The organism is Nevskia soli DSM 19509 (assembly GCF_000711955.1).
GTDB lineage: Bacteria > Pseudomonadota > Gammaproteobacteria > Nevskiales > Nevskiaceae > Nevskia > Nevskia soli.
In genome coordinates this window covers 1-50,235 of record NZ_JONR01000036.1, presented here as the reverse complement: position 1 = coordinate 50,235, position 50,235 = coordinate 1, and the positions used below count along the sequence as shown (strand labels likewise).

Sequence of the window (50,235 nt, the reverse complement as noted above, 5' to 3'; positions counted from 1 at the left end):
CTAAGCGTACCGCCAACATGGCTGGAGTCATCAAGGGATCGTTTGGGTCGGTTTCGTGAACAATCCGCAGGTAGAACGCGGCATAAGGCGCAAGAAACGCCAGTGTCACCGCCAAAACGCGCCAGCCGTTCCAGGCCGGCCGTCGCCAATCGGGCTGTACACGCTTGGAGGTGTGCTCTGCGCCGCCACCGACGATACTAAACATTACCATTTCACTCCATCCGCCGGTGTGATTCCGACGGTGCTATTAGAAGCCTATTCGACGTTGGAAATCGAGACTGCCTGGACCGTCAAACCGTAAGCATTGTCTATACGCGACGCAGCCATTCGTAAATCCCGCATAAAAACAGGCCGCCGCTTCGATTGGCGACGAATAGATATATTTTTCATAGTTGGCTTGGAATCCCGCATTGACCCATATCAATACAGATCTCCGCGCAGTTGCTAGTCTTAAATTTATCGTTGTCCGATTCTGCGGACTATCAAAGCTGGGGATGCGATGCCAAGCGCTGATTTCGACAACCAGGCCCTAACCCACGAAAGTGCTCCGATTACCGCCGGCCGAATCCTCGTCGTTGACAACGATCCCGCGATTCGCCGCCTGCTGAACAGAATGATGGGTGTGCTTGGTTACAAGGTCTTTGAAGCCAGTAGTGCGGCAAAAGCCTTTGAGCGATTGGCCGAGACAAAGATTGATCTCGTTATTTTGGAACTGGACCTCCCCGACGGCGATGGCCGGGACATTATCCACAAGTTAAGGCTGGGCTCGCGCGTGCCCATTATCGTCCTGTCTACGCGGAACGACGAGCTTGGCAAGGTTCAAGCACTCGATGCGGGCGCAAACGACTATGTTACCAAGCCGTTCGGCGTTGAAGAGTTGGCTGCCCGCATCCGCACCGCGTTTCGCCATTGCATACAGTCGCAAGGCGTCAATCCTATATTTGAGTACGGCGGCCTCTGCATCGACCTTGTTAGTCGCCGCATCACGCGCGATGGTATCGCGATCAAGCTTTCACCCAAGGAATACGACGTCCTGCAGCAACTGGTGATCCACGCCGGGAAAGTACTCACGCATCGCCATCTACTGCGCGAGGTTTGGGGCGCGGACAATGAGGACGACGTTGCCTACCTTCGCGTTTACATGCGCCAACTGCGTGGCAAACTGGAGAGCAATCCAGCTAACCCAGCCTTGATGCTCACCGAGCCAGGGGTGGGGTACAGACTCAGTGTCAGCTGAAAGATGTGGGTCCGTCCGCCACTTCACTGCCATGAGGACCAAAGGGCGTTGGCTCCGCCTCTTGGTACTATCACGAATCTAAGTGAGGCGCCCGTTACCGGACGTTCGCGGCAGGCGCCTGTGGGCTGTGCCCGACGGAGGTCGGTGGCAAATGACAGCTTTCCAACGTGCGAAATTAAGGTAACGACCGTCCGTTCCTGGCCCGCCAGAGATATGCCGGCGACTTCCTGAGCGCTGCCGTTGGCCGTCAATCTAACGGTGAAGGGGGCCACCCCGGGGCGGGTCGGTCAGGGCTGAAACCAAGCCGGTCAGCATGATCAGCGAGCTTGTCAGCGCCGGCAAGATCTGGTGGCAGGTCGATCCAGCGCCCGCATCCATCCGCATGGCCACCCTCTCCCGTCTGCGGGAGAGGGAAGCGCTATCGAAGCGCATAAAGGATTTGCGCGGATTCGCGCCGCCAGTCGTCGCGCAATAAAAAAGGCCCCGCATCGCGGGGCCTTTTCCTTGCAGCTTTGCTGAAGCTTATTCCACCACGAACGAACGCAGGTGGTTGGCCCGGCTCGGGTGGCGCAGCTTGCGCAGCGCCTTGGCTTCGATCTGGCGGATGCGCTCGCGGGTGACGTCGAACTGCTTGCCGACCTCTTCCAGCGTGTGGTCGGTATTCATGTCGATGCCGAAGCGCATGCGCAGCACCTTGGCCTCCCGCGGCGTCAGGCTGGCCAGGATCTGGTGGGTAGTCTCGGCCAGGGCCTGCGAGGTGGCGGACTCCAGCGGCGACACGGTGCCGTTGTCCGGGATGAAGTCGCCCAGGTGGGAATCGCCGTCGTCGCCGATCGGGGTTTCCATCGAGATCGGCTCGCGCGCGATGCTCAGCGCCTTGCGCACCTTGTCTTCCGGCATTTCCATCTTGATCGCCAGCTCTTCGGCGGTGGGCTCGCGGCCCATCTCCTGCAGCATCTGGCGGCTCATGCGGTTGACCTTGTTGCTGCTCTCGATCATGTGCACCGGGATGCGGATGGTGCGCGCCTGGTCGGCGATGGAGCGGGTGATGGCCTGGCGGATCCACCACGTGGCATAGGTCGAGAACTTGAAGCCGCGGCGGTATTCGAACTTGTCCACCGCCTTCATCAGGCCGATGTTGCCTTCCTGGATCAGGTCGAGGAACTGCAGGCCGCGGTTGGTGTACTTCTTGGCGATGGAGATGACCAGGCGCAGGTTGGCCTCGACCATTTCCTTCTTGGCGCGGCGGGCCTTGGCCTCGCCCACGGTCATGCGGCGGTAGATGTCCTTGATCTCGTCGATCGACAGCAGGTTCTCGACTTCGATGTGCTTGAGCTGTTCCACCAGCTGCTCGATGTCGCCCTTGCGCGAAGCCAGGGTCGCCGAATACTTGCGCTTGGCACGGATCGCCTTGTCCACCCAGGCCAGGCTGGTGGAGCCTTCCTCGCGGAACTTGGCGATGAACTCTTCGCGGCTCATGCCGGCGTCGCTCACCACCACGTTCATGATGGCGCGCTCCAGGCCGCGGATCGACTCGACCCTGTCGCGCAGGTTGAGGGTGATCTCCTCCGTCATCTTGCGCGACAGGCGGAAGCTCATGATGTGGTCGGCCACCGCGGCGCGCAGCTTGGCGGTCTTGTCGCTGGAAGCGCCCAGGCGCTTCAGCGAGGCCAGCGCGGTGTCGTGCAGCTTCTGCAGTTCGGCGAAGGCGGCGGCGGCCTGCTCCGGATCCGGCCCGGTGGCGGCGGCTTCCTCTTCGTCGCCGTCCTCGGATTCCTCGGCGTCCAGTTCCACTTCCTCGGCCTCGGCCAGCGCGGCCTCGGCGGCGGCGGCTTCGGCGTTCGGGTCGAAGAAGCCGACCACCACCTCGGCCAGGCGCTTGCGCCCGTCTTTCGCCGCGGCGTAGGCGTCGAGCAGGGTGCCGGCGGTCTGCGGGTAGATCGCCATGGCGTAGAGCGCCTCGTTGAGGCTCTCCTCGATGCACTTGGCAATGCGGATTTCGCCCTCGCGGTCGAGCAGCTCCACGCTGCCCATCTCGCGCATGTACATGCGCACCGGGTCGGTGGTGCGGCCGAATTCGGAGTTGGCGGAGGCCAGCGCGGCGGCGGCCTCTTCGGCGGCCTCCTCGTCGTCCTCGGCGGCGGCCACGGTGGGCTCGCTGAACAGGCGCGATTCCTCGTCCGGCGCTTCGTCATGGACCGGAATGCCCATGCCCTGGATCATCGTAATGACGTCTTCGACCTGGTCCGAATCGACGACTTCGGTCAGATGGTCGGAGACTTCGGCATGGGTCAGGAAACCCTTTTCCTTGCCGAGTGCAATCAGGATCTTGATCTGGGACTGCTGGTCAGAAGCGCTCATCAACTGGCTCTCGTACGTGGTGCCGACCACGGAAAATCGAAAATCGGCGAAGAACCGCATATTTTACCGGAAATTCCGGGGAATTTCAGCAAAGCAAGGTTGTGACCCCGTTTGCCGGCCGCCGTTCCGCCCGGTGGGCGCAAATCCTTGCCCATGGCCGGCGGCAGCGGTTTACAGGGCAAGTCTTCAACCAAGTCCTTACCATGACGCAAACAGTGGGGACGATTTTTCCATCCACAACGGGCCGGCTGCCGGCCTGCGGCAGTCCCCCGCCGGGGGCGGCCCCTACTTCCAATGACGCTCCAGTGACCCGACAGTGACCGATACCGAAACCAAGCGCCGCAGTTCCCCGCCGAAGCGGGCCGCCAGGGCCGCCGCCAAACCATTCAACGGCACCGGGTTCCTGCCGCCGCAGCGCATCCCGGACGAGAATATCCGCCGCCCGCCGCCGCGCCCGCGCGAGGAGGGCGATCCGGACCCCTTCGTGGTGGACGACGGCGTCATCCGCTCCCTGCATTTCAGCCCCTACTACGTGCAGAGCGAGATGAGCATCGACGAGCCCTACGCGCTCAAGCTCGCCTACACCCGGCAGATGATGGCCTTCATGCTGTTCCTGCCGCGGCCGAAGCAGGTCACCATCGTCGGACTGGGCGGCGGCTCGCTGACCAAGTTCTGCTACCGCGAGCTGCCGCGCGCCAGCATCACCACGGTGGAGATCGACCGCGGCGTCATCAACTGCGCCCACTACTTCCAGATCCCCGCCGAAAACCAGCGCATGCGCATCGTCCACGCCGATGCCGTCGACTACTTCGCCGCGCCCGACGAGCGCGCCGACGTCATCCTCATCGACGGCTGCGACGAGCTGGGCATCGTGCCCTCCTTCGGCAACGCCGGCTTCTACCAGAAGCTGCGCGCCGGCCTGCGCCCCGGCGGCGTACTGGTGGTCAACCTGATCGGGCCGGATGAAGTGGTCGACTTCCACCGCGGCCTCATCGCCGACACCTTCGACGACCGCTTGATCGTCCAGGACGTGGTGGGCGAGGGCAACCGTGTCGCCTTCGCCTTCAACGAACCCTGGCGCGAGCCGGACTGGCCCGCCATCGAGCGCGAGGCGCGCAAGCTGGCCCGCCGCCACGGCCTCGACTTCTCCGCCTTCGCCCGCAAGCTGCAACGTACCTACGAACAGCAGCCGCGCCGGCGTGGCCGATAAACTACACGCAACACCTTCCCTCCTCAGCAGACTCCCATGACCGAGCCTCCCGCAGAACAACCCGGCAAAGACGAGCGGGCGCCCACCCTGCTGCAGACCGCCGCCAGCGTGGTCTCCGCCGCCTTCGGCGTGCAGAGCGAGAAGAACCGCGAACGCGACTTCAAGCACGGCAAGGCCTCCACCTTCATCATCGGCGGCATCGTCTTCACCCTGCTGCTGATCGCGGTGCTTTACTTCGCGGTGCGCCTGAGCCTGAAAGCCGCCGGAGTCTGACAGGCGACGCTGCGCGGCGCATAAATGACCGCCGTCGCAGGCGCGATGCATTCTGTTACAGGCTCTAAGTGCCGCAGCGAACAGACGCTGTGTACGCCTCCGGCCAGAGTGGCCCATGCGGTCTCCCGGCCGCGTACCACTTGAGAGGCCGTCATGAAATATTCGATCCCGTCACTTCTGCTGCTCGCCGCACTTGGACTCGGCGCCTGTACCGGCCCCATGGGTCCGCAGGGCGAACAGGGCAACACCGGCAATACCGGCTATACCGGCGCCAAGGGCTCCACCGGCAACCAGGGCAATACCGGCAACACGGGCAACACCGGTGCCGTCGGCGACACGGGCGCCACGGGCAATACCGGTAACACCGGCAACACCGGCGCTGTCGGCGACACCGGTGCCACCGGCAGCCAGGGCAACCAGGGCAATACCGGCGCCAAGGGCGCCAAAGGCCAGAACGGCGCGGGTGGCAGCACCGTCGTCGTGGTGCCGCCGCCGCGTTGATCCGCGGCATCGCCGAAGCGGAGGCCGGGCAAAAGGCCCCGCCGCCGCTTTCGGGCGCAGACCGGTGATGCAGCCGCAATACGGTCCAGCCATGACCGCATTGCGATTGCAGTCACTCGTCCAGCGCCGATCACAGCCGGCGCGGTCGTTCGCGTGAACGGCGCTTGTGCGATGAACTGACGCGGGCGTGATGTGTATTTTCAGTCGGGGATGTACTTCTTCGTGCGCTTCGGCCGGACGCGTCGTCCGCTTGCAGGACGTGCGTGGGCCCGCGTCCCGCGGCATGCATCTTGCCTTCGCGTCCCGCCCCGGAAATGTCCGGAACGCTCGATGACTGCGAAGGAAGGAACGAAGATGCGGATGATACTGTTGGGTGCACCCGGTTCCGGCAAGGGAACACAGGGCGAAAAACTGGCGCACGAGTTCGGTGTGCCGCGCCTGTCCACCGGCGACGCCCTGCGCGCCGCGGTCAGCGATGGCACGGAACTGGGCCGCAAGGCCAAGTCCGTCATGGATGCCGGCGGCCTCGTCGCCGACGACATCGTCGTGCAGATCGTCGAAAGCCGGCTGGCCCAGCCGGATACCGCCGGCGGCTTCATTCTCGACGGCTTCCCGCGCAATACCGCGCAGGCGCGAACGCTGGATGCGCTGCTGCGCGGCCACGGCACGCCCCTGGACCTGGCCCTGCACCTGGAAGTGGATGACGAAGAGCTGGTGCAGCGGTTGCTCCTGCGCGCACAGCAGCAGGACCGCGCCGACGACCGCGAAGAGGTAATCCGCTGCCGCATCCGCGTGTACGGCGAGGAGACGCGCCCGCTGCTCGACTACTACGGCGCGCAGGGCAAGCTGGTTGTGGTGCCCGGCACCGGTGCGGTCGAGGACATCTTCCAGCGTATCGTCGTCCGCCTGGCCGAAGCGGCCGGCAAGTCGGCGTTCGGCGGGCGGCGGGTGGCGCACGCCTAGCGCGCGGGCCGATCGCCCGGAGGAAAAAAGAAGGGCCGGGAAGTCCCGGCCCAATATCACCTCTGGGGGAGTCGTTCAGAACGACAGGAAGGCGCCGACATTGCCGCTGATGCTGCGGTTGCTGTCCCCGTTGTGAGCTTTGGTGTCGACATCGCTGATTTCGCTCAGCAGGGTCAGGTTCTTGGTCAGCGAGTAATAGACGCCGGCCGTGACCTTGCTGTTGGACTTGAGCAGGTTGGGCACATTCGCTTGATCGGCGTTGTTGGCATAGCCGAGCCGGCTTACGCCGTAGTTCACGCCGAGCTTGACCTTGTTGATGGTGTAGCTGCCCTGCAACAGGTAGCCGCTGGAATTGCGCTTGTTGCCCAGCCCGTCATCCGAGAGGAAGAACAGCCCGGTCGTGCCCAGGCCGCTGCCGCGGTAGTAGTAGGCCACCGCCTCGAACGCATCGATATCCAGCTTCGCCAGGGCATCGATACCGAAGCCGTTGTAGCTGTACGGCGTGGCGCCGATCAGGTACTTCTGTTTCTGATCCAGAAACGCGCTCGACAGGTACAGCTTGGTGCCCTTGTCGAAAGCATAGGTGTAGGTCAGTTTGCCGTGGACACCCGGCGCGCTTTTCGGCGCCGCGGGTCCAGGCGCGGTGAGCGAGTTGATCGGGTCGAAGATGCCCAGCGTGGCATTGAAGCCGGCGTAGTCCGGCGTGGTGTAATTCATCTGCGCCAGCGTATCGGTATAGATGTAGCCGAAGCCGATCGAGCCGAGCGAGGTGTTGGACGGCGTTGCGGTGGAGAAACTGCCGGCGACACCCACACCGGGGAGGGTCATGTCGTTGATGATGGCGTCGAAGCCGAACAAACCGAAGTTGCGGCCCAGGGTGAAGGTCCCCATGTCCTTGTTGCCGAAGGTCATGTAGACCTGGCGCACGTCCAGTCCGGTGGTGCCCAATGCCACGTTGGTTCCGGCCGGTGAACCCTGCTGCACGTTGGGCGAGCCGCCGTCGTTGGTGCTGATGCCCGGATACAGGCCGAAGTGCGCCGTGATGTCGTAGCCGCCCTGCGTGGTGGCGACGCCGAAGGACATCGCCGCCGGCAGCAGACCGTTGCCCACGTTGGAGACGCTGCTGCCGCTGGCGCTGCCGGTACAGGCGCCGCCCACGGTGGTGATGGCCTTCGCCGACGAGGCGCTCTCGCAGTCCGAGTAGATGTAGTGGACGTTGATGTTGCCGTTGAACGAAAACTTCCAGTCGCCATTGACCATGTCGAAGGCATGAGCGGCGCCGGACGCGCAAAGCAGAGACATGACGCCGGCAACCGGAATGATCCTGCTGAACCTGTTCATCGTTTTAGCTCCCGTATAAGAAAAAAAGTGGTTCGCAAAGCAGCGAGCCGTTTTTCTCCTCCATCCCGGCCCGTGCGAGCGGCGCGGGAGCAAGTGCCATGCCATTCCGTCCGGATGCGGAAATGCCCAGTATCTACAAGGCTTTTCTCAAGATATCGGAGTTGTATCGAGGCGGCCGGACGTGGAGAAGTCCCGGCGATGGGTGACAGGTCATGGCAAGCGCGGTACAGCCTGCGCCTTCACATCGCCACGGCTGGAGCACCAGTCATGGCGCCGGATTCGGCGCGCGTTCCCTTTTCCATCACCCTGGGTGCGGCGAAGGATCCGGCCGTGCACGTGGCGTGTGGATCACACATGAAAAAGCCGCACGGTGCGGTACCGGTATACCGGCCCGCCCCGTGCGGCTCTCACCGCGCGTGACTTACAGGCTGATGCAGACCGACTTCGTCTCCAGGTAATTCTTCAGCACCTCCTGGCCCATCTCGCGTCCCCAGCCGGACTGCTTGTAGCCGCCGAAGGGCAGGGCTGCGTCGAAGATGTTGTAGCAGTTGACCCACACCGTGCCGGCGCGCAGCCGCGAGGCCAGGCGGTGGATCTTGCTGGCGTTGGTGCTGTAGATGCCCGAAGCCAGGCCGAACACCGTGTCATTGGCGCGGCGGATCAGGTCGTCGTCGAGTTCCTTGAACGGCGTGGCGGTGACCACCGGTCCGAAAATCTCGTCCTGGTAGACGCTCATCTTCTCGGTGGTATCGACCAGCACCGTCGGCTCCAGGAAGTAGCCCCGGTCGCCGATGCGCTTGCCGCCGGTCAGCGCCTTGGCGCCGTCGTCCGCGCCGGACTTGAGGAAGCCGGAGACGCGGTCGAACTGGATCTGCGACACCAGCGGTCCCATCTGCGTGCTGGGGTCGAGGCCGGGGCCGACCTTGATGCCCCGCGCCGCCTTGGCGATGCCGTCCATCACCTTGTCGTAGATCTTCTCCTGCACGAACAGGCGCGAGCCGGCGGCGCAGCACTGGCCCTGGTTGAAGAAGATGGCGCTGGCAGCGCCGGGAATGGCGATATCCAGGTCGGCGTCGTCGAGGATGATGTTGGGCGACTTGCCGCCAAGTTCCAGCGACAGCTTCTTCAGATCGTGGGAGGCGGCCTTGACGATCAGCTTGCCCACCTCGGTCGAGCCGGTGAAGGCGATCTTGTCGACCAGCGGATGTGCCGCCAGCGGCGCGCCGCAGGGCTCGCCGAAGCCGGTGAGCACGTTGAGCACGCCGTCCGGCACGCCGGCTTCCTGGCAGATCTCGGCCAGGCGCAGGCCCGACATCGGTGTTTCTTCCGCCAGTTTCAGCACCACCGTGCAGCCGGTGGTCAGCACCGGGCCCAGTTTCCACGCCGCCATCAACAACGGGAAGTTCCAGGGAATGATCTGGCCGACCACGCCGATCGGTTCCTTGCGGGTATAGGCGTGGTACTCGGCGCCCGGCGTATAGGGCACCGACAGGGGGATGGTGCTGCCTTCGATCTTGGTGGCCCAGCCCGCCATGTAATGGAACAGGTCTGCAGCCAGCAGCACGTCGGCGGCGCGCGCCACGGCGATGGGCTTGCCGTTGTCCAGCGATTCAAGCTGCGCCAGGTCCTCGGCGTACTTGAGGATCAGGTCGCCGATCTTCCACACGATGCGGCCGCGCTCGGACGCTGTCATGCGCCGCCAGGGGCCTTCGTCGAAGGCCTTGCGCGCCGCCCTTACCGCCAGATCGACGTCGTCTTTTTCGCACGCCGCCGCATGGCCGATGATTTCGCCATTGGCGGGATTGAAGACTTCGAAGGTCTTGCCGGACTGCGCGGATTGCCACTTGCCGTTGATCAGCACCTGCTTGGGCTGACTGAGGAATTTCCTGACCGCCGGGCTCAGTGCGGTCAGACCACCGTCATTTCCATCCATTTTTCGCTCCTCCAATTGACCATCGCGATGGTCGCTAACTGATTGATCGCCGTGGTGCGACCGGGTCTACGACCAAGGTCTAATACGGCGCCTGACGATCCACTGCATCGTCGCGGGCGCCTCAAGAGCAAGGAGCGCGCCAAACACGGATAACGGCGTCCCAGGCCGTTTACGGCCGGGTTGTCCGCCGCGCAACGGCTTGCAGGGCGGCTTTGAAGCGAGGGGCGGATTCAGTGCGGATGCTGTTTCGCGCCCGATGCGGTGTGTCTTGTCTACAGCGCATCCATTGACCGACACGAGATGCTCCAATACGGTGACACTCTGTATCCCCGGCCCTGGCACACTTGCTGCTAACAGGGCGCGCGCCCAGAAGCCGGATGACCGGTTCACCCGAAGCAAGGGACGGGACGCGACACTGGAGGAGTTGAAGATGGCGAATGCAATGGTGGTCAAGCACGCGGAAGATGTACTCCGCACGGTTCACGATTCCCCGGCGGGCGCGGGCGCGCCGCGGTCGACGATCGACATGTCCTGGGGCCGCTGCGTCAATCAGTTCAAGCTCGATCCTTCCCGTCTCTACACACCGATGGTGGTGGATCGCGACCGCCTGAAGGAGCGCCAGGCGCAGCACGAGGAACTGGTCGAGATCGCACGCGCCGAGATGGACTCGCTGTATGAGCAGATTTCCGGCTCCGGTTACGCGCTGCTGCTGACCGATGCCAGCGGCGTCATCCTGTGCGAGAAGATCGATCCCACCCTGAAGCAGATGTTCCGCAGCGCCGGCCTTACCGTCGGCGCGGACTGGAGCGAGCAGCACGAAGGCACCAACGGCATCGGCACCTGCATCGCCGAAGCGCGGCCGGTGACGGTTTACCGGGACGATCACTTCCGCGTGCGCCACATCGGCCTGTCCTGCTCCGGCGCGCCGATCCGCGATTCCAGCGGCCAGGTGGTGGCCGTGCTGGACGCCTCCAGCGCCGATGCGCGCGCGCCCAGGGTGAGCCAGATGCACACCATGGCGCTGGTCAACATCTCGGCCCATCTGATCGAGAAATGCCTGTTCCTGCGTCGTCACCGCCACCAGTCGATCCTGCGTTTCCACCACCGCCCCGAACTGGTCAACCTGCTGCACGACGGCGCGCTGGCGCTGGCCGAGGATGGCACCGTGATCGCCGCCGACATCACCGCCGCCAAGCTGCTCGGCGTCGAGGACCGGCGCGAACTGATCGGCCGCCCGCTGCGCGAAATCCTCGATACCGGGATGCGCGAGCTGGGTGCGATGGAGCATGCGCTGCGCAACGCCATCTGGCAGGTCCGCGACGTGCGGCACGGGCGCCGCTACTTCGCCAGCCTGGTGCGCGGCGGTCGCCACGACGACGGGCCCGCGCCCTCGCCGATGCCCGCGCGGGAAACCCGTACCGTGGTGGAAGTGGCCGCCGCGCCGGCCGCCGCCGGGCCGATGACCCTGGAAGATGTCGCCGGCGAAGATCCGCAGATGCTGCGCAACATCCGCAGCGCGCACCGCATCGCCAGGAGCCAGGTTTCCATCCTGATCCGCGGCCCCACCGGCTCGGGCAAGGAGGCTTTCGCCAAGGCCCTGCATCTGGCCAGCGACCGTGCCGGCAAGGCCTTCGTCGCCGTCAACTGCGCGGCGATTCCGGAGTCGCTGATCGAGAGCGAGCTGTTCGGCTACAAGTCCGGCGCCTTCACCGGCGCGCGCAAGGAAGGCATGCGCGGCAAGATCCTGCAGGCCGACGGCGGCACCCTGTTCCTCGACGAGATCGGCGACATGCCGCTGCTGTTGCAGACCCGGCTGCTGCGGGTGCTGGAGGAGCGCGAAGTGGTTCCGCTCGGCAGCGAAACGCCGATCACCGCCGACCTGCGCGTCATCTCCGCCTCGCATCGCAACCTGCTCGACATGATCCAGCGCGGTACCTTCCGCGAGGATCTGTACTACCGGCTCAACGGCATCACCCTGGAGTTGCCCTCGCTGGCGCAGCGTTGCGACAAGGACCGCCTGATCCGCCAGATCATCGCCAGCGAAACCAGCGACGGGCGCCCGGTGGCGGTGGAGATCGATGCGTTCGAGCAACTGCTGCGTTACCAGTGGCCGGGCAACATCCGCGAGCTGCGCAATGTCATCCGCACCGCCCTGGCCATCTGCGAGGGCGGCCTGGTGTGCCTGGCGGACCTGCCGCGCGAGATCCGCGACTGGACGCCGCCCGCCGCCGCTGCGCCGCCCGCACTGCCCGCACTGCCCGCAACGGTGGTGGATGCGTCCGCGCCGGATGCGGCGACCTCCAACGACGGCACGCCGCTGGAAGTCGCCGAGCGGGCGGCGCTGCTCTCGACCATCGAGAAGCATCGCTGGAACATGAGCAGCGCGGCGCAGCAGCTCGGCATCAGCCGCAATACCCTGTACCGCAAGATCAAGCGGCATGGCATCCCGCTGGCCGACTTCCGCTGCAACAACCTGTAATGCCCGTGTGACACTGTGTACCACCGGAGACGTCGCCACTGACACAGGCGGCGTCCCCGGGGCTTGAATCCGCCGCGCCGGCCGATGCGCGGACGCAGCGAACCGGCTTTTTCCATTGCGGCCCAAGTGGCACAGCCCCTGCTAGTGACGCGGCATCGGGCGGACGCGCTGCGTCCACCTCACCAAACCGCAGTTCCACGCCGGGATACGCTTTCATGGCCGAAGCCAAAGGCGGCACACACATGCGCCTCTCCCCTGCCATCCGCCTGCAGCGGGAGCGGGCAAGCGGTGCCCATGTCCTGCTCGCGCCGGAAGGTGCCGTGCAACTCAACCAGAACGCCGCGGACATCCTCGGCTTGTGCGATGGCCGCCACAGCGCCGACGACATCGCGCGCGAACTGACCCGCCGCTTCGACAGCGCCACCCTGGGCGAGGATGTGCACCAGTTCCTCGACGCGGCGCGCGACCACGGCTGGATCGTGGACGCCTGACGGCGACTGGCTGCGCGCGCCGGAAAACGCCGAGCCGGCCGTTTCCCGGCCGGCTCGTGTGTGCTCAGGCCGCGGCGCTGGCCCGCGCCTCGGCGGCGCACAGCTGCCCGAGAATGGCTTCGTTCTCCAGCGTCGAAGTGTCCTGGGTGATGGTTTCGCCGCGGCCGACGGTGCGCAGCAGGCGGCGCATGATCTTGCCGGAGCGGGTCTTCGGCAGTCCGTCGACGAATCGGATTTCGTCCGGCTTGGCGATGGCGCCGATGCGCGTGCCGACCCACTCGCGCAGCTCCGCAGCCAGGCCGTCGGCGACCGCCGCATGGCGTTCGCCCCTGGCCACCACGAAAGCCAGCACCGCCTCGCCCTTGATCTCGTGCGGGCGCCCGACCACGGCCGCCTCGGCCACGCGCGGATGCGACGCCAATGCGCTTTCGATTTCCGCGGTGCCGAGGCGATGCCCGGACACGTTGAGCACATCGTCGATGCGGCCGAGGATCCAGATATAGCCGTCCTCGTCGCGGTGCGCGCCGTCCCCGGCGACGTAGACCTGCTTGCCGAACTGGCCGAAGTAGGTTTTCTCGTACCGCGCATCGTCGCCCCAGATGGTGCGCAGCATCGACGGCCAGGGCTTGTTCACCACCAGGTAGCCGCCTTCGTACGGCGCGGTGACCGGCGCACCTTGTTCGTCGACGATGTCGACGGCGATCCCCGGCAATGGCCGCGTGCAGGAGCCGGGCTTGGCCGCCACCACGCCGGGCACCGGCGCAATCATGGCGGCGCCGGTCTCGGTCTGCCACCAGGTGTCGACGATCGGGCAGCGTTCGTTGCCGATGACGCGGTGGTACCACATCCAGGCCTCCGGGTTGATCGGCTCGCCCACCGTGCCGAGCAGCCGCAGGCTGCCGAGGTCGTGCCGTCGCGGCAGCTCGTCGCCGTTGCGCATCAGCGCGCGGATGGCGGTGGGCGCGGTGTAGAAAATGCTGACCTGGTGCGCGGCGATCATGCGCCAGAAGCGCTCCGGGTCCGGGTGCGTCGGCACGCCCTCGAACACCACCTGGGTCATGCCGTTGAGCAGCGGCCCGTAACAGACGTAGCTGTGCCCGGTGATCCAGCCGACGTCGGCGGTGCACCAGAACACATCGTCCGGCCGCGGATCGAACACCCACTGCATGCTGGTCATGGCGCCGAGCAGGTAGCCGGCGGTCGAATGCTGCACGCCCTTGGGCTTGCCGGTTGAACCTGAGGTGTAGAGCAGGAACAGCGGAAACTCCGCTTCCACCCATTCCGGTTCGCATACCGCCAGCTGTCCGGCGACCACGTCGTCCCACCAGATATCGTGTTCGCGGTTCCAGGCGATCGCTGCGCCGTTGCGCCGATATACCACCACCTGCCGGACCGTATCGTAGCCGGCGGCCAGCGCGGCATCGACGGTATCCTTCAGCGGCACCAGGCGTCCGCCGCGCGGCGCCGCATCCGCGGTGATCACCAGCCGGGCGCCGGCATCGCGGATGCGGTCGCGCAGCGAGTCGGCGGAGAAGCCGCCGAACACCACCGAGTGGATCGCGCCGATACGCGCGCAGGCCAGCATGGCGATGATCGCCTGCGGTCCCATCGGCAGGTAGATCACCACGCGGTCGCCCTTGTGCAGGCCCAGCGTGCGCAGGCCGTTGGCGAAGCGGCATACCTCGGCATGCAGCGCGCGATAACTGTAGCGCTGCACCGTGCCCTCGTCGGACTCGAAGATCAGCGCGGTCTTGTCGCCGCGGCTGTCGAGGTGGCGATCCAGCGCGTTATAGGAGGCATTGAGCCAGCCGTCGGCGAACCACTTGAAGAACGGCGGATGCGAGTCGTCCAGTCCCTGCGTGAACGGCAGCTTCCAGCTCAGGTTGCGCCGCGCCTGGCGCGCCCAGAATCCGGAGTGGTCTTCCGCCGCCTCGCGGTACAGCGCCGCCAGTGCCGCCGCCGATGGCTGTGCCGTTTCGCTGAAAGTTGCGGGCGGTGCGAAGCTGCGGCCCTCGTGCGGGGCCGATTCAATCTTGTCGTTCATGGTCTCCTCGATGCGGCGGTCTGATGCCCGAAAGGGCTTGCCCCCTTAGCAAGCAAGGTGCCACGCAAGGTCGTTTGCGCGCATCCCCTGCAAGCCACGGCTCCACATCGTGGCCGGCACTGCGTGTGCCGTTACACACTGTCCCATGGCGATGACACGCTGCCCTGTCGATGTACCGCCGCCATCGGAAAGAAGGCCGGATCGAAGTCCGTTCCCGGGAAAAATCCGGTCATCACGCCGTTCTCGCCGATGGCATCGAAGTTGCTTTTAAGCGCGCCCGTGAGCCGTGGCCCTGGGTGGCGCGGCCGACACGACCAGCTTCGATATTGCCCGACCGGGTGCGCGACAAGTGGAGGAGAATAAGATGAGCGTGACCATATCTGGTTCGATGCACAGCCGATTGAAGGGGCGGCTGCTGCTCTGTACAACGATGCTTGCAACCCTGCTGGTGCCGGCATTCGGCGCGACAGCGCAGGCGGCCGACTACCCATCCGTTACCGATGCCAGGCTCGGCGCCGCCGCAAGCGACGAAGGCTGGCTGATGTATCGCCGCGACTACTCCAGCGATGGCTATGCGCCGTTCAGCGACGTCAACGCCGGCAACGTCAACGGCCTCAAGGTGGCGTTCGATTACAAGACCGGGCTCGACCAGGGCCACGAGTCGCCCCCCATCGTCAACGGCAACATGATGTTCATCACCACGCCGAAGAACCACCTGATCGCGCTCGACGCGACCACCGGCAAGGAAATCTGGAAGTACGAGCATGACCTGTCCAAGGTCGGCCTCAAGACCGTCTGCTGCGATGTCGTCAACCGCGGCGTGGCCCTTTACGACAACAATGTCTACATGGCCACGCTGGACAACTACGTCATCGCCTTCGATGCGCCCACCGGCAAGATCAAGTGGAAGCAGAAGCTGCAGGCGGCGGACGTGGGTTATGCCCTGACGCTGGCACCGCTGGTGGTCAAGGGCAAGATCGTCGTCGGCGTTTCCGGCGGCGAATACGGCGCGCGCGGCTTCATCGAGGCGATGGACGCCAAGACCGGCAAGATGGCCTGGAAGACCTACACCATTCCCGCGCCGACCGAGCCGGGCGGCGACACCTGGCCCAAGGGTGCCTACAAGACCGGCGGCGGCGCCGCCTGGCTGACCGGCACCTACGATCCGGAAACCGACACCCTGCTGTGGGGCGTCGGCAATCCCGGTCCCTGGCTGGCCACGCTGCGTCCGGGCGAGAACCTCTACACCGACTCCGTCATCGCCATGAACCCGGCCACCGGCAAGATCAAGTGGCACTTCCAGTACACGCCGCACGACACCTGGGACTACGACGGCACCAACGAAACCGTCGCCACCAACCTCACCTATGAAGGCAAGCCCTACAAGGCCGTGGTCTCGGCCAGCCGCAACGGCTGGTTCTACGCCATCGACCGCACCAACGGCAAGCTGATCTACGCCGAGAAGTTCGCCCACGCCACCTCCGTCGCCGGCATGAAGGACGGCAAGCCCTACACCGACGAGGCGATGCGCCCGACGGTGGACAAGGAAGTCTTCACCTGCCCCAGTTTCCTGGGTGGCAAGAACTGGTGGCCCATCGCCATCAACCCGCAGACCCAGATGGCCTATGTGCCGACCATCCACACCTGCATGACCATGAAGGGCGGCGCCGTCAGCTACAAGGCCGGCCTGCCGTTCCTCGGCGAGTCCTTCAAGGTGGTGCACGACCCGGATGACAAGAACTGGGGCGCGGTGCAGGCCATCGACCTCAATACCGGCAAGCAGGTATGGAACTACGAGAGCGCCCTGCCGTGGAGCGCCGGCATGCTCTCCACTGCCGGCGGCCTGGTCTTCACTGGCTCGGCCGACGGCCACTTCATGGCCTTCGACGCCAAGACCGGCAAGGTGCTGTGGCAGAGCGAGCAGCTCAGCTCCGGCGTCATCGGCGTGCCCACCACCTACCGTGTCGGCGGCAAGCAGTTCGTCGCCGTCTATGCCGGCTGGGGCGGCGCCATCCCGATCTGGGGCGGCGAGATGGTCGATGACGTGAAGAACATCCCGCTCGGCGGCCACCTCTACGTCTTTGCCCTGCAATAAGCAGCCATGGCCAACCGAATCCAAGTCAATTCACTGCGACTGGTTTCGATGGTCCTCTTCGCCGCGGTGCTCATGCACCGCGGCGCGGAGGCCGCCGAACTCAAGGTCTGTGTCGACAAAAGCAACCCCGCTTCGCGCATGGACGTCAGCGTCGCCACGGCTGTCGGCCGGCTGCAGGGCGATACCACGCGCATCGTCTGGTTCGACGGCCAGGGCGACGGCGACGATGGCATCTCGCCGCGCAGATTCCACAAGCTGACCGGCAGCGAGTGCCAACTGGTGCTGGGCTTCCCGGTGGACGTGCAGGACGCCGTGCTGCCCGAGGGCGTGCATGCCACATCCCCCTATGCCCGCACCGGCTTCGTGCTGGTGACGCGCAAACACGCCGTCGACTCGCTGGACCGTCTGCCGAAGGACAGCGTGGTCGCCGTCACCTACATGACCGCGCCCAACCTCTACTTCGCCGATCATCCGGGCCTTTCACCGCTGGTATTCGCCAACAACGCCGGAGCGCTGCACGCGCTCGACCATGGCGACGTCGCGGCGGCGATGCTGTGGCGTCCCTACATTGCGCAGCGTCTGCACGGCAAGGCCAGCACGGCAACCATGAGCGCCCTCGACGAGCCGCACGCGAAGTGGAACCTGGTCGCGCTCTACGGCGATGCCTCTGAGGCCGAAGCCCGGCGCTTCGAGCAGGGCATCGAGCAGTTGCGCCAGTCGGGCGCACTGAAAAAGCTGCTGCAACCCTACGCCGACGTCATGGAGCCCGCGCCGGCTCCGGCCGTTGCCGCCAGCCATCCCGGGCGGTTCGCCATGACCCGGTGGCCATCGGCGCAACTTCTTGCAGTTGCCGGGAAGAAGCAGGCCGCGAACGCCAAGGTTCCGCCCGCTCTCTACACGCCGGACCAGGCCGAGGCCGGCAAGCAGTCCTTCCAGAGCAATTGCGCCGTCTGCCACGGTCCCACCCTCGAAGGCCGTGCCGGACCCGCGCTGAAAGGGCCGGGCTTTGCCAACCCGCAAGCCAAGTTCAGCGTCGGCGACGTGTTCCAGATCCTGTCCCTGAACATGCCCGCGCCCGCGCCGGGCACCTTGCCGCACGAAGACTACGTCAACATCATGGCCTTCATCCTGCAACAGAACGGCTATCCCGCCGGCGCCAGCCCCTTGACCTTCGAGGCCGCCGGCAAATCCAAGGTCAAGCTGCTCTACCGGGACGAGCCTGCCAGCTAGCCTTCCAGCTGGCCTAGCTTTCCAGCTGGTGGATGCGCTTGTCGCGTAGCGTCTGCTTGGCCCGCTCCAGCCGCTTCACCAGCGCCGGCCCCATGGTCAGCGCCACGCCGACGCAGAGCACGTCGATGATCGCCAGGTGCGCCAGGCGCGAGATCATCGGCGCGTAGATTTCCGGATCCTCCGGCACATCCGCATACAGCGGAACGCTCGCCAGCTTCGCCAGCGGCGAGCCGCCGGCGGTGATGGCGATCACCTCGGCACCGGACTCCAGCGCGATCTCCACGCTGCCCAGCATGTCCGTGGTGCGGCCGCTGGCCGAGATCGCCACCACCGCGTCGCCGCGCTTGAGCACCGTCGCCGCCATCGCCATCGTATGCGTATCGGTGTAGGACACCGCCGGCACGCCGAAGCGGAACAGCTTGTGCTGCGCATCCAGCGCCACGATGCCCGAGTTGCCCACGCCGTAGCACTCGATGCGCCGCGCCTTGGCCAGAATCTTCACCGCGCGGCTCAGCTGCGCCGGGTCGAGATGGTTGCGCACATTGATCAGCGCGCCGATGGTGCGGTCGAACACCTTCGGCGCCACCAGCTCCAGCGCATCGTCCGGCCCCACGTCCTGATGCACGAAGGGCACACCGGAAGCCAGGCTCTGGGCCAGCCGCAGCTTGAATTCCTTGTAGCCGGAAAAGCCCAGCGCCGCGGCGAAGCGCGCCACCGTCGGCTGGCTCACGCCCACGCGCTGCGCCAGCTCGGCGATGGACAGATGCAGCACCTCGCTCGGCCGCGCCAGCACCAGCTCCGCCACCGCGCGCTCCGATTTGCGCAGCTCCGCCACCGTCGCCGCGATGCGCGCCAGCAGCGAACTCTGCTGCACCAGCGCCGCGCTCTCGACGCGCACTTCCTCGGCGGCGGCTGTAGCGCTGTCTACCTTCATGGGCTGAAGAACACGTGCACCGGCACCGCATCCTGCTGCAAAAATGCGGCGATGGGATGCTGCTCCGGCATGCTGCGCGCCGCCAGCTCGATCGCCGCGCGCTTGCCCTCGCCGGCAATGAGAATCGCCACCAGCCGCGCATCCAGTAGCGCGCGCAAGGTCAGGCTGATGCGCCGGTGCGGCGCATCCTTCGGTGTCACCGCCGCCAGCCGCTGCGGCCGGCGCACATCCAGCGCCGCCGGCGTGGCATCCGCGCCCGGGAACATCGAAGCCGTGTGGCCGTCATCGCCCACGCCCAGCAGCACCGCGTCATAAGGATGCGGCACCGTGGCCAGCGCCTGCTCGGCCGCCGCCAGATGCTGTTCCGGCGTCACGCCCACATCCACCAGCGGCACGAAGCGCGCCGCCGCGGCAGCGCCGCGCAGCAGATGCCGCCGCACCAGGTTCTCGTTGCTGTCCGCATCGTCCGCCGCCACCCAGCGATCGTCCGCCAGGCTCACCACGATCTTGTCCCAGGCCAGCGCCTGCACCGACAGTGCCTCGAAAAACGCCGTCGGCGAGCGCCCGCCGGAAACGATCAGCGAGCCCGCGCCGCGCTCGCTCACGCCGCGCCGCAACGAGCCCGCCACCAGCGCCGTCAACGCCTGCGCCGTCTCCGCGCCGCTCGCAAACAGATGCTGTCGTACCGAGGCCGGGAGTTGCAGCGGGGCAGGGACCGTCATCTCAACTCTCCTCGCGCCAGGCGTGCCCGTCGCGCGCGATCAGCGCACTCGAAGCGGTGGGCCCCCAGGTGCCGGCGGGGTAGGACTTCAGCGGCTGTCCGCCGCGCTCCCAGGCATTGAGGATCGGCTCCAGCCACAGCCAGGCCGCGTCCAGCTCGTCGCGCCGCATGAACAGCGTCAGCTTGCCGTGAATCACATCCATGATCAGCCGCTCGTACGCATCCCACTGCCGCGTGCGATACGTCTCGGACAACGCCACGTCGAGCTGGATCGGCTGCAGGTGCATGCCTTCGCCCGGCACCTTCGCCATCAGGTCCAGGCGCAGGCCCTCGTCCGGTTGCAGGCTGATCACCAGCCGGTTGGACGCGGATTCGCCGCTGCTCGCGCGCAGCATCGGATGCGGCACGCCGCGGAAATTGATCACGATCTCCGCCAGCCGGTCCTGCATGCGCTTGCCCGTGCGCAGATAGAACGGCACGCCCGCCCAGCGCCAGTTGCCCAGCTCCGCCTTGATCGCCACGAAAGTCTCGGTGCGGCTGCCCGCCGGAATGCCTTCTTCCTCCAGGTAACCCGGCACCGGTTTGTGCCCGATGGCGCCGGCGCGGTACTGCCCGCGCACCGTGCGCGCCGCCACATCCTCGCCGGTGATCGGCTTCAGCGCGCGCAGCACCTTAAGCTTCTCGTCGCGCATCGTATCGGCGTCGATGCTAGCCGGCGGCTCCATCGCCACGATGCACAGCAGCTGCAGCAAATGGTTCTGCACCATGTCGCGCAGCGCGCCGGTGCTGTCGTAGAACTCGCCGCGCCCTTCCACCCCCACCGTCTCGGCGATGGTGATCTGCACATCGTGCACCCAGGAGCGGTTCCACAGCGGCTCGAACAGCACATTGCCGAAGCGCAGCGCAATCAGGTTCTGCACCGTCTCCTTGCCCAGGTAATGATCGATGCGGAAGATCTGGTGCTCGGCGAACACCGCGCCCACATCCTCGTTGATGCGGCGGGCGGAAGCCAGATCGCGCCCCAGCGGCTTCTCCAGCACCACGCGGCTGTCCGGCGTCACCAGACCGGCGCGGCCCAGGCTGGCGCAGATGCCCGCGAACAGGCTCGGCGCGGTGGCGAGGTAAAACACCCGCACCCGCGAGCCCGCATCCTTCAGCTTCTCCACCAGCCCCTGGTAATCCTGCTCCTGGTTCGCATCCAGCCGCAGATAATCCAGCCGCTGCGCGAACGCCGCCCAGGCGCTGTCGCTGAAATCCTTCACCGGCACGTAAAGGCGGCAATTCTCCAGCGCCAGCGCCAGGTATTCCTCGCGCGAGAGCGGCTGTCGCCCGGTGCCGACGATGCGCCAGGCCGCATGGGCGCTGCTGTCGCGGTGGCGGTAATACAGCGCCGGCAACAGCTTGCGCATCGCCAGGTCGCCGCTGCCGCCGAACAGGATGAAATCGAATGCCTCGAGCGCCGCCATTTCGCTACGTCTCCTTGCGATGGAGCCGGGCCCCATCCCGATCAGCCTGAAATTGCCCGCACGGAATATGTATTAATACTACACAATTATGAACCGGGATGCAGCCCGTAACGCCGCCCGCAAATGCGGGCCGGGCCAGCGGCGCAGGGTAATGTACCCTCGCGATTGTGATGATTTGTTGACGCCCCGCTGTGTAAAGCGTGCGTTCCGCATCAAATCATGTAGTATTAATACACGATCCGCACGCCAATCCGCCGTACCGGCCGATCGGCTCCAGAGGCTTGGACATGAGTCTTCACCCAGTCGTTGCCGCCGTTACCCGGCGCATCCGTGAGCGCAGTGCCGCCAGCCGCGCCACCTACCTGCGCCACGTCGAAGCCGCGCGCCAGGCCGGCACCACGCGCGCGCAAATCTCCTGCACCAACCTCGCGCACGCCTTCGCCGCCTCCCCGGCGGACGACAAGCAGGCCCTGCGCGCCGCGCGCTGGCCCAACCTCGCCATCGTCTCCGCCTACAACGACATGCTCTCCGCGCACCAGCCCCTGGCGCGCTTCCCCGAGATCATCAAGGACGCCGCCCGCAAGGCCGGCGCCGTCGCCCAGTTTGCCGGCGGCGTGCCCGCCATGTGCGACGGCGTCACCCAGGGCCAGCCCGGCATGGAGCTGTCCCTGTTCTCGCGCGACGTCATCGCCATGTCCACCGCCATCGCCCTCTCGCACAACGTCTTCGACGGCGTGCTGTGCCTGGGCGTCTGCGACAAGATCGTCCCCGGCCTGCTCATCGGCGCCCTCCAGTTCGGCCACCTGCCCACGGTGTTCGTACCGGCCGGTCCCATGACCTCCGGCATGGCCAACAACGAGAAGTCCCGCATCCGCCAGCTCTACACCGAGGGCAAGGTCAGCCGCGAGCAACTGCTCGAAGCCGAGATGCAGTCCTACCACGGCCCCGGCACCTGCACCTTCTACGGCACCGCCAACAGCAACCAGATGCTGATGGAAGTCATGGGCCTGCACCTCCCCGGCGCCGCCTTCGTCAACCCGAATACCCCGCTGCGCGATGCCCTCACTCGCGCCGCCGCCCAGCGCGCCGTGCGCATCACCCGGCAGGGCGGCGAATACACGCCGATAGCGGAAGTCATCGACGAGCGCGCCATCGTCAACGGCATCGTCGGCCTGCTCGCCACCGGCGGCAGCACCAACCACACCATCCATCTCGTCGCCATCGCCCGCGCCGCCGGCATCGTCATCGACTGGAGCGACTTCGACCGCCTCTCCGACATCGTCCCCCTGCTGGCCCGCATCTACCCCAACGGCAGCGCCGACGTGAACCAGTTCCATCAAGCCGGCGGCATGGGCTTCCTCATGCGCGAACTCCTCGGCGAAGGCCTGCTTCATGCGGACGTGAAAACCGTCGACGGCCCCGGCCTCTGGCGCTACACCCGCGAGCCCTTCCTCTACGGCGGCGAACTCCACTGGCGCCCGGCCGCCGCCTGCAGCATGGCCCCGCAGATCCTCGCCGACGCCGAGCGCCCCTTCAGCGCCGACGGCGGCCTCAAACTCCTCACCGGCAACCTCGGCCGCGCCGTCATCAAGACCTCCGCCGTCAAGCCCGAGCACCGCATCGTCGAAGCCAAAGCTCTCGTCTTCGACGACCAGGAAGACGTCCTCGCCGCCTTCAAGCGCGGTGAACTCCATCGGGATTTCATCGCCGTCGTCCGCTACCAGGGCCCCCGCGCCAACGGCATGCCCGAACTGCACAAACTCACGCCTGCGCTAGGCGTATTGCAGGATCAAGGCTTCAAAGTCGCCCTCGTCACCGACGGCCGCATGTCCGGCGCCTCCGGCAAAGTCCCCGCCGCCATCCACGTCACCCCCGAATGCCTCAACGGCGGCCCGCTCGCCAAAATCCGCAGCGGCGACGTGATTCGTCTGGACGCCACCGCCGGCACCCTCGAAGCCCACGTAGACGCCGACGAGTGGCTGCAACGCGAAGTCATCGTCCCCTCGATGGAACACAACCACCACGGCATGGGCCGCGAACTCTTCGCCAGCGCCCGCGCCATGGCCTCCGGCGCTGAGCAGGGCGGCATCATCTTCAACGCCGCCATGTCGGCCGCCGCGTGAACGCGCGCCGGCAACTACGCCAAGCCGCGAGCGCAAAGTTGAAGGCTGTGAACACATGAACAGCAAAAACACCCGTTCGCCCCGAGTGAATCGCGCAGCGATTTGTATCGAGGGGCCAAGCGCAAGACCGCAGCGCTGGCTCCTCGATACACCCGCTACGCGGGCACCCGGAGCGAACGGGTTTCAGCAATAAGTCCGTCCGAGGCAAAATCCATGAACGTCCACGACCTCCTCCGCGCCGCCCCCGTCATGCCCGTCATCGTCATCGACGACGCCGCCCAGGCCGTCCCTCTCGCACGCGCCCTGGTAGAAGGCGGCATCCGCGTACTGGAAGTTACCCTGCGCACCCCCGCCGCCCTGCAAGCCATCCGCGCCATCGCCAGGGAAGTGCCGGACGCCATCGTCGGCGCCGGCACCATCGTCAACGCGCACGACCTCCAGCAAGCCCGTGAAGCCGGCGCAAGGTTCGGCGTCAGCCCCGGCGCCACCCCCGAACTGCTGGCCCTCGGCCGGGCAGGGGACTGGCCCTACCTTCCCGGCGTCATGACCCCCTCGGACCTCATGGCCGCACTCGCCGCCGGCTACAACACCCTCAAATTCTTCCCCGCCGCCCAGGCCGGCGGCATCCCCATGCTCAAGGCCCTCGGCGGCCCCTTCCCGCAAGTCACCTTCTGCCCCACCGGCGGCATCACCCCCGCCACCGCCCCCGACTACCTCGCCCTGCCCAACGTCGCCTGCGTCGGCGGCTCCTGGCTCACCCCCGCCGCCCTCCTGCACGCCCGCGACTGGCCCGCCGTCACCAGGCTGGCCGCACAAGCCGCAGCCCTCCCGCGCCCCGAATAACAAAGGTCAAATAAGAGAGCCCGCTTTTGTAGGGCGGCCCGTGGCCGCCGCTGCGCGAAACAACCGGCGACCGCAGGCCGCCCTACGATCAACCGATCCCCGCGCATTCCTCTCTGGCCTCGTAGCCCGGGAAGCGCGCAGCGCTACCCGGGACTGCCGCGCCATCGCCCGGGGCGGCCAACCAGCCCTTATTCCCCGCCCATCTATCCTTCTAATCTCTCCGGATGAATCCCCCGCACCCCGCATCCGATAGCGTAAATTCCGGCAACTCAAAACCGCGCTGACGGGTAACACCCGCGCGCGAGCCGCGCACATAAAAACCGGAGCAGGGGCCATGACTCGAATCGACACGCGCAAGCCAGGCGCAAGGCTGCACGCCTTGCTGGCCATCGCCGGCCTCGTCACCCTGTCCGCCTGCGGCAGCTCCGGCTCACCCGGCGGTTCCGGCAGCAACGCCCGCCCCAACGTCATCATCATCCTCGCCGACGATCTCGGCTACTCCGACCTCGGCGCCTTCGGCAGCGAAATCAGCACCCCGAACATCGACCAGCTTGCCCAGGAGGGCAAGGTCCTCACCAACTTCCACGCCACGCCGCTGTGCGCCACCTCGCGCGCCAACCTCCTCACCGGCGCCGATCACCACCTCGTCGGCATGGGCACCCTGCCGGAGAGCACCTACTTCTACGCCGGCGACGCCAACTACAAGGGCAACCTCACCGACAACACCCTCACCATCGCCCAGGTCCTGCACGACAACGGCTATCACACCTACATGGCCGGCAAGTGGCATCTCGGCGGCGGCGGCCCGGTGAAATGGGGCTTCGAGCAATCCTTTTCCATGGACTACAGCGCCGCCTTCGGCAGCAACTACGCCGCCACCCCCACGCGTGCCGAATCCGCCGCCCGCGCCTATTACGAAAACGGCACCCAGGCCACCCTTCCGGCCGACTTCTACTCCAGCGACTACTTCGTCAGCCGCCTGCAAAGCTACATCGGCGCCGACCACGGCGACGGCAAACCCTTCTTCGCCTACCTCGCCTTCCAGGCCGTCCACTTCCCCCTGCAAGTGCCGGACGCCTACCTCAGCCTCTACAAAGGCAAGTACGACGCCGGCTACGACGCCATCCGCAACGCCCGCCTGCAAAAGCAGAAAGCCCTCGGCATCGTCCCGCAGGACTTCACCCCCAACCCCGGCGACGAAGCCGTGATGGTCCGCTTCGGCCAGCCCGGCGTCCTCACCAACCAGGCCTGGGACACCCTCTCCGCCGCCGACAAGCGGAGCGAAGCCCGCATCATGGAAGTCTTCGCCGGCATGCTCACCAATCTGGACGACAACGTCGGCAAACTCATCGCCTACCTCAAGCAGATCGGCGAATACGACAACACCCTCATCGTCTTCGTCTCCGACAACGGCGCCGACGGCATGGGCTACGGCTTCATCCCCTACGTCGATAGCACCGGCAACACCGACATCGACAACAGCCTCGCCAACTACGGCCGCCCCGGCTCCTTCATCTTCCGCAGCACCCGCTGGGCCGAAGCCGGCACCGCGCCCCTGCGCCTGTTCAAGGGCTTCACCGCCGAAGGCGGCATCTCCGTCCCCGCCATCGTCCGCCTGCCGCGCCAGGGCGCAGGCCAAAGCCCCAGCCCCGCGCTCGCCTCCCTGCTCGACGTCGAGCCCACCATCCTCGCCGCCGCCGGCGTCGCCACGCCGGGCGCGCAATACCAGGGGCGCACGGTCGCGCCGCCGGAAGGGCAGTCCCTGTTACCGTTATTGAATGGCCAGCGCAGCGCCGTCTATGGCGCCACCGACGTCATCGCCGACGAAGTCAACGACATCCGCTACGTCCGCAAAGGCCCGTGGAAATTAACGCGCGTGGTGAACTACCTGCTGCCCTCGTCGGCGGCCCTGATCGACCACGACTGGCAGCTCTACAACATGGACACCGATCGCGGCGAAACCACCGACGTCGCCAGCGCCAACCCCCAGATCGTCGCCGAGCTCATCGCCGACTGGGCCGTCTACGTCACCCGCGTCGGCGTCGCCCAGCCCATCCTGCCGCCGCTGCTGCCGCCGATCGACCAATAAACAAGCCGGCTCGAGGCCGGCTTAAGTGCGAAACACCCGGTGGTTTTTGCGCCGCCGTGGTCCTACAGGATGTGCGCGACGAGCGCGCCGAAAACTGCCCCGCCGCAAAACGCAACAGCAGCCCAGGTGTAGCGCCGCTTTACCCGTTCACGTCCCAGCCGGTGATCGTAATAAGTCATCATGATCTGCATTCCTGCGCCTGAGCGCCTGTTTTGTTTTGAATGTCATCGCCGGTTCCCGCTGCCGGTTCAGTAGCCGGCCATACAACTCCATGCACACGGTCACGGGCGGCGCGGATGGCAGGGCAAGGCAGGTGGGGGAGCGGCATCCCGGCAAGCGGGGCGCGGGCAACAGGCTCGCATCGCCGCGCGACCGCTGCCATCAGCTCTTGTTACCTGCCTTCACCGCGGCTCCTGCCGGCACGTGTAGGGCGCTGGAAGCGGGCACTCCGTTGCGTCAAACAGCGTAACAAAATGCCCGCCATATGGGAGGTCCCAGCCCTGCAATGGCCTCGGCCAGCCGCCGGCCTGGCGCCGCCAGGCCTATAAAATCATCAGGAATATCAATCGCATGGCGGAGTGGCGGCACCAAGGCCGCATCACGCATAGTTATTTTTTACCACGCAGGCACGTGGCTGCTTTTAGCGGCTTTCAGCAACCGGCGGGCCCGCTCGCGCAAACCTTCAGGTTAAATGCAAAGCCAGTCCGGCCGCGATGCCGAAAAGAAAAGCCCAGAGCGCCCACTGGACGTCAACGTCGATGGTCCGCACCTGTGCCCGGCGCGGTTGTTGAATCGATTGCATGTTTACTCCCCCAAGACGACTGCGATCATACCGCGCCCTCGCACGGCAGCCGCAAAGCTGAGCCTGTAGTTCCCTTACGCCCAACTTACGCAAACGGATGTCAGGGGATCATACCCAGGATTGTCGCCGCAACGCTAGAAAGCCCGCCGACGTTTACGTTTCTTTGCCGGTTATCAGGAATACCGTTCAGTTTATAACCCGCCCAGGAGGCCATGAGAGCCACCCAAGAGGGGGGTGAGCCGGATCAGGTGAATGTCCACTGGACATTCACCCCGGCGAACGCCCGGCCTCCATCCCCTCTCCCCTGCGACCGGAGGGAGTCCCCGTGGGACGGGAGAGGGCTAGGGAGAGGGGTAAGCCCGCAGCGAAGTGCTCATCCGCCAAACACCACGCACCCTGCTTTTCCCCCGCTCCAGCACCACCCTCCGTTCGCCCCGAGTGAATCGCGAAGCGATTTGTATCGAGGGGCGGCCCAGCGCCGAGCCCTCATCCGCGCTGAAGACTCCGCCATCCCTCAACCCAACGCCGTCATACCGGCGAAAGCCGGTATCCAGAGCCTGATCGCGCACACCTCGAACGCCCTGGTACCGCCTTCCGCCAGCACAACCAAATCGATACGCCTACCGCCCCTTCAAAACCCCCGCCGGCGCATGCATCCCCAACTCCATCTTCCCGATCTGGTTCCGATGCACCTCATCCGGCCCATCCGCCAGCCGCAGCGTGCGCGCCTGCGCATACGCATACGAAAGCCCGAAGTCATCGGTAACACCGCCGCCGCCATGCGCCTGGATCGCCCAGTCGATCACCTGGCAGGCCATGTTCGGCGCCGCCACCTTGATCATCGCAATCTCCTTCGCCGCGATCTTGTTCCCCACCTTGTCCATCATGTAAGCCGCCTTCAGCGTCAGCAGCCGCGCCGAATCGATCAGGATGCGCGCTTCCGCAATACGCTCCAGCGTCACCGTCTGCGCCGCCACCGGCTTGCCGAACGCCACCCGCGACAGCGTCCGCTGGCACATCTTCTCCAGCGCCCGCTCGGCGAGGCCGATCAGCCGCATGCAATGATGGATCCGCCCCGGCCCCAGCCGCCCCTGCGCAATCTCGAAGCCGCGCCCCTCACCCAGCAGCATGTTCGAAGCCGGCACCCGCACATCCTCGAACAGCACCTCCGCATGCCCATGCGGCGCATCGTCATACCCGAACACCGGCAGATGCCGCAGCACCTTCACCCCCGGCGTATCCTTCGGCACCAGGATCATCGACTGCTGGCTGTGCCGGCTCGGATGATCCGGGTCCGTCTTCCCCATGAAGATGAAAAGCTTGCAGCGCGGATCATTGGCCCCCGATGACCACCACTTGCGCCCGTTGATCACATACTCATCCCCATCCCGCTTGATCAGGCTGGCAATGTTCGTCGCATCGCTGGACGCCACCGCTGGCTCCGTCATCGCAAAGCAGGAGCGGATCTTGCCGGCCAGCAAAGGCTCCAGCCACTCCTTCTTCTGCGCCTCCGTGCCATAGCGCACCAGCACCTCCATATTCCCCGTATCCGGCGCCGAACAATTGAAAATCTCCGGCGCCCAGATCACCCGCCCCATGATCTCGCACAGCGGCGCGTACTCCAGATTCGTCAGCCCCGCGCCCAACGAAGACTCCGGCAAAAACAGATTCCACAGCCCCTCCGCCTTCGCCTTCTCCTTCATCACCTCCATGATCTTCGTCGGCTGCCACCGATCCCCCTCCGCCACCTCCTCATGGAAGCGCTTCTCGTTGGGGTACACATGTGCATCCATGAAGCCCTTCAACCGCCCCATCAACTGCTTCGTCTTGTCCGAATACTCGAAATCCATGGTGTGTTCCTCCGTACCGCTGTGTACCAAAATAATCCGAAACCGCTTCCACTCCCCTCTCCCTACGGGAGAGGGGCAGGGGTGAGGGGCGCTTTTGATGTCACCTGGCCCCATCGCCTCCGTTCGTCCCGAGTGAATCGCGCAGCGATTTGTATCGAGGGACGAGGGTCACAAAGCACCAACTCTCCTCAACTGCTCCCCCAACGCTATTGGGTATGCGGAGCTAACAGTAGGGCGGCCTGTGGCCGCCGCATCCAACCCCATACACTCACTCCGTTCGTCCCGAGTGCCCGCGAAGCGGGTGTATCGAGGGACCAAGGCGACCGTCCAGCTCAGCGCCGTTAGGATGTGCAGAGGGAAGCGCATCATCCACCGCGCCGCCCCACCACCATCACCCCCGCGCCAAAATCTTCCCCACCAGCTTCCACCCCTGATCCCCCAGCGGCTGCACCGCCGCCCCCATCATCGCCGCCTGCGGACTCGCCGCCGTCCCATCCTTCACCCGCCCCGCGATCCCCTGAAGAATCGCCGCCAGCCGGAACAAGTTGTAAGCAATATAAAAATCCCAGTGATTCGGATCGATCCCCTCGCGCCCGGTCCGCCGGCAATAAGCCGCCACATAATCCTGCTCGTTCGGAATCCCCAGCGCCGCCAGATCCACCCCAGCCAACCCGCGGAATACCCCCTTCGGGATGTGCCACGTCATGCAGTGATAGGCAAAGTCCGCCAGCGGATGCCCCAGCGTCGAAAGCTCCCAGTCCAGCACCGCCAGAATCTTCGGCGCCGCCGCATCCAGTATCAGATTGTCCAGCCGGTAATCCCCGTGGACGATCGAAGTCTCATCCCCCGGCGGAATATGCTGCGGCAGCCACTCGATCAGCCGCTCCATCGACTCGATCTTCTGCGTCTCCGAAGCCCGGTACTGCTTGCTCCACCGGTCGATCTGTCGCGCAAAGTAATTCCCCGGCTTGCCGTAATCGGCGAGCCCCACCGCCGCATAGTCCACCGTGTGCAGCTCCGCGATCACCCGGTTCATCTCATCGAAGATCGCCGCCCGCTCCGCCGGCTCCAGCCCCGGCAAGGCAGGGTCCCACAGCACCCGCCCGTCCACCCAATCCATCACATAAAACGCCGTGCCGATAACCGAGTCGTCCTCGCACAGGCACCACGTCTTCGCCACCGGCACCGCCGTCCCATGCAGCGCCGTAATCACCTTGTACTCCCGGTCCACCGCATGCGCGGAAGGCAGCAGCTTCCCCGGCGGCTTCCGCCGCAACACATAGCGCTTCCCGCCCGCAATCAGCCCAAACGTAGGATTCGACTGCCCGCCCTTGAACTGCACCACCTGCAGCGGCCCTTCATACCCCGCCACATGCTCACGCAGATAAGCCTCCAGCTTCGCTTCATCAAAGCGATGCTTCTCCCGCACCTCGGTGGTACCCGCAAACTCCTGGCTCATGCGCTAAGTTCTCTTCCGTATCGAATCCAGTAAAACCATCATGCCCCGAAGAACCCCTCTCCCGTTTACGGGATAGGGGCAGGGGAGGGGGCTGGGGTGAGGCGCCAGCCTATAAACAGTAGGGCGGCCCGTGGCCGCCGATGCTTCTCACCCGCCCAGCAAAAAAGCCCCGTTCGTCCCGAGTGAATCGCGCAGCGATTCGTATCGAGGGATGAGCCCAGGCGACACCCAGCCCAAAGCCGCAACCAAAAAGGCCAAAAGCCCCAAAAGCGCGACATTTGCCCCAGCCTAAGCCCCCCACTAAGCTCATTCAAATGAATCCCCTGCATCCCCGGTCATAAGCCCCATGCATCTCAACCGCGTGGACCTCAACCTGCTCGTGGTGCTGGACGCCATCTACACCGAAGGCGGCATCACCAAGGCCGCCCGCAAGCTCCACCTCACCCAGCCCGCCATCAGTCACGCCCTCTCCCGCCTGCGTGAAATGTTCGGAGACCCCCTGTTCGAGCGCCAGGGCCAGGCCATGGTCCCCACACCCCTGGCCCGCGGCATCATCGAGCCCGTGCGCCGCTCCCTGCGCAACCTGGAAATCACCCTCAACCAGGTCGCCCGCTTCGACCCCGCCACCAGCCAGGTCAAATTCACCATCGCCGTGCGCGACGTGCTCGAAGCCACCCTCCTGCCCGCGCTCATGGAGCGCGTCGCCAGGCAAGCCCCGCATATAGAAATCGCCGCCGTCCGCGCCGACCGCCGCGAGCTCGAGTCCGAACTCGCCATGGGCACCCTGGACGCCGCCATCGACGTCCTCCTCCTGCCCCTGTCCGAACACATCCACCACGCCCCCATCGGCGTCGATCCCCTCGTCGTCGTCGCGCGCAAAGGCCACCCCACCGTGCGCCCCGGCCTGACCATCGAGACCTACCTCAAGCAGGACCACATCCTCGCCAGCTCCCGCCGCGCCGGCCCCGGCATGGAAGACATGGAACTGGGCCGCCACGGCCACCAGCGCAACATCCGCCTCCGCTGCCAGCACTACTTCGCCGCCTGCAGCGTCGTCAGCCGCACCGACCTCATCCTCACCATGCCGGAAACCTACGCCCGCATCGCCAGCAAACAGTTCGGCAACCAGATCCTCCCCTTCCCCCTGGCCATGCCCACCCTGGACGCGCACCTCTACTGGCACGCCAATGTGGAAGCGGAGCCGGCGAATAAATGGCTGAGGGAAAGAGTGATGGAAGTTTTTAAGGCTTGAACTGCTTACCTCTCCCTTGCGACCGAAGGGAGTCCCCGTGGGACGGGAGAGGTCGCGCCGGAGGGCATTTGGCTCGGGCACAGAGTGCCTAAATGGCACTCTGTGTTAAGCCAAATGCGGGAGGGGTAGCTTTCAGCCAGCCGCACCCTCCGTTCGTCCCGAGTGCCTTGCGAAGCAATCCGTTCAAGCCTGGCTGATGCGCTCCGCGAACGCCCGCGCAAACGTATAAACATCCCCCGGCCACCGCGCCGAAACATAATTCCCATCCCGCACCACCCAAGCCGCTTTCGAGTCGCCAGCCGAATCCCGCACCACTCCGCTGGTCTTGGCAAACTGATGCGGCGCATCCCGCGGCACGTCGATGAAATCCTCCGCCTTCTCCAGCGCCCGCGTCACCTCGGCCTGCACGCTCATGTACCCCGCCGGCTGCCCCTTGGCCTCGCTGTAGGTGCGGTAATAACCCGGGTCCCAGAACCGCGCCAGGAATTTGGATAGCAGCCAGCCGGATTTCTCCAGCTTCCAGGTCAGCGCCGTGGTCTTGCGCCCATACAGCACGGAGCGGCCGGTCTTCTTCGAAATGCTGCGCGCGGCCAGCACCACGCCGTGGCACACCGCGCCCACCGGCTTGCCGCTGTCGAAGAAGTCGGCCACGAAACCTTGCAGTACCGCGCTCTCCAGGTAGGCGCGCATGCGCTTGGCGTGCCCGCCTGGCAGCACCAGCGCCTCGAAGTCGTCCACCCGCAGGTCTTCGTAACGCAGCGGCTTGAGGAACTGCGCGTCCCGCTCCAGCGCCCGGTAGGCCCGCCGCGCGCCGCCCTGGGCGCGCAGGCTCAGGCCGATCAGGCGGATCTTGCGCAGCAGCGGGATGAAGCCCCAGGGGTCCAGCCCTTCGCCGCTGATCATGATCGGGTCCGCATACCCGCGCTGCCCGTCCGGCGTGGCGAAGTGCAGGGTGTGCCCCGCCGCCTTCAGCACCTGCCAGGTCACCGCCACCTCGGTAGGGTCGAAGTCCTGGTTGGGGATGGCGATGAGGATTTTCATGATGCCGGGGATTGTATCGCCCAGGCCGGTCGGCGGCCGATCAGCTGCCGGCGAGTGTCTCAAGATCCGTCAACAGCTGCGGCAGTTTGCTCTGCACCAGATCCCAGACCAGGCGGTCGTCCACCTCGGCATAGCCATGAATCAGCACATTACGAAAGGCGATGAGCTTGCGGTAGTCCCTGATCGTCCGGGCGGTTTCGAGACTGGTCTTGGCCAGCTTGTTGACCGCCTCGCCGGCGATTTCAAACTGGCGCTCCACCCCGGACCGCAGCAGCGGGTCGGCAAGATAATCGTCCAGGGTCTTTCCCGCGGTAAAGCTGGCAATCGCGCGGGCAGCGCGCTCAATATCGAATACGTATTTGCGCGCCTCAAGCTGCATAAAGCAGATCGCGGGAGCTTTCTATGCTTTGCAGGAAGTAAGGGTTGCGTATCGCGCTAGATACCACTAGGTCCACCGGCCGGCCAAACAGCTGGCCCAGGTCTTCCAGCAACCCGAAATAGTGATCGGAATACTCCCCCGATCCCAGCGGCGCGAATTCCACCAGAAAGTCCAGATCGCTGGATGCAGGGTCGAAGTTGCCGGCCGCCGCCGAGCCGAATAGCTCCAGCTGCCGCACATGGTGCTTGCGGCAAAGGGCCTCGACTTGCCCGCGGAGCTTGGCGACCGTTTCGTGCATAAATCGATTCTACCTCAGGCGCTTGGAATGGACTAAGGCACAGACTTCCGCCGTCCCCAGTAGGGCGCCGTCGCTTCAACCAGTTCTCCAGCCTCAGCCCAGGCACCCGCTCGAATTCCCGCGTATTGGCCGAAACCAGCACCGCGTCTTCCGCCAGCGCCTGCGCGGCAATCCATAGATCGTTTGAGCTGATGGGCGTCCCCTGCGTCTCCAGCCGCGCCCGCAGCCGCGCATGCTCGTGGATGGCCTCGTCCGTGAGATCGAGGACGCCGTCCATACGGCCGTGGAATTCCTCCACCCGGCTCCGGTCGGCTTCGATGTCCCTGCCCAGCAAGGCGTACTTTTCCAGCCCGAACCAGAGCTCGGCCGAAACCATGAAGGGCAGGTAAAGCCGCCCCATATGGCGCACCAGTCGCGACAGCACCCGGCGCTCGTTCTTGAGCGCGGCAATGCAGATATTGGTGTCGAGCAGGATCATTTGGCCCGGCGCCGCGCGGCGGGTTTGCGGGCGCCCAGGTCAAAGTCCACCGGCCGCTCCGGCCCGGTAGCCCGCAACTCGGCGGCATCCAGTTCGACGCCCAGCGCGGGCCTGGCGAAAAACTCATCCCATCCTCCGCGCTTTGCTTTGACGAACAACCCGCCCGCTGCTCGATCACCACCTAGCCTTCAGGCAGCTCGAACGCCTTGGGAATGCGTACCGCCTGGCTATTGCCGGCGCGGAAAATACGGGTGGGAAGGCTCTTGCGGGGGTCCATTCATCGGAGTGCTCCAGACAAATGTGATTACATAGTGTTATCACAAATCTGGTGACGACTGGCGGGCCGCCCTATGCCTCCGGCAAGCGTACCGTAGGATCAGCGCAGGCCGCGAGGTGCGTGCGTCACACGCTCACCGCATGCGTGCCAACAAAAACCCTTGGCACGCATGGCACGCATGGAGAAATTCGGGGAAATTCCTGCTGACAACATGCTGCCGCTTCTCCCCAAAATCACCGCCGCGAAAGCATCGCGCCGTCGAGCAGGGAAGTCGGAGAAATCCAGGAGCTGAAGCGGGCGGGCGGCGAGGGTGCCTCACCGCGCTTCATCGGCAACCCGGCGCCGGCAAGGCGGCGGAAATCGCGGAGGAGCCGGAGCCCTGGGAAGCGGGCGGCCGTAAATCGGAAAAGCGGAACGAAACGCCTAAACGAAACGCCTAGAAAATACGCGCGAAAATCATCCCGACGATCAGCCCGCCCACAAAGGCGTAAGCCGCCCAGACATAGCGCCGCTTGAAGCGTTCACGGCCCAGGGTGTGATCGTAATATTGAAGTGACATGATGGCACCTGAGTCTGGCAAATGGAGTCGGGTGATTTTGATCCGCACCGATAGAGTCAGTGTAGTCCCGCTCTATGGCGAATTTGTCGCGTCAAGCCCCCAAGCCGGGTTTCATCCGACAAAAGGTCGGCTGAATCGGTTGAGCGGCGGCGGCTCTGAGCACCGGCGCACGGTAATTTCCGCGCCCACCCCCTGGGGATAACTGCACCGGAGGCAATCTCCGCATCGGCCGCGCCCATCCGCCGGCTGTCGCTGCCGCGCGCAGGGGTCTTCCCAGGGAAAAATTCGCCCGGCCAGTCAGCGGCCTGGCGCTTGTGACAGGCGCTTTGCATACCCGCGGGTCCGCCAAGGGTTGACGGCGGCGGCGTTTCGCGGCACAAAGAGCGCATACGGCGGGGGCTCAAGGAATGAGCGAGCGGGGGCAGGCCAGGGAGGCGGCGGCATTTTCGTCGGCGGGCGCACAGCCCGGCGCGCGGCCGCATGTCTCATCTTCCCCGTCGCACCATGGCGCGGACCGTTCGGTCCACGGCGCCGCCGCACTTCCTCGGGAATTTCATCAGGCCGGCTCGGGATTCAGCTCAGGCCATGGCCAGGCGCGCAGGCGCCAGCCCGTCGCGGCAGCGCCGCGTCCGAAAACAAAACAAGAATTCTGGCAAAACGCCAGTTCACAAGGAGAGGAAAACCATGCTTCCCATGCGGCTTGAAAAAAACAAGGCATCGAAGGCCCGCGCGACGATCGGCGCGGCAATCGCTCTGGCGGCGCTGTCGCTGTCGGCCACGGCGCAAGCCGCCTGGCACCCCACCGCCTCGCACGCCCAGGCCCTGGAAAACGCCACCCAGCTCGGCGCCCTGCCGGATACCGCGCCCCTGCGCATCGCCGTCAGCCTCAAGCTGCAGAACCAGGCCGCGCTCACCAGCTTCCTGCAGAGCACCCACACCCTGCTCAGCCGCGACTACGGCCGCACCCTCACCCCCGAGGAGTTCAACGCCGCCTACGCGCCCAGCGCCCGCCAGGTCCAGGCCGTCACCGACTACCTGACGCGCGCCGGCTTCAGCAACATCGTCGTCGCGCCGAACAACCTGCTCGTCACCGCCGAGGCCAAGCGCTCGCTGGTTGAAACGGCGTTCAGCACCAGGATCATGCAGTTCAAATACGCCGACCGCGTCGTCTACGCCAACACCAGGGATGCGCTGGTGCCGGATGCGCTGGACGGCCTCGTCCTCGCCATCACCGGCCTGCAGAACGCCAACACCGCCCACCCGCTGATCCAGCACCTCGACGCTTCCACCAAGGCCAAGGCCCTGCCGCTGGCCGGCACCGCCACCGGTCACGTGCCGGTGCAGTTCCCCGCGATCTACGACGCCGGCAGCACCCCCGCCGGCACCGCCACCAACATCGGCATCATCGCCGAAGGCAACCTCACCCAGGTCCTCACCGACCTGCGCACCTACGAGGCGCAGAACGGCCTGGCCCAGGTCCCCGTCACCTTCGTCCCCTCCGAAGTGAACGGCACCGACACCAGCGGCCTCGACGAGTGGGACCTCGACAGCCAGAGCTCCACCTCCATCGCCGGCGGCGTGCAGAACCTCTATTTCTACAACGCCGCCTCGCTCAACGACTCGGACCTGGAAGTCGCCTACAACCGCGCCGTCACCGACAACAAGGTCAAGGCCGTCAACGTCTCCCTCGGCATCTGTGAAAGCTCCGAGAAGAGCAGCGGCGCCATGGCCGCCACCGACCAGATCTTCCAGCAGGCCGTCGCCCTGGGCATCACCTTCTTCGTCTCCACCGGTGATGGCGGCGCCTATACCGGCTGCTCCAGCCAGGAAGGCATCCCCACCGCAGTCAGCTACCCCGCCAGCTCGCCGTATGTCGTGGCGGTCGGCGGCACCACCGTCACCACCAACACGAACGGCAGCTATGCCGGCGAAACCACCTGGGCCGGCGGCGGTGGCGGCGTCAGCGTCGACGAAACCGCGCCCAGCTGGCAGCAGGCCATCACCCACAGCACGGCCCGCGGCCTGCCGGACGTGTCGATGGATGCCGATCCCAACTCCGGCGCCGTCATCATCGTCAGCGGCTCCTCGCTCCAGGTCGGCGGCACCAGCCTCGCCGCGCCGCTCTCCACCGGCACCTGGGCCCGCGTCGAGTCGGCGCACGGCAACAGCCTCGCCTTCGCCGCGCCCATCATCTACGCCGCCGCGTCCACGCCGGGGGCGTTCCATGACGTCACCTCCGGCTGCAACAGCGGCAGCGGCCTGCAGGCACTGCTGAGCGCGCTGCTCGGCCAGAAGGACTACTGCGCCGCAGCCGGCTACGACAACGCCACCGGCCTCGGCACCTTCGACATCGCCAGGTTCAACGCCGCGGTACCGTAAGTGCTCCGCAAGCAGAAAGCTGCAGACGAATAGCTGCATTTGAAGCAAGGCGGTCCCGCCGGCAGGAAGCCGGCGGGACCGCCTTGAAAGTCGCACGCAGTCCCGAAGGTTGTTTGATCAACACGCGGCGGTCGCCTTCCGCGCCTTGCTTGGACATCCGCCACGATCACATCACGATCAGGATGATCGGAGTGTCATGAAGACCGCAACCCTCGCCGCGCTCGCGCTCCCGCTGCTGTGCGCCGCGCCTTCCAGCGTCGCCGATCATCTCTACCGCATCGAGTCCGGCGGCAAGTCCCGCAGCTACCTCGTCCACACTCCGCCGAACAGCAATGCACCGCTGCCCACCGTCGTGTTGCTGCATCCCTATGACGCCAGCGCCGCCGGCTTCCTCGGCTACTCCGGCCTCAGCGCCGTGGCCGATGCCGAAGGCTTCGCCATCGCCGCGCCCAATACCGCCTACGGCTCCCTCGGCAACTGGAACAGCGGCGGAGAAGGCCCGCAAACCATCGACGACGTCGGCTTCCTCGGCGACATGATCGACGCCCTCACCACGCAAGGCATCAGCGATCCCTCACGCGTCTACGCCGCCGGCATGTCCGAAGGCGGCTTCCTCGTCTACCGCGCCGGCTGCCAACTCTCCGGCAAGCTCGCCGCCATCGCCGTGGTCGCCTCCACCGAAACGCAGGAGGACTACGCCGCCACGCCGCCGCAGCAGGTCTATCCCTGCGTCATCACCCACCCGGTCCCGCTCCTGCACATCCACGGCCTCGCCGACACCTGCGTGCTCTACGAAGGCGGCATCGGCAGCGGCCTGCTGCCGCAACGCCGGCAAAGCGTGCCCGCCACCATCGCCCACTGGCGCAAGCGCGACGCCTGCGCCGCCCATATCACCACCACCCAAGGCGAGGGCGGTCTCGTCTGCGAACAGAACGCCTGCGCCAGCGGCGCCGCCGTGCGCCTCTGCACCATCGCCGACGCCGGCCACATCTGGCCCGGTGCCGCCTACTTCCCGCGCAGCGTCAACGCCCAATGCGGCGGCGAAGGCTCCGGCGCCATCGACGCCGCCAGCGCCATCTGGTCCTTCGTCTCGCAGTACCAACTGGTCGGCGGCACGCTCCAGCCCGCGCCCCGAATCCTTCCATGAGTCCCCACTTAGTCCGCTTGGTGTACGTCCGTGGCCGCCCCGCTTGCTAGGCTGGTCCCAAGCGGAATTCAAAACACGGACTTGCGGAGGAGAGACATGAGCAACATCGCCGAACTGGAGCAGCGCCTGCGCGCACTCGAAGACATCAACGCCATCCGCGAACTCAAGGCCCGCTACCTGCGCGCCTGCGACCGCAAGCAGCCCGACGTGATGCGCGACTGCTTCATCGAGCACGGCGCCATCATCGAGGCCGACAACTTCCCCTCCTTCAACGACCGCGAAGGCTGGGTCAAGGTCTTCACCGAACTCGCCGTCAACAACCCCAACGTGATGGACACCCACCACGGCCAGAACCCGCAGATCACCCTCAAAGGCCCGGATGCCGCCAGCGCCGTGTGGGACCTGCAATTCACCCAGATCAACCTGAAGGAACGCACCGTGGTCAACCTCGCCGGCGAATACCGCGACGAGTACGTGCGCCACGCCGGCCGCTGGCTCATCAGCTCCCAGAAATTCCGCCAGACCTCCTTCCTCATGCGCATCGTCAGCGAAGACGGCCAGGAAAAGGTCGTAGCCCTCGGCAAGCCGCCCGCCGCCGGCTTCATCGAAAACGCCTGATCATTCGGTGGGCAGCCTCCCCCCGAGCCTGCAGCCGGGGGCGACAACACGTCTTGGGGCCCGATGGAGTGGGACGTCCCAATCGCGGACCTCCCGCCGAAGCTGTATGAAATCTTACATACAGCTTACGAAATGCACCGATTAGTCTTCCACAATTGCGCCAATTTCGTGCATTCGGCCGTCGGACGCGATGAAAATCCAGATTTCTTTACACTTTACCTTGCCTGCATTACCTGAAAGTAACTATATTCCGGCATGCTCCATGCAGCGCCTTGAGCAAGTAAATGCCAGCGAGCAAGGGCCGAATTTTTCCGCGCAGGCGGATGGGGTGTCCCAGGTACGAAATCGCGACATGCGTGCGACCGGGAAGGGAGTAGTGACCTGGCGCGCCGGGGAGGCGCAGGCCGGTACTGAATGAGGCTGTACTTGGGCGTCGCGGTGTCAGGCCCCGACGCCATTTTTTTACCCGCCGTCATGGCCGGGAGCGTCGGCCCGCTCGGGCCGCCTGGATTCCCGTGAGGCGGGAATCCGCTGAAACATCAAACCACCCAGCTCAAGCCGCCGACTTAAGCGGCGAACTCAGGCTGCCAACTTCTCAAGCCGTGTAAGCGGCGATCAGCGTACGCGCCGCCTTCGCCGCGTTGTGCGCGGGCCCATGCTGGCACTGGAAGGTGAGGCGGGTGAGGTAGCTGCCTTCCCACAACAGCATCAGCGCATCGCCCAGCACGTCCGCTTCATGCGCGCCCATGTCGCGCGCCAGCTTGCGGAAGCGGCGGCGCATCTCGCCCTTGTAGTGCTCCACCACCGCGCGCGCCGGATGCTCCGGCTCGGTGATCTCTACCGCGGCGTTGGCCATCGGGCAGCCGCGGGAGTCCATCTTGCAGGTCTCCTTGACGTGGGCGTCGAACAGCATCTCCACCTGCTGGCGCGGATCGTCGGGATGCGCGGCCATGATCTCGTCCCACCAGACCCAGCCTTCGCGCTCCTCGTTCAGCAGGTACTCCGCCACCAGCTCGTCCTTCGACGCCCAGCTGCGGTAGAAACTCATCTTGTTGGTGCCCGCTTCCGAGGCAATGGTATCCACGCCCACGGCACGGATGCCGTGGCGATAGAACAGATCGCAAGCGGTTTCGAAGATCCGGTCGCGGACGCGCGGTTTCGGATGCTCGGAAATAATCTCTTTTTCTACAACAGCTTGACTAGCTTTCGATGGACTCATGATGCACCTCCACTTGACATGTTACTGACCGGTCACTAACTTACCGCTCCAATGTGACTTACCGGTAACACACGGCGCGTAGCATCGGAGTGTTAAAGGCAGAAGTCAAGTCCTCCAGATCCCCCGGTCCGGAGGGGCGCTTGATGAAAACCTGGTAGGTCGGCGGCGTCTCCGGATGGTCCGGTGGCGTCTCTCAAAGGGACTGATGGGAGTTCGCAAATGCCTCTTCAAAAGCTCGTATCCAACAAGAAATTCTCCGCCTCCGCGCTGCTCACGCTGCCAGTGCTGACCGGCATCATGCTGTTCGCCGGACTCGGCCGCACCGAAGCCAAGCCGCAGCCGGAAGCTCCGCCCGCAACCGAAGTCACCGTGGCCGAAGTGATCCACAAGCCCCTGCACGAGTGGCAGGAATTCAGCGGCCGCCTGCAGGCGGTGGACACGGTCGAGGTGAAGCCGCGCGTCAGCGGCTACATCAATAGCGTCGCCTTCACCGACGGCGCACGGGTCAAGAAGGGACAGCTGCTGTTCCAGATCGACCCGCGCCCGTTCCAGGCCGAAGTCGACCGCCTCAACGCCGAGCGCAGCCGCGCGGTGTCGGACCTGGAGCTGGCCAAGGCCAACCACGCCCGCGCCGAGCGCCTGATCACCGCCAACGCCATCTCGCGCGAGGAATACGACCGCCAGGTGGCGGCCGTGACCTCCGCCCAGGGTGAAGTCGGCTCGGTCAGCGGTTCGCTCGCCAACGCCCGCCTCAACCTGGAGTTCACCGAGGTGCGCGCGCCGATCGACGGCCACGTGTCCCGCGCCATCATCACCGCCGGCAACTTGGTCACCAGCAACAGCCTGCTGACCACGGTGGTGTCCGATGACCCGGTCTACGCCTACTTCGATGCCGACGAGCAGAGCTTCCTGCGCTACTCCAAGCTGGCCAAGACCAGGAACAATGACGGCGCCAGCGGCGTCTTCATGGGTCTGGTCGACGAGGACGGCTATCCCCACCAGGGCGAGCTGAACTTCGTCGACAACCAGGTCGACCCCACCACCGGCACCATCCGCGCCCGCGCCGTCTTCGCCAATCCGGACGGCCGCTACACGCCGGGCCTGTTCGCCCGCATCCGCCTGGTCGGCGGCGCGGACGCCGAGACGGTGCTGATCGAGGACCGCGCCATCGGTACCGACCTGGGCAAGAAGTTCGTGCTCGCGCTGAAGCCGGACAACAGCATCGAGTACCGCCTGGTGGAACTGGGACCGGAAATCGACGGCCTGCGCGTGGTCAAGCAGGGTCTCAAGCCGGGTGAAGTCATCGTGGTCAACGGCCTGCAGCACGTGAAGCCGGGCCAGACCGTGGCGCCGACCCGCGTCGCCATGAACGAGGACAACGCCGGACTGCGCCAGGTCGCCGGCACGCCGGCACCGGTCAACGTGGCCCGTGACGGTGTTGCTTCCGTCGTGGCCCGTTCGCATCCGTAAGCAGGTAAGCAGCCGCACCTTTCATAGCCGTCGCTCCCCCTTCTCCCTCCGGGAGAAGGGCCGGGGATGAGGGAACGCCGGTCGGCGGTGGGGCACTGCTACCCGCCGGCGCCCCTCACCCCAACCCCTCTCCCGGTGGGAGAGGGGCACGCACACCGCAGTAGCGGTAAGGGATTCACATCATGAAACTCTCTCAATTCTTCATCAGTCGGCCGATCTTCGCCGGCGTGCTGTCGGCGCTGATCTTCCTCGCCGGCCTTCTGGCTCTGCCGACGCTGCCGATCAGCGAATACCCCGAAGTGGTGCCGCCGACGGTGGTGGTGAAAGCCAACTACCCGGGCGCCAACCCGCGGGTCATCGCCGAGACCGTGGCCAGTCCGCTGGAGCAGTCCATCAACGGCGTCGAGGGCATGCTGTACCAGTTCTCGCAGGCCACCGCCGACGGCGTGATGACCCTCACCATCACCTTCGCCCTCGGCACCGACGTCGACAAGGCCCAGGTGCAGGTGCAGAACCGCGTCGCCCAGGCCTTGCCCAAGCTGCCGGACGTGGTGCAGCGTCTGGGCGTGGTCACCAACAAGGCCTCGCCCGACCTGACCCTGGTGGTGCATCTGCTCTCGCCCGACAACCGCTACGACACCCTGTACCTGTCCAACTACGCCCTGCTGCGCGTCAAGGATGAGCTGGCCCGTCTCGACGGCGTCGGCGACGTGCAGGTGTTCGGCGCCGGCAACTACTCGATGCGCATCTGGCTCGATCCGGAAAAGGTCGCCAGCCGCAACATGACCGCCGGCGACGTGGTCAAGGCCGTACGCGAGCAGAACGTGCAGGTCGCCGCCGGCCAGCTCGGCGCGCCGCCTTCGCCCAGCGCCACCGACTTCCAGGTCTCCATCAACACCAAGGGCCGCCTCACCACCGAGGAGGACTTCCGCAACATCATCATCAAGACCGGCGACTACGGCCAGGTCACCCGCCTGCGCGACGTGGCGCGGGTCGAGCTGGGCGCCGATACCTACGCCCTGCGCGCCCTGCTGGACAACAAGTCCGCCGCCGCCATCCCGATCTTCCAGCGTCCGGGCAGCAATGCCATCGACATCTCCACCCGCGTCCGCGCCAAGATGGAGGAGCTGAAGAAGGACTTCCCGGAAGGCGTGGACTACCGCATCGTCTATGACCCGACGATCTTCGTGCGCGGCTCGATCCACGCCGTGGTCCACACCCTGATCGAAGCGATCCTGCTGGTGGTGCTGGTGGTGATCGTGTTCCTGCAGACCTGGCGCGCCTCGATCATTCCCCTGATCGCGGTGCCGGTATCCCTGGTCGGCACCTTCGCCGTGATGCACCTGTTCGGCTTCTCGCTCAACGCGCTGTCGCTGTTCGGACTGGTGCTGGCCATCGGCATCGTGGTCGACGACGCCATCGTCGTGGTGGAGAACGTCGAGCGCAACATCGAGAACGGCCTCAAGCCGATGGAAGCCACGCGCCAGGCCATGCGCGAGGTCACCGGCCCGATCATCGCCACCGCCCTGGTGCTGTGCGCCGTGTTCGTGCCCACCGCCTTCATCAGCGGCCTCACCGGCGAGTTCTACAAGCAGTTCGCGCTGACCATCGCCATCAGCACGGTGATCTCGGCCTTCAACTCGCTGACCCTGTCGCCGGCCCTGTCCGCCCTGCTGCTGAAGGAACACGGCGCCGCGCCGGACCGCTTGACGCGCATCATCAACGGTGCCTTCGGCTGGTTCTTCCGCCCCTTCAACCGCTTCTTCCACCGCGCCTCCAAGGGCTACGTGCGCGGCGTCGGCCGGGTGCTGCGCGCCGGCTCCATCGCCTTGATCGTCTACCTGGGCCTGATCGTCATGACCGGCTGGGGCTTCCACCGCACGCCCACCGGCTTCGTGCCGCCGCAGGACAAGCAGTACCTGGTGGCCTTCGCCCAGTTGCCGGACGCGGCCACCCTGGACCGCACCGACGACGTGATCCGCCGCATGAGCGAGCTGGCCATGAAGCAGCCCGGCGCCGAAAGCGCGGTGGCCTTCCCCGGCCTCAACATCAACGGCTTCACCAACAGTCCCAACTCCGGCATCGTCTTCGTCACCCTCAAGCCGTTCGACGAGCGCAAGACCAAGGACCTGTCGGCCGGCGCCATCGCCGCCTCGCTGAACCAGCAGTACGGCAAGATCCAGGATGCCTTCATCGCCGTGTTCCCGCCGCCGCCGGTCATGGGGCTGGGCACCATAGGCGGCTTCCGCATGCAGGTCGAGGATCGCGGCAGCCTGGGCTTCGAGGAGCTGTACAAGCAGACGCAGAACCTCATCGCCAAGGGCAACGCCGACCCGGCGCTGCACGGCCTGTTCTCCAGCTACCAGGTGAACGTGCCGCAGATCGACGCCGACGTCGATCGCGAGAAGGCCAAATCGCAGGGCGTGTCGCTGCAGGACCTGTTCGACACCATGCAGATCTACCTGGGCGCGCTGTACATCAACGACTTCAACCTGTTCGGCCGCACCTACCAGGTCAACGCCCAGGCCGAGCCGCGCTTCCGCCTCCAGGCCGAGGACATCGTGCGCCTGAAGACCCGCAACGGCGCCGGCGACATGATCCCGCTGGGCAGCTTCGTCACCGTGAAGCAGTCCTCCGGCCCGGATCGCGTCATGCACTACAACAGCTATCCCACCGCCGAGATCAACGGCGGCCCGGCCAACGGCTTCAGCACCGGCCAGGCACAGGCGGCGATGGAGAAGCTGGCCAGGCAGGAACTGCCCAACGGCATGACCTTCGAGTGGACCGAGCTGACCTACCAGCAGATCATCGCCGGCAACACGGCGCTGCTGGTGTTCCCGCTGGTGGTGCTGCTGGTGTTCCTGGTTCTGGCCGCGCAGTACGAGAGCCTGGGCCTGCCGCTGGCGGTGATCCTGATCATGCCGATGGTGCTGTTCTCGGCCATCACCGGCGTGCAGCTCACCGGCGGCGACAACAACATCTTCACCCAGATCGGCCTGATCGTGCTGGTCGGCCTGGCCAGCAAGAACGCCATCCTGATCGTGGAATTCGCGCGTGATCGCGAAGCCCACGGCGAGAAGCCCCTGCGCGCGGTGCTGGATGCCGCCCGCCTGCGCCTGCGTCCGATCCTGATGACCTCGCTGGCCTTCATCATGGGTGTGGTGCCCCTGGTCACCTCCACCGGCGCCGGCGCCGAAATGCGTCATGCCATGGGCGTGGCGGTGTTCTCCGGCATGTTGGGCGTGACCTTCTTCGGCCTGCTGCTGACCCCGCTGTTCTACCTGCTGGTGCGCAAGTACCTGGGCTCGCGTCGCAAGCCCGAAGCGACCGAGTCCGCGGTCGCCGCGCAGATGGTCCATTCACACTGAAATCGAGAAGAGTAAGGAGATTGCAATGAGCGAAAAAATTGCCTTGGTCACCGGCGGCAACAAGGGCATCGGCTTCGAAACCGCGCGCCAGCTGGCCCGTACCGGCGTGCATGTCATCATCGGCAGCCGCGACCGCAAGAAGGGCGTGGAAGCCTCTCTCAAGCTGCAGGGCGAAGGCCTGGCGGTGGAAGCGCTGGCCATCGACGTCAACAGCCAGGCCAGCATCGCCGAGGCGGCGCGCGAAGTGGAGAAGAAGCACGGCCACCTCGACATCCTGATCAACAACGCCGGCGTGCTGATCGACGCCCAGGACAAGAAGCCGTCCGAGCAGACCCTCGACACCTGGCGCAAGACCTTCGACACCAACGTCTTCGGCCTGGTGGCGACGACGCAGGCCTTCCTGCCGCTGCTGAAGAAGTCCAGCGCCGGCCGTATCGTCAACCTGTCCAGCATCCTCGGCTCCAACACCCTGCACGCCGATCCGGCTTCGCCGATCTACGACTTCAAGGTGCCGGCCTACAACGTCTCCAAGGCGGCGGTGAATGCCTGGACCGTGCAGCTCGCCTACGAGCTGAAGGACAGCAAGATCAAGGTCAACGCCGCCCACCCGGGCCACGTCAAGACCGACATGGGCGGCGAAGCCGCGCCGATGGAAATCGTCGACGGCGCCAAGACCAGCGTGCAGCTGGCCTTGATCGGCGACAACGGCCCCAACGGTGCTTATGTCCATCTGGGCGATACCCTGCCCTGGTAAGTCGTGCGCGGCCCGGTCGGCGCGCAACGCCACCCGGGCCGCGGATTCATCGGAGGTCGATCAAATGTCGAAACAGAATTTGCTGTTCACCCCGCTCAAGGCCGGCGCGCTCGAATTGCCCAACCGGGTGGTGATGTCGCCGCTGACGCGCAGCCGTGCCGAGGCCGAGCACGTGCCGGGTGAACTCATCGCGCAGTACTACGCCCAGCGCGCCAGCGCCGGCCTGATCATCGCCGAGGCCACCATGACCGCGGGCGACGCCTCGGCCTTCATCGCCGAGCCGGGCATCTACAGCCCGGAGCAGGTGGCGGGCTGGAAGAAGGTGACCGACGCGGTCCATGCCGCCGGCGGCCGCATCGCCCTGCAGATATGGCACCCGGGCCGCGCCACCCATCCGCTGCTGAATGCCGGCGCACAGCCGGTGTCCTCATCGGACCGGCCGATCCGCGGCGAGCAGATCCGCACCCTGCAGGGCACTTATGATTACCCGGCGCCGCGGCGTCTCGAGGTGAGCGAGCTGGCCGGCATCGTCGAGCTGTTCCGCGCCGCCGCCGAGAACGCCAAGGATGCCGGCTTCGACGCGGTGCAGGTGCACGGCGCCCACGGCTACCTGCTCGACCAGTTCCTGCGCGACGGCGTCAACGACCGCGACGACCAGTACGGCGGCTCGCTGGAAAACCGCGCGCGCCTGATGTTCGAAGTGGTGGACGCGGCGATCCAGGTCTACGGCGCCGACCGCGTCGGCCTGCGCCTGTCGCCGCTGGTGCCGTTCAACGACATGGTCGATTCCGACCCGCGCGCCCTCACCGAATACGTGGCGGAGCAGCTCGACCGCCGCCGCATCGCCTTCTTCGACCTGCGCCACGCCAACCATGCGGCGCCTGCGGAGGAGGTGCTGGCCCGCATCGCCCGCCGCGCCTATACCGGCGTCCTGATGCGCAACGGCGGCTTCGACCAGGCCACCGGCGAAGACGCGCTGGCGGCCGGCACCGCCGACGCCATTATCTACGGCAAGCCCTTCATCGCCAATCCCGACCTGGTGGAGCGCTTCCGCAGCGGCGCGGAACTGGCCCCGGTCGATTTCAGCACCCTCTACACCCCGGGGCCGAAAGGCTACACGGACTACCCGGCGCTCGAGAGCGCTGGTGGCAATCATCTGGCACTGGCTGTTTGAGCGGACCCCCCGCTACTGGAATCGATATGAACAACAATACAAACAAGGCATCGCCCTTCAAGGGCCATCCCGCAGGGGAACAGCGGACCGCGCGGCACACCCTGCGCGCCGGCCTGGCGGGCCTGCTCGCCGCGCTGGCGCTGTCGGCCTGCGCCGTGGGGCCGGACTACCACAAGCCGCAGACGGCACCCGCCGCGCTGATCAACACGCAGTCGCCGCAGTTCGTGGCGCAGAACCCGGAAGCCGCCTGGTGGAACCAGTTCGACGATGCCGAGCTGGACAGCCTGGTGAGCCGCTCCCTCGGCGCCAACCTCGACCTGCAGATCGCCATCGACCGCGTGCGTGAAGCGCGCGCCGTATTCGTGCAGAACCAGTACGACTTCCTGCCGCACCTCCCGGTGCAGGCCGCGTATTCGCATGCCGACGAGCAGCAACCCGGCTTCGGCTCTTCGCGCATCAACGCCGAGAGCTACAGCCTCGGCTTCGACGCCACCTGGGAAGTCGACCTGTTCGGCCATGTGCGGCGCTCGGTCGAAGCGGCCCGCGCCGACCTCGGCGCGCAGCAGGAAAACCTGCGCGACGCGCAGGTCACCGTCGCCGCCGAAGTGGCGCGCAACTACTTCGAACTGCGCGGCACGCAGCGCCGCCTCGACGTCGCCCGCCAGAACCTGGCCAGCGAGGACCAGACGCAGCAGCTGACCCAGCTGCGCTACGACGCCGGTCGCGTCACCGAGCTGGACGTGCAGCAGAGCCGCGCCCGCCTCAAGGCCACCGAAGCCACCATCCCGCCGCTGGAGGCCGCCGAGAAGCAGTCCGCCTACCGCCTCGCCGTGCTGCTCGGCAAGCGCCCCGGCGAACTGGACGCGGAACTGAAGCCGGTGGAAGTGCGCACCTGGGCCAAGGCCCTGCCGATCGGCGACACCGCCGACCTGCTGCAGCGCCGTCCCGACGTGCGCGCCGCCGAGCGCCAGCTCGCCGCCGCCACCGCGCGGGTCGGCGTGGCCAAGTCCGACTTGTTCCCGCGGGTCAACGTCACCGGCTTCGTCGGCTTCCTCTCCGGCGACCTCGGCCGCCTGTTCAACACCAATTCCGGCAGCGACGCGCGCGCCTGGTCGGTGACCCCCTCGGTGAGCTGGGCTGCGCTGGACTTCGGTTCGGTCAAGGCGCGCCTGCGCGCCAGCAAAGCCCAGTCCGACGAGGCCGCCGTCAACTACGAGAAGGCCGTGCTGACCGCGCTGGAAGACACCGAGAACAGTTTCGTTGCCTACAGCAAGCGCCAGGCCCAGTTGAAGAGCCTGAGCGAGCAGGCCGAGGCCTCGCGCCGCGCCGCCGAGCTGGCGCAGATCCAGTATCGCGAAGGCGTGGCCGACTTCCTCACCCTGCTCGATGCCCAGCGCACCCAGCTCGAAGCCGAGGACGGCGTGGCCCAGGCGCAGACCGCCGTCAACGTCGACGTGGTCGCGATCTACAAGGCCCTGGGCGGCGTCGGCCAGCCCGAGGGCAAGGCGGAGCAGGTGGCGACAAGCCGGTAATGGCATGCCGGCTGCTGTGAAGCGGTTGTAGCAAAGCGGTTGTAAGGCGGCAGTAAGAAAGCGGTAAGCAGGCGCGGGCGGTGTATTCCGCCCGCGCTCATGCTTAAATGGAATAACCGCCCGTCAAACTGTAGAGGGATCTATGCTGACGCTGTCCTCCCGCCGTCTGCGTCTCCTCGGCGCGCTCGCGCTCGCCGCCTGGTTCACCCCACAGGTTTCCTCGGCGCAGGGCGCCGCCCCGGCAAGTTTCAGCGCCGCCACCCAGACCGCGCAACAGGCCCCGGCCTGCAAGGCCCTGGGCGACTTCTACTGGGAGATCGGCGACGCCCGCGGCGTGCTCGGCAGCGGCACCATCGGTTCCAGCTACGGCCCCGACAAGACCATCAAGATGGCCTCCGCCTCCAAGTGGGTGTTCGGCGCCTACTTCCTGCAGAAGATCGGCAATGCCCAGCCCAGCGCGCAGCAGGTGGAAGAGCTGGAGATGAAATCCGGCCGCAGCTCCTTCAACCCGGTCAAATGCGTCTTCACCCGCAAGGTCGAAGGCTGCCTCAACGCCGGTTCCAACGCCGAGGTCAAGGCGCAGGACGTCGGCAAGTTCTCCTACGGCGGCGGCCACAGCCAGAAGCTGGCCATCGACCTGGGGCTGGGCGGGCTCAGCACCGACGAACTGACTCATGAAATCATGGGCACCCTGGGCATCGGCGGCCTCAGCTACGGACACCCGCAGCTCGCCGGCGGCCTCGAGGGTCCGCCCTCGGCCTATGCCGCCTTCCTGCGCAAGGTCGTCTCCGGCCAGCTGCGCATGAAGCAATTCCTCGGCTACGCGCCGGTGTGCACGCTGCCCGGCAGCTGCCCCAACGCCACCTACAGCCCCGCCAAGGCGGCCTGGCACTACAGCCTCGACCACTGGATCGAGGACGACCCCAACAACTTCGGCGACGGCGCCTTCAGCAGCCCCGGTGCGTTCGGCTTCTATCCGTGGATCGCGGCGGACAAGAGCACTTACGGTCTCCTGGCGCGCGAGAAGATTTCCGCGACCTCGTATCTGGATAGCGTCAATTGCGGGGTGCGGATTCGCAAGGCGTGGTTCAGCAAGCAGCCGGTGTTGCAGTAGGCGGCTGGTGTTGCAACAGGCGGTGTTGCAGTAAGAGTGCTGCAGCAAGCGCAGAAAATTTCAGCAGATGGCGCATGCCCGGTTCCCCCTCTCCCCATGAACATGGGGAGAGGGTAGGGGTGAGGGACGCTTTCCCTTGAACCTTCCCTGAACTCCGTTCGCCCCGAGTGCCCGCGAAGCGGGTGCGCTTTTCCGAATGTCCCGAGTGAATCGCGAAGCGATTTGTATCGAGGGAGGGGCCAAGCGCACGCTCGCCTCCAGCGTCATTCCCGCGCAGGCGGGAATCAGTTTTGCTTTTCTCTGTCATCCTGAGCGCAGCGAAGGATCTGGCCTCGCAGCTCTGAAACTTCACGACGTGCGCTTGCGCGCGTGCCGGATCCTCCTGAACGCCTTGGCGGAGTTTTCGCCTGCGGCGAGTCACTTTTCTTGACGCAAGAAAAGTAACCAAAAGAACATGCCCCGGAGTTTGCGCCGCCTACGGCGGTGCCCTGCGCTTCTCGCTCGTGGCGGGGTCTGAAGACAGGCCATCCCTGGCCTGTCTTCAGACGCTTCGGCATCCTGCCTCGCCCGGCGCGAACACACGCGCCGGCTCATGCCGCCACGAGCTGCGATGCTCGGCGCAAACTACGGGGCGGAAAATCAAAAGCAACGGCCAAAGCCAAAGCAACATCAAAAGCCAAAGCAACATCAAAAGCGCCGCTACTCCACCTTCGTCATTCCGGCGAAAGCCT

The 50,235-nt window shown here is 65.8% G+C and carries 41 protein-coding genes and 1 pseudogene; 25 read left to right on the top strand and 17 right to left on the bottom strand.

The window, feature by feature from the left end:
• A partial coding sequence (locus tag BP26_RS30390; RefSeq protein WP_211254962.1) for a hypothetical protein occupies nucleotides 1–205 on the bottom strand: 205 nt, incomplete at its 3' end.
• Between the two features lie 294 nt (nucleotides 206–499).
• Between BP26_RS30390 and BP26_RS0117625 the strand changes: the two genes are divergently transcribed.
• Both BP26_RS0117625 and BP26_RS29620 read left to right on the top strand, forming a co-directional pair.
• The gene (locus BP26_RS0117625; protein ID WP_211254961.1) at nucleotides 500–1,237 is read left to right on the top strand and encodes a response regulator; all 738 of its coding nucleotides are present in this window, start codon (nucleotides 500–502) and stop codon (nucleotides 1,235–1,237) included.
• Between the two features lie 313 nt (nucleotides 1,238–1,550).
• Nucleotides 1,551–1,712 carry a hypothetical protein gene (locus BP26_RS29620; protein ID WP_157572592.1) on the top strand — a complete coding sequence of 54 codons (162 nt, stop codon included), beginning with the start codon at nucleotides 1,551–1,553 and terminating at the stop codon, nucleotides 1,710–1,712.
• A gap of 47 nt (nucleotides 1,713–1,759) precedes the next feature.
• On the opposite strand, the gene rpoD is transcribed toward BP26_RS29620, so the two are convergent.
• Nucleotides 1,760–3,598, bottom strand: a complete 1,839-nt coding sequence (rpoD, locus tag BP26_RS0117615; protein WP_029921881.1) for an RNA polymerase sigma factor RpoD — start codon at nucleotides 3,596–3,598, stop codon at nucleotides 1,760–1,762.
• A 316-nt stretch (nucleotides 3,599–3,914) separates the two neighbouring features.
• Here rpoD and BP26_RS0117610 point away from each other — a divergent pair, with 316 nt between their 5' ends.
• The 4 genes from BP26_RS0117610 (at nucleotide 3,915) to BP26_RS0117595 (ending at nucleotide 6,545) form a co-directional block, all read left to right on the top strand.
• Nucleotides 3,915–4,808 (top strand): spermine/spermidine synthase domain-containing protein, encoded by an 894-nt coding sequence (locus tag BP26_RS0117610; RefSeq protein WP_051749112.1) that lies wholly within the window; start codon nucleotides 3,915–3,917, stop codon nucleotides 4,806–4,808.
• 36 nt (nucleotides 4,809–4,844) lie between these two features.
• A complete protein-coding gene (locus BP26_RS0117605; protein WP_029921879.1) occupies nucleotides 4,845–5,081 on the top strand; it encodes a DUF2970 domain-containing protein in 237 nt (78 codons plus the stop codon).
• Between the two features lie 153 nt (nucleotides 5,082–5,234).
• A complete protein-coding gene (locus tag BP26_RS30915) occupies nucleotides 5,235–5,582 on the top strand; it encodes a hypothetical protein (RefSeq protein WP_029921878.1) in 348 nt (115 codons plus the stop codon).
• Between the two features lie 354 nt (nucleotides 5,583–5,936).
• Nucleotides 5,937–6,545 (top strand): adenylate kinase, encoded by a 609-nt coding sequence (locus BP26_RS0117595; RefSeq protein ID WP_029921877.1) that lies wholly within the window; start codon nucleotides 5,937–5,939, stop codon nucleotides 6,543–6,545.
• Between the two features lie 75 nt (nucleotides 6,546–6,620).
• On the opposite strand, the gene BP26_RS0117590 is transcribed toward BP26_RS0117595, so the two are convergent.
• Together BP26_RS0117590 and BP26_RS0117585 are read right to left on the bottom strand one after the other, a co-directional pair.
• Nucleotides 6,621–7,886 (bottom strand): porin family protein, encoded by a 1,266-nt coding sequence (locus BP26_RS0117590; RefSeq protein ID WP_029921876.1) that lies wholly within the window; start codon nucleotides 7,884–7,886, stop codon nucleotides 6,621–6,623.
• 421 nt (nucleotides 7,887–8,307) lie between these two features.
• Complete coding sequence (locus BP26_RS0117585; protein WP_029921875.1) at nucleotides 8,308–9,819, bottom strand: aldehyde dehydrogenase family protein; 1,512 nt, start codon at nucleotides 9,817–9,819, stop codon at nucleotides 8,308–8,310.
• Between the two features lie 430 nt (nucleotides 9,820–10,249).
• Here BP26_RS0117585 and BP26_RS0117580 point away from each other — a divergent pair, with 430 nt between their 5' ends.
• Both BP26_RS0117580 and pqqD read left to right on the top strand, forming a co-directional pair.
• Entirely contained in the window at nucleotides 10,250–12,298 is a 2,049-nt protein-coding gene (locus BP26_RS0117580; RefSeq protein ID WP_029921874.1) for a sigma-54-dependent Fis family transcriptional regulator, read from the top strand.
• Nucleotides 12,299–12,513: 215 nt separating this feature from the next.
• Complete coding sequence (pqqD, locus tag BP26_RS0117575; RefSeq protein ID WP_029921873.1) at nucleotides 12,514–12,789, top strand: pyrroloquinoline quinone biosynthesis peptide chaperone PqqD; 276 nt, start codon at nucleotides 12,514–12,516, stop codon at nucleotides 12,787–12,789.
• A gap of 64 nt (nucleotides 12,790–12,853) precedes the next feature.
• On the opposite strand, the gene acs is transcribed toward pqqD, so the two are convergent.
• Complete coding sequence (acs, locus tag BP26_RS0117570) at nucleotides 12,854–14,833, bottom strand: acetate--CoA ligase (protein WP_029921872.1); 1,980 nt, start codon at nucleotides 14,831–14,833, stop codon at nucleotides 12,854–12,856.
• A gap of 364 nt (nucleotides 14,834–15,197) precedes the next feature.
• Here acs and BP26_RS0117565 point away from each other — a divergent pair, with 364 nt between their 5' ends.
• A complete protein-coding gene (locus BP26_RS0117565) occupies nucleotides 15,198–16,928 on the top strand; it encodes a methanol/ethanol family PQQ-dependent dehydrogenase (protein ID WP_084183191.1) in 1,731 nt (576 codons plus the stop codon).
• 6 nt (nucleotides 16,929–16,934) lie between these two features.
• The gene (locus BP26_RS0117560; protein WP_051749111.1) at nucleotides 16,935–18,158 is read left to right on the top strand and encodes a c-type cytochrome; all 1,224 of its coding nucleotides are present in this window, start codon (nucleotides 16,935–16,937) and stop codon (nucleotides 18,156–18,158) included.
• Nucleotides 18,159–18,171: 13 nt separating this feature from the next.
• Here BP26_RS0117560 and BP26_RS0117555 read toward each other — a convergent pair whose 3' ends face one another.
• From BP26_RS0117555 to zwf, 3 genes are read right to left on the bottom strand one after another with little or no spacing between them, the layout of a single operon-like run.
• Nucleotides 18,172–19,092, bottom strand: a complete 921-nt coding sequence (locus BP26_RS0117555) for an SIS domain-containing protein (RefSeq protein ID WP_084183190.1) — start codon at nucleotides 19,090–19,092, stop codon at nucleotides 18,172–18,174.
• The gene (gene pgl / locus BP26_RS0117550) at nucleotides 19,089–19,814 is read right to left on the bottom strand and encodes a 6-phosphogluconolactonase (RefSeq protein WP_029921868.1); all 726 of its coding nucleotides are present in this window, start codon (nucleotides 19,812–19,814) and stop codon (nucleotides 19,089–19,091) included. The genes BP26_RS0117555 and pgl overlap by 4 nt, the downstream gene beginning before the upstream one ends.
• A gap of 1 nt (nucleotide 19,815) precedes the next feature.
• Nucleotides 19,816–21,279, bottom strand: a complete 1,464-nt coding sequence (gene zwf, locus BP26_RS0117545; protein ID WP_029921867.1) for a glucose-6-phosphate dehydrogenase — start codon at nucleotides 21,277–21,279, stop codon at nucleotides 19,816–19,818.
• A gap of 287 nt (nucleotides 21,280–21,566) precedes the next feature.
• Between zwf and edd the strand changes: the two genes are divergently transcribed.
• The 3 genes from edd to BP26_RS0117530 all read left to right on the top strand — a co-directional run bounded on the left by edd (nucleotide 21,567) and on the right by BP26_RS0117530 (nucleotide 26,334).
• Complete coding sequence (gene edd, locus BP26_RS0117540; protein ID WP_029921866.1) at nucleotides 21,567–23,402, top strand: phosphogluconate dehydratase; 1,836 nt, start codon at nucleotides 21,567–21,569, stop codon at nucleotides 23,400–23,402.
• Nucleotides 23,403–23,615: 213 nt separating this feature from the next.
• Complete coding sequence (locus BP26_RS0117535) at nucleotides 23,616–24,245, top strand: bifunctional 4-hydroxy-2-oxoglutarate aldolase/2-dehydro-3-deoxy-phosphogluconate aldolase (protein WP_029921865.1); 630 nt, start codon at nucleotides 23,616–23,618, stop codon at nucleotides 24,243–24,245.
• A gap of 334 nt (nucleotides 24,246–24,579) precedes the next feature.
• Nucleotides 24,580–26,334, top strand: a complete 1,755-nt coding sequence (locus BP26_RS0117530; RefSeq protein WP_084183189.1) for an arylsulfatase — start codon at nucleotides 24,580–24,582, stop codon at nucleotides 26,332–26,334.
• Nucleotides 26,335–27,756: 1,422 nt separating this feature from the next.
• Here the strand turns inward: BP26_RS0117530 and BP26_RS0117520 are convergent.
• Nucleotides 27,757–28,986, bottom strand: a complete 1,230-nt coding sequence (locus tag BP26_RS0117520; RefSeq protein WP_029921863.1) for an acyl-CoA dehydrogenase family protein — start codon at nucleotides 28,984–28,986, stop codon at nucleotides 27,757–27,759.
• 391 nt (nucleotides 28,987–29,377) lie between these two features.
• On the bottom strand, nucleotides 29,378–30,445 hold the full coding sequence (locus BP26_RS0117515; protein WP_029921862.1) for a phosphotransferase: 1,068 nt from the start codon (nucleotides 30,443–30,445) through the stop codon (nucleotides 29,378–29,380).
• A 346-nt stretch (nucleotides 30,446–30,791) separates the two neighbouring features.
• Here BP26_RS0117515 and BP26_RS0117510 point away from each other — a divergent pair, with 346 nt between their 5' ends.
• Nucleotides 30,792–31,697 carry a LysR family transcriptional regulator gene (locus BP26_RS0117510; protein ID WP_029921861.1) on the top strand — a complete coding sequence of 302 codons (906 nt, stop codon included), beginning with the start codon at nucleotides 30,792–30,794 and terminating at the stop codon, nucleotides 31,695–31,697.
• Nucleotides 31,698–31,880: 183 nt separating this feature from the next.
• On the opposite strand, the gene BP26_RS0117505 is transcribed toward BP26_RS0117510, so the two are convergent.
• The 6 genes and pseudogenes from BP26_RS0117505 to BP26_RS30910 form a co-directional block, all read right to left on the bottom strand.
• Nucleotides 31,881–32,738 carry a DJ-1/PfpI family protein gene (locus BP26_RS0117505; RefSeq protein ID WP_029921860.1) on the bottom strand — a complete coding sequence of 286 codons (858 nt, stop codon included), beginning with the start codon at nucleotides 32,736–32,738 and terminating at the stop codon, nucleotides 31,881–31,883.
• A gap of 40 nt (nucleotides 32,739–32,778) precedes the next feature.
• Nucleotides 32,779–33,117, bottom strand: a complete 339-nt coding sequence (locus BP26_RS0117500; protein ID WP_029921859.1) for a HepT-like ribonuclease domain-containing protein — start codon at nucleotides 33,115–33,117, stop codon at nucleotides 32,779–32,781.
• A complete protein-coding gene (locus BP26_RS30675) occupies nucleotides 33,107–33,415 on the bottom strand; it encodes a nucleotidyltransferase family protein (RefSeq protein ID WP_029921858.1) in 309 nt (102 codons plus the stop codon). The genes BP26_RS0117500 and BP26_RS30675 overlap by 11 nt, the downstream gene beginning before the upstream one ends.
• A 109-nt stretch (nucleotides 33,416–33,524) precedes the next feature.
• A pseudogene (locus tag BP26_RS31160) lies at nucleotides 33,525–33,893 on the bottom strand (type II toxin-antitoxin system VapC family toxin); the annotation flags it as partial.
• Nucleotides 33,890–34,051 (bottom strand): hypothetical protein, encoded by a 162-nt coding sequence (locus tag BP26_RS29615; protein WP_157572591.1) that lies wholly within the window; start codon nucleotides 34,049–34,051, stop codon nucleotides 33,890–33,892. The gene BP26_RS29615 and the pseudogene BP26_RS31160, both read right to left, overlap by 4 nt.
• Nucleotides 34,052–34,606: 555 nt before the next feature.
• Nucleotides 34,607–34,729 (bottom strand): hypothetical protein, encoded by a 123-nt coding sequence (locus BP26_RS30910; RefSeq protein WP_281172772.1) that lies wholly within the window; start codon nucleotides 34,727–34,729, stop codon nucleotides 34,607–34,609.
• 693 nt (nucleotides 34,730–35,422) lie between these two features.
• Between BP26_RS30910 and BP26_RS0117480 the strand changes: the two genes are divergently transcribed.
• From BP26_RS0117480 to BP26_RS29610, 4 genes are all read left to right on the top strand, one after another.
• Nucleotides 35,423–37,108 (top strand): S53 family peptidase, encoded by a 1,686-nt coding sequence (locus BP26_RS0117480; RefSeq protein WP_211254959.1) that lies wholly within the window; start codon nucleotides 35,423–35,425, stop codon nucleotides 37,106–37,108.
• A 196-nt stretch (nucleotides 37,109–37,304) separates the two neighbouring features.
• Nucleotides 37,305–38,255, top strand: a complete 951-nt coding sequence (locus BP26_RS27790) for a CE1 family esterase (protein ID WP_051749108.1) — start codon at nucleotides 37,305–37,307, stop codon at nucleotides 38,253–38,255.
• A gap of 96 nt (nucleotides 38,256–38,351) precedes the next feature.
• Nucleotides 38,352–38,873, top strand: a complete 522-nt coding sequence (locus tag BP26_RS0117470) for a nuclear transport factor 2 family protein (protein ID WP_029921855.1) — start codon at nucleotides 38,352–38,354, stop codon at nucleotides 38,871–38,873.
• A gap of 190 nt (nucleotides 38,874–39,063) precedes the next feature.
• Nucleotides 39,064–39,291, top strand: a complete 228-nt coding sequence (locus BP26_RS29610) for a hypothetical protein (protein ID WP_157572590.1) — start codon at nucleotides 39,064–39,066, stop codon at nucleotides 39,289–39,291.
• Between the two features lie 177 nt (nucleotides 39,292–39,468).
• Here BP26_RS29610 and BP26_RS0117465 read toward each other — a convergent pair whose 3' ends face one another.
• Entirely contained in the window at nucleotides 39,469–40,092 is a 624-nt protein-coding gene (locus BP26_RS0117465; protein ID WP_029921854.1) for a TetR/AcrR family transcriptional regulator, read from the bottom strand.
• 297 nt (nucleotides 40,093–40,389) lie between these two features.
• Here BP26_RS0117465 and BP26_RS0117460 point away from each other — a divergent pair, with 297 nt between their 5' ends.
• The 7 genes from BP26_RS0117460 (at nucleotide 40,390) to BP26_RS29605 (ending at nucleotide 49,934) form a co-directional block, all read left to right on the top strand.
• Nucleotides 40,390–41,562, top strand: a complete 1,173-nt coding sequence (locus tag BP26_RS0117460; RefSeq protein WP_436233355.1) for an efflux RND transporter periplasmic adaptor subunit — start codon at nucleotides 40,390–40,392, stop codon at nucleotides 41,560–41,562.
• Between the two features lie 182 nt (nucleotides 41,563–41,744).
• Nucleotides 41,745–44,930, top strand: a complete 3,186-nt coding sequence (locus BP26_RS0117455) for an efflux RND transporter permease subunit (protein WP_029921852.1) — start codon at nucleotides 41,745–41,747, stop codon at nucleotides 44,928–44,930.
• Nucleotides 44,931–44,955: 25 nt separating this feature from the next.
• Nucleotides 44,956–45,684 carry an SDR family oxidoreductase gene (locus tag BP26_RS0117450; RefSeq protein WP_029921851.1) on the top strand — a complete coding sequence of 243 codons (729 nt, stop codon included), beginning with the start codon at nucleotides 44,956–44,958 and terminating at the stop codon, nucleotides 45,682–45,684.
• A 64-nt stretch (nucleotides 45,685–45,748) separates the two neighbouring features.
• Complete coding sequence (locus tag BP26_RS0117445; RefSeq protein WP_029921850.1) at nucleotides 45,749–46,858, top strand: alkene reductase; 1,110 nt, start codon at nucleotides 45,749–45,751, stop codon at nucleotides 46,856–46,858.
• Nucleotides 46,859–46,884: 26 nt separating this feature from the next.
• Nucleotides 46,885–48,390, top strand: coding sequence for an efflux transporter outer membrane subunit (locus BP26_RS0117440; RefSeq protein WP_084183187.1), 1,506 nt, complete (start codon nucleotides 46,885–46,887; stop codon nucleotides 48,388–48,390).
• 142 nt (nucleotides 48,391–48,532) lie between these two features.
• Nucleotides 48,533–49,504 (top strand): hypothetical protein, encoded by a 972-nt coding sequence (locus BP26_RS0117435; RefSeq protein ID WP_029921848.1) that lies wholly within the window; start codon nucleotides 48,533–48,535, stop codon nucleotides 49,502–49,504.
• Between the two features lie 205 nt (nucleotides 49,505–49,709).
• Entirely contained in the window at nucleotides 49,710–49,934 is a 225-nt protein-coding gene (locus tag BP26_RS29605; protein WP_157572589.1) for a hypothetical protein, read from the top strand.
• Nucleotides 49,935–50,235 lie beyond the last annotated feature (301 nt).

Coding starts and splice junctions, on each gene's coding strand:
- BP26_RS0117440 (WP_084183187.1), top strand. CDS start 46,885: ATGAACAACAATACAAACAAGGCATCGCCCTTCAAGGGCCATCCCGCA.
- BP26_RS0117605 (WP_029921879.1), top strand. CDS start 4,845: ATGACCGAGCCTCCCGCAGAACAACCCGGCAAAGACGAGCGGGCGCCC.
- BP26_RS30675 (WP_029921858.1), bottom strand. CDS start 33,415: ATGCACGAAACGGTCGCCAAGCTCCGCGGGCAAGTCGAGGCCCTTTGC.
- BP26_RS0117460 (WP_436233355.1), top strand. CDS start 40,390: ATGCTGTTCGCCGGACTCGGCCGCACCGAAGCCAAGCCGCAGCCGGAA.
- rpoD (WP_029921881.1), bottom strand. CDS start 3,598: ATGAGCGCTTCTGACCAGCAGTCCCAGATCAAGATCCTGATTGCACTC.
- BP26_RS0117450 (WP_029921851.1), top strand. CDS start 44,956: ATGAGCGAAAAAATTGCCTTGGTCACCGGCGGCAACAAGGGCATCGGC.
- BP26_RS0117560 (WP_051749111.1), top strand. CDS start 16,935: ATGGCCAACCGAATCCAAGTCAATTCACTGCGACTGGTTTCGATGGTC.
- BP26_RS0117515 (WP_029921862.1), bottom strand. CDS start 30,445: ATGAGCCAGGAGTTTGCGGGTACCACCGAGGTGCGGGAGAAGCATCGC.
- pgl (WP_029921868.1), bottom strand. CDS start 19,814: ATGACGGTCCCTGCCCCGCTGCAACTCCCGGCCTCGGTACGACAGCAT.
- BP26_RS30915 (WP_029921878.1), top strand. CDS start 5,235: ATGAAATATTCGATCCCGTCACTTCTGCTGCTCGCCGCACTTGGACTC.
- BP26_RS0117455 (WP_029921852.1), top strand. CDS start 41,745: ATGAAACTCTCTCAATTCTTCATCAGTCGGCCGATCTTCGCCGGCGTG.
- BP26_RS0117595 (WP_029921877.1), top strand. CDS start 5,937: ATGCGGATGATACTGTTGGGTGCACCCGGTTCCGGCAAGGGAACACAG.
- BP26_RS0117580 (WP_029921874.1), top strand. CDS start 10,250: ATGGCGAATGCAATGGTGGTCAAGCACGCGGAAGATGTACTCCGCACG.
- BP26_RS29620 (WP_157572592.1), top strand. CDS start 1,551: ATGATCAGCGAGCTTGTCAGCGCCGGCAAGATCTGGTGGCAGGTCGAT.
- edd (WP_029921866.1), top strand. CDS start 21,567: ATGAGTCTTCACCCAGTCGTTGCCGCCGTTACCCGGCGCATCCGTGAG.
- BP26_RS0117445 (WP_029921850.1), top strand. CDS start 45,749: ATGTCGAAACAGAATTTGCTGTTCACCCCGCTCAAGGCCGGCGCGCTC.
- BP26_RS30910 (WP_281172772.1), bottom strand. CDS start 34,729: ATGTCACTTCAATATTACGATCACACCCTGGGCCGTGAACGCTTCAAG.
- BP26_RS0117470 (WP_029921855.1), top strand. CDS start 38,352: ATGAGCAACATCGCCGAACTGGAGCAGCGCCTGCGCGCACTCGAAGAC.
- BP26_RS0117530 (WP_084183189.1), top strand. CDS start 24,580: ATGACTCGAATCGACACGCGCAAGCCAGGCGCAAGGCTGCACGCCTTG.
- zwf (WP_029921867.1), bottom strand. CDS start 21,279: ATGGCGGCGCTCGAGGCATTCGATTTCATCCTGTTCGGCGGCAGCGGC.
- BP26_RS29610 (WP_157572590.1), top strand. CDS start 39,064: ATGAAAATCCAGATTTCTTTACACTTTACCTTGCCTGCATTACCTGAA.
- BP26_RS0117510 (WP_029921861.1), top strand. CDS start 30,792: ATGCATCTCAACCGCGTGGACCTCAACCTGCTCGTGGTGCTGGACGCC.
- BP26_RS0117480 (WP_211254959.1), top strand. CDS start 35,423: ATGCGGCTTGAAAAAAACAAGGCATCGAAGGCCCGCGCGACGATCGGC.
- pqqD (WP_029921873.1), top strand. CDS start 12,514: ATGGCCGAAGCCAAAGGCGGCACACACATGCGCCTCTCCCCTGCCATC.
- BP26_RS0117505 (WP_029921860.1), bottom strand. CDS start 32,738: ATGAAAATCCTCATCGCCATCCCCAACCAGGACTTCGACCCTACCGAG.
- BP26_RS0117435 (WP_029921848.1), top strand. CDS start 48,533: ATGCTGACGCTGTCCTCCCGCCGTCTGCGTCTCCTCGGCGCGCTCGCG.
- BP26_RS0117585 (WP_029921875.1), bottom strand. CDS start 9,819: ATGGATGGAAATGACGGTGGTCTGACCGCACTGAGCCCGGCGGTCAGG.
- BP26_RS0117565 (WP_084183191.1), top strand. CDS start 15,198: ATGAGCGTGACCATATCTGGTTCGATGCACAGCCGATTGAAGGGGCGG.
- acs (WP_029921872.1), bottom strand. CDS start 14,833: ATGAACGACAAGATTGAATCGGCCCCGCACGAGGGCCGCAGCTTCGCA.
- BP26_RS0117590 (WP_029921876.1), bottom strand. CDS start 7,886: ATGAACAGGTTCAGCAGGATCATTCCGGTTGCCGGCGTCATGTCTCTG.
- BP26_RS0117555 (WP_084183190.1), bottom strand. CDS start 19,092: ATGAAGGTAGACAGCGCTACAGCCGCCGCCGAGGAAGTGCGCGTCGAG.
- BP26_RS0117520 (WP_029921863.1), bottom strand. CDS start 28,986: ATGGATTTCGAGTATTCGGACAAGACGAAGCAGTTGATGGGGCGGTTG.
- BP26_RS0117535 (WP_029921865.1), top strand. CDS start 23,616: ATGAACGTCCACGACCTCCTCCGCGCCGCCCCCGTCATGCCCGTCATC.
- BP26_RS27790 (WP_051749108.1), top strand. CDS start 37,305: ATGAAGACCGCAACCCTCGCCGCGCTCGCGCTCCCGCTGCTGTGCGCC.
- BP26_RS0117625 (WP_211254961.1), top strand. CDS start 500: ATGCCAAGCGCTGATTTCGACAACCAGGCCCTAACCCACGAAAGTGCT.
- BP26_RS0117500 (WP_029921859.1), bottom strand. CDS start 33,117: ATGCAGCTTGAGGCGCGCAAATACGTATTCGATATTGAGCGCGCTGCC.
- BP26_RS0117465 (WP_029921854.1), bottom strand. CDS start 40,092: ATGAGTCCATCGAAAGCTAGTCAAGCTGTTGTAGAAAAAGAGATTATT.